This is a genomic window from Spirulina sp. 06S082, assembly GCF_034932145.1.
GTDB lineage: Bacteria > Cyanobacteriota > Cyanobacteriia > Cyanobacteriales > Spirulinaceae > CCY15215.
Genome location: NZ_JAYGHV010000385.1, coordinates 1 through 52,961, shown reverse-complemented (window position 1 = coordinate 52,961; position 52,961 = coordinate 1). Strand labels below are relative to the sequence as shown.

The window sequence follows — 52,961 nt, the reverse complement described above, 5'->3', positions numbered from 1 at the left end:
GATCGGCTAAGGCCCTTAAACGCCGAGTACGGAAAAGTTGCTCCCGGTTGGGGAACAACTTCCCTTATGGCAGTTTTCATGCTGTTATTTTTCGTGTTCTTGTTAATTATTTTGCAGATTTACAACTCCGATCTCGTTCTTAATGGCGTGAATGTTGATTGGAGAAGTTTAGGTAGCTAGAACGGGACGCGAGAAGTAAGCACCGGCTTCTCTTCTCGTGATTTTTCCAATTAGAGCGATCGCACCCGGTTCGCCGGGTTTTTTATTGTGTAAAAATAAAGACGCAAACTTGAGGAACGGGAGTCTCATCATGAATGTTTTTGGCATTGGTTTACCGGAAATGGTGCTAATTTTGGTTGTTGCCCTACTCATTTTTGGGCCTAAAAAACTACCAGAAATCGGACGCAGTCTTGGGAAAGCGATTCGCGGATTCCAAGACGCATCCAATGAATTTCAAAATGAATTCAAGCGAGAAGCACAACAAATTGAAGATGCCGTGAAAATGAATGCCCAGTTAGAACCCCAAGAATCAACCGAGATGAATTCCCAGGTAGAAGCGACTACCCAGCATCCAGAATCCGAATCTCCTCGAGTTTAGGTGAGATTTACGGGCTATCGCCCAGAAATGCGATCGGTAAACAAATTACGATTCTGGCAGTTCAAAGCGATAGCCATAACCGCGAATCGTCTTAATCAGAGACGGTTGGGCAGAATCATTTTCGATTTTTTTGCGAATTTGCCCGATATGTACGTCCACTACCCTTTGATCTCCCACCATATCGTCATAATCCCAAACATCTTTAATTAAAGTTGGGCGACTTAAGGCTTCATTGGGATGAGACGCAAGGTAATAGAGCAGATCGAACTCTAGTGAAGTAAATGAAACGAGTTGTCCGCTCACTTTAACTTCTCTTCGCTGAGGATCGATCGCTAAATAACCAAACTCAATAATTTCTTTTTCTGGAGGGGTTGTCACCACTCGCTTGCGCTTGAGGATCGCCCCAACCCGAAATTCGAGTTCTTGCAAATCAAACGGTTTTGTTAAATAGTCATCGGCTCCTTTTCTAAAGCCGATCGCCTTATCTTCCGTATCATTACGACTGGTAAGCATTAAAACAAAGACATCCGTTCGGCTTTGCATTTGCTCGCAGAGATTATAGCCGAGAGCATCGGGCAAATTCACATCGAGAATCACCAGATCGGGGTTAAAGCTGTCAAACGCGACCAAGGCAGACTTGCCATCAGCCGCCGATTCCACTTGATACTTTTTTTGAGAGAGAAATCGCTCAACGAGGTTTCGGATAGCTGGGTCATCATCCACAACAAGAATTTTGGCAGAGTCCGTAGCCATAGTTTTTCTTTGAAAAAATTAAAAAACTAGATATTATGACTTAATGTAAGGTCGATTAACCTAAGATGGTCCTTGGTATTCTAGACAACAGCATTCTAGACAACAATAGAGACACTGTTAGGTTACTCTAAATAGATTAGGTCATGCTCGATATATTGACATCCAATCGGCAATTGACTGGCCCGAACTGGCGAGCCAGTTTACCACCCTCTCGATGTCAAGCTACACTAGCTTTATGAGGGAGTGCAGCAAAGGGTTAACTCTGAAACACTTATTAAACCAGTGTAGAATTTGCAGCAACCAAAGGCAAAGATGGGACTATTGTGGAGGTTGTTTGATGAGCGAACAAAATGCCTATGAAACTCTAGGGTTAACGCGAGACGCGTCTTTTGAAGAAATTCAAGAGGCTAGAAGTCGTTTGGGTCAGCAATACGAAAATGACAGCAAACAAGTGCAAACCATTGAGGCTGCTTATGATGCGATTATCATGGATCGCTTGAAAATGCGTCAAGAGGGCAAAATTAAGGTGCCCGAACGCATTCGCTTTCCGGAGCGAACGGCAGAAGTGCCAACCCCTGTTGCCTTAAATACTCCAATGGTTTCAACGGGTTGGATGCAGAAATTTATCGATACGCCATCGCGATCGGATATTCTTTGGCCGGCTCTCATCTTTTTGAGCTTGGCTATTTTGACCTTGTTAACTCCAAATGAGAATTCAACTTTGAGACCCCTAGCCCTTGGATTAGGGTTTTGTGTCAATCTTTATTTTCTCAATCGCAAGGAAAATCGCTTTGGTCGGGCTTTCTTGATGACTTTTGTGGGATTCCTCATGGGCTTGGTTATTGGGGGTCTCCTTTCGGGTTTGGTGAGTTCTCCCGTTGGCAATGGGGGGAGTTCTCCGGTGGAGTTTGCCCAATTACTAACTTTCCTGATTTTCTGGCTAATGAGTAGTTTTCTGCGCTAATTGCGTTCTCTAGGGACTCAAACCCAATTAATCCTCAATGAGTTCTCTCTATTTGGGGGATTCATTGGGGGAGGGAGTAAATTTTTATTAATTTTTATGAACAATAGTAAAAAATAAACCAAGGGAAAATTTTTGACGATTCAACGATCTGAGGATTCTAACTGTGTTTGCACCGAACCATCCGTTCCTAAAATCAAACGCATTTGTAGGGTTTGAGAATTTGAGGAGGGAGAAACAAAGGGTTTGCCCAGTTGAGGCATGGGGGTGCGATCGAGATAGCTTAGTGCGGCTTCTCCTAGGGGGATAAAGCTCTTGAGAGAACCATCATTGGCTAAGTACAGGCGATATTCTAAGGTTTCTTTTAGGTTTTCTGGGGGTTGCCACCGTTGTTGGAAGTAGCCTTGGACTTGAGAGACTTGGGGGGACGCAATTTGCCCTGGATTAGGGGTTCCGCCTTCTAAGGATTCAAAGGGAGAGGGGGCGCGATCGCGGCTGTTTGAACTAGGGGCAGAACCGGGGGAGCGTGGGGGAACAGGACGAGCAACAACAGGAGGGATAGGGGCTGCTGCTGTTGTTTCTGGTCGGTTTGGCGATCGCGGCGGTTCCACGGGAGCAGTGGGTAAATTGTCCAATGCCTCTGCTTCTGCCGAATCTTCCAAGGGAGATGCAGGGAAATTATCGGGAAATGGGGTGCTTTCTAAAGGGGCATTATTCTGGGATCGCTCTGAGGTGACGGCGGGTAGATCCGGCAGGGTTGGCGTAGCTTTGGGCAAGACTAAAGGGAAATCATTGTTTTCCTCTTCTGGTGGGGGAGGAGGTGAGGAGGAACTCGAGGAGGAACTTGAGGAATTGCTTCTATTGAGAGGGCGAGGGGGTCTGGGGGTAACAAAGGGTGCTTCTGGGGCGATAGGCGCAGTGACAGACGGGGGAGGAGCGACGGAACCGCGTTGGGAGAGATCGTCGGGAAAGGCAGGATTGGGAGGGAGTAAAGGTTCCGGGAGGGGGGGTAAAGGTTCGACGGGAGAAGTGGCGATCGCATCTTTTGGAGATGAAGTCGAAGCAATTTGACTTTGCGGTTGTTGGCTCAGTTGCACGATCGCCGTTGCCAGTCCTACGGTAAACAACAGTCCGGCGGCAACTTTGACCCAAACTGGAACGATGGGGGTTGAAGACTGACGAGCCAATTGAGGGAGGCGATCGATCTCGGCACTGTACTCGTCAAGGGCTGTGGCCAGATCGAAAAGTTGGGTGGCGCTCAACGGTACGATCGCCTCGGAATTTGACCCCGCCAGTTTTCCGAGGGTGAGTTCGTGGAGAAGTAGTCCTTTGGGTTGAAGATAAGGCAAGGAAGACGCAAGAGAGGCGTTATCCTCTGGGGCAAGAGGGGGATTTTCTGGTGTCGGAGTGCCAACGGTGAGAAGAGGCAATTTGCGAGTCGAAGAGAGGAGTAAAAAATCTTGAACGTAGGTGGTGACTAAATCGCATAAAAGGTCTAATTGTTCGCGATCGCCGCAAGCGATGGGAGAGTCTTGCTGAATATTTCTGGGATCGTCGAAGCGCAATTCAAAACGCAACTCATTCACGAGGGCATTCCCCCAAAAACGAGCCAGAGGCGATCGCTTGGCCACAATCTCTAAAGTACAAGTTGGGGGAGTATAACGGCGAGTAATCATGGTAGTAATAAATGATGAGGGATAAATAAGGAGCGATCGCGGATAAATAATAATTGATTGATAACTGTTAACCGATCAGAGCTAACCATAAGCGGCGATGACCGTTTGCTGCACTATAGAAGAGTAAATCGATTAAAAATTTGCAAGCAAGACTTTCGAGTTCTGCGCTGGAAATTGCTGCATTTTCTCCCATGCGTTCTTGATAAATATTAGAAAAATTGTCTAAATAATCTCCTAAAAGTGCAACTTGATAGAGAGGGCGATCGTCCTGTACCATTTGCTCCAGAAGGGTTACGGCACGACGAATCAACTCTTGATGCTGCTGTGCCAAACAACAGATAATCAGAACCAACGATCGCGCTTCTTCGACATCTAATTTTTTTCGTCCCCCCGAACTTTTCCGCAAAGGATTAGATTGGCGCAAGCGCCATAAACCGACGCGATCGCTGATTTCAGACTCCAAGCCTAAATCTTTAGCGGTTTTGAGAATAGCATCAGAACCAATTCCCACCAAGGCTTCTAGCGCCAGTAAAACCAGATCGAGGTGGGTTTTAATATTGTCGAGTTGATCGACCTTGGGGGATGCCGCAAGGGTCAAATCTTGCCACAAAGTTTGTTGGTGTCGGTGGAGTTGGGGACTGCGGGAGTGCATAAATTTAGCTTACAGAAGCGATCGGGGTTGAGGGCGTGCCGTTACCATTCTGGCAACATCGGCGCAAAAGCATTCTGGAATTTTAGGATATATACGATAAAATTGTGGGAATTGATAGCTTCATCTCTTGAGAGTAGGGAGTGTCAAAAGATTGGCAGGGAAAAATAAGCATCTGAATTACAGATATGAATCACATTCGAGTTGTCTTGATTGAAGACCACGATCTTACCCGCATGGCGTTAAAAACAGCACTACGAGAACGCAGTGAAGTCGATTGTATCGGGGAAGCCGCTAAGGGAAAAGATGGCTTGCAGTTGGTGCAGAATCTTGTCCCCGATGTGGCGATCGTTGATATTGGTCTACCGGACCTCGATGGTATTGAACTAACCCGTCAGTTAAAAACTACGCCGATCGCGACCAAAATCCTGATTTTGACCCTACAAGATAACGAAGAAACCGTTATGGCCGCTTTTGCCGCAGGAGCCGATTCCTATTGTATGAAAGATACAAAACTAGAATGGCTTCTCGATGCGATTAAAGCAACTCATCAAGGTAATGCTTGGATCGACCCGGCGATCGCGAAAATTGTTCTTTCCTGCGCCCGCAATTCTAATTCTGTGAGGTCTCGTTCTGCCTCAAACTCCCCTCTGACCGAGAATTATTATCTCACCGAACGCGAACTTGAAGTCCTGCAACTAATCGTGGAGGGCTACAGCAATGCCGAAATTGCAAAAGAACTTTACATTACCGTTGGAACCGTTAAAACTCACGTTCGCAACATCCTGAATAAACTTTGTGCCAACGATCGCACCCAAGCAGCCGTACAAGCCTTGCGTTCTGGCATCGTTAAATTATAAACTAAATTATGAACAATTATTAATGAGGGATGAAAAATTATCAATTGTTCATTGCCCATTTTCGAGAGGGGTACGAAAGATGGTATAGTTTGAAAGTTATGGGGTGTTCATCAATTGTCTTCCCAGTATCTAGGAGAGAGTTAAATCGCGATAGGAATTGAAAAAAAATTAATCTCTATTAATCTCTATCGTCAAAATATAACGAACAGTAACTCGTTTCGTCACTCCCCAAAATCTCTGATTTTCTTTGTCTTTTCCTTCCCCCTTTCCTTTTATAATCCAACCGGAGAAAGTTAATGAGTCAGGTAAGTTCCCAGAAACTGAAACTGATGGTGGTGGACGATGAACCCGACAATCTAGACTTACTATATCGCACGTTCCGGCGGGACTTTAAAGTTTTCAAGGCAGATGGTGCTTTAAGTGCTCTAGAAACCTTGGAAAAAGAAGGGGAAATGGCCATCATTATTTCCGACCAGCGAATGCCAATTATGAATGGGACGGAATTTTTAAGTAAAACCGTCGATCGCTTTCCCGAAACCATTCGCATTCTCCTGACGGGTTATACCGATGTAGAAGATTTAGTCGATGCCATTAACTCTGGCAAGGTATTTAAGTACATTACCAAACCTTGGAATCCAGAAAATCTCAAAACCGTCGTCCAACAAGCCTCTGAGACCTATAAAGTTCTCAAGAAAAGAACAAACGAATTGCGTCGCGCCCTGAGACGAGAAGAAATTCTCAACGTCGTCACGCGGACTATTCGCGAGTCTTTGGATTATCAAGATATGCTCCAGGCGATCGTGAAGACGATCGCGGAGAATTTTGAGGCCGCAGCCGGGGTTCTCAGACCCGTCGAAGGCGATCGCCTCAGTGTCGATTCCTTCCCCTATCAAATTACTGTAGAATCAAAAGAGGAATTCAGTTTTCCCCCCGAGATGCCATCCTTACTCGATCGCGTCCTCGAAACTCGCAATACTCAAGTACGAGCTTCTTCTGGGGAAGATGCCGCCCTGCAATTGGCAGTTCCTTTAACCGTTCAACAAGACCTCCTCGCCATCCTTTATCTCACTCAAGATGAAGAGGCAACACCTTGGATTGAAGATGATATTAATCTCTTGAAATCCGTCGTCGAACAGGCCGCTTTAGCGGTTTCCCAAGCCAGACTTTATCAACGCACTCAACAACAAGCCGAGAAAATGCGGGCTGAGTTAGAAGTCGCCAGACAAATTCAGCACAATTTACTGCGTCAAAGTTGGGGCGATACGGGAAACGTAAAAGTGCAGGCCAGTTGCTATCCTGCTCGAGAGGTGGGAGGAGATTTCTTTGAGGTTTACGTTCATCCTCAAGGAGATATTTGGTTAGCGGTGGGAGATGTTTCCGGAAAAGGAGTTCCGGCAGCATTGTTTATGACCAGCGCTATTTCAATTTTGCGTCGCGAACTCTCCCAAGAAGCCTCTCCCGATCCTCATGTAGTGCTAGGAAATCTCAACCAAACCATGAATGACGATTTATTTAGCACAAATTGTTTTATTACGATGGTGATCGCCCGCTATACTCCAGAAACACGGTGCTTGCACTATGCCAATTCTGGTCATATCTACCCGATGGTTTGGAATCATCAAACCAGCATTCAACAAGCAGAAGCCGGACAGGCCAATAGTCTCGAACCCAATTATTTAAAAGCAAGAGGGGTACCCGTCGGCATTTTGCCCGTTTGGAAAGGACAAGCCGGTGAGATAACCTTAAGCTCGGGGGATATTTTTTTGTTAACCAGTGATGGAATTACAGAAGCAACCGTGACGCGAGAGGATTCTCCCAGCGCGTCAGAAACGAATACAATGCTCAATCAAGACGGTCTTTGGCAATTGATTCTGGAAGAATCGTCAGCCTTCGATCTCACCAGCTTGTTAGAGCGCTTTCGCCAATGTACCACTCAAGTTCAGGAAGACGATCAAACAATGCTATCTTTGGAGGTTTTGTAGTTAATGAAGACGGAACTACAAATTCCGAGCGATCTTAAGTTTTTAACAGTAGTCGAGCGCTGGTTGCTTGACTGTTTGGAACTGGAACTCGGTGACTCAGTGGATTGGCCGCGCCAGTCCAGCCGCCTGCGCCTGGCGTTGGTGGAGGCCTATTCTAATGTCGTGCGCCACGCTCATAAGGAGCAATCGCAAATTCCTATTTTGCTGCGCCTCGAACTGAAAAATCGAGATTTGGCTTTGGAAATTTGGGATGTTGGTAATGGCTACGATCTTGATACCTATTCGGCTCCAGTTCCCGAACGAAAGCAGGAGGGTGGTTATGGTTGGTTAATTATGAAACGGCTCATGGATAAGGTTGAATACCAATTGCAGGTCAATGGCGAACGAAATTGCCTAAAACTACAAACCAATTTGCCAGAGACTGTATCTTGAGCGGTTTCTGAATCGCTATGAACTACCCCACCGTGTAGACGGATAGGATTTCAGTTACTTGAAATCCTTAACGGTGCTCGAGTATTCCATTCGCTTGCTCTTGCATTACTTGAAATTCAACACGGTGCCAGTTCCTCTTTAAACATTAGGTATTCTCCAACGCCAAAAAATAATAGAGCGTGTCAATTATGAATACTTCAGAGATTATTCAGCGACTCCAACAAGAACAAAAGATATTACAAAATATGGGGGCGCGATCGCTTTCTTTGTTTGGTTCGGTTGCTCGGAATGAGGCTCATGCGGATAGCGATCTAGATTTGTTAGTAGACTTATCTGAAAATTGCGGTTTATTTGAATTGTTTCGCCTCCGTCGCTATCTCGAAGAACAACTGAATTGTTCAATCGATCTCGGAACAGTAGAAGCACTCCGCGAACATCTTCGCCAACCGATTCTTGAGGAAGCAATTCATGTCTTCTAGAGATTGGAAATTACGGGTTTGGGATATTCTCAATGCGATCGCAGAAATCCAAGAGCAGACAGAAGCCTGTAGCTATGAAGAATTTCGCCAGAACTCATTACTGCAAAAAGCAGTGCTGTACAACTTCATTATTATAGGTGAAGCTGCTAACAGTATTCCAAACTCAATTCAAGCTCTTGCCCCCGATCTACCTTGGCGAGATATGTCTGATATGCGTAATGTAATCGCTCATGAGTATTTCCAAATTAATCTCCGTCTGGTTTGGAAAACTATTCAGCTTAACCTTCCTCCTCTCGTTGAATTTCTTCAGAGATTACTTGATGAATCCTAAAAAGTTGTTCCTTTCCAGCCCCACAGATGGCGTTCTGCATCGGCAAATTCAATGTAAATACGATCGCCTGGAACACCTAATTCTTGACTAATAGTATGACAAAAATCTAGGCTCATGGCTTTGGTTTGTTCCGGATTCATAGTGCCAATACTTTTGATTTCTAAAAAACAGACGCGATCGGGACTTCCGGCAAAAGTCATAGGAACATTTCCTTCAAAAGCCGTCATGACATAACTTTCTGGTTTGCCCAAATGTTGTGCTAATTTCTCCGACAAACTTTTGAGCAAAATTTTAACTTTTTTAGCATCGGGAGATTCAGTAGATTGAACTTTTATTAAAGGCATGATTTTAAAAATGATTGAATGATGAATTGACTCACGAACTGATAGCTGATAACTGTAGATCAACCGCCATATTGCCAGCCTGTATTTTCAAGCAATAAAGGTTTACCGTCCCGATAAATTCCCGCACCGATCGCCTCTCCGACAAAAACAGTATGATCGCCTTCATCAACGCTACCGATGACGCGGCATTCTAGATATCCTAATGAATCAGTGATAATGGGACATCCAGTTTTCTCACCTAGTGTAAAATCAATATCTGCTAATTTATTGCCAACACGACTTTGGGGTTTAAAAAATTTCGCGGCTAAATCTTTTTGTCCTTCGTCAAGAAAGCTCAAAGTAAATACACCACTCTTTTTTAGCATGGCATGAGAACCCGAATCTTGCCGCACGCAATTAATCACTAAAGGCGGTTTGAAAGAGCCTTGCATTACCCAACTGGCGGTAAATCCGTTGAGTTCTTCTCCATCTTTAACCCCACAGATATATAGCGCGTGGGGAATTTTCAATAACATGGTTTTCTTGGCGTTTTCGTCTAACATTGTTTTTCTTTCCGCGAACAAAATTTTTCTTTTGTTTTAGTTTATCAAATAAACCAAAATAAATTCCCTGTCAGAATTTTTGATTTTGACAGGGGATTTTTAACGTATCGAAGAATTAACCTTTCATCAGAAAAAATGGGTAGAAACCCCGTCCTTATAGGACGGCTTTATATTAGTTTCGCTACCGCCTTGGAGTTGTTTAATTAGGGTGCCTTTGTATTGCACTTTTAACAGGACAATTACTGTATCTAACTAAACAACCCTGTACGCATAGCGTTTTTGCTCTTTCGAGCCTCCTATTTCTAGGGTAATGTTAGCTTCGACAATGTTAAAAGGGCTTGTTAGGTTAGCAGCACTATTTCAGTGACCTTAAAATTGTTTAACTGCTAACGACAGAGCGAGGAACTAGCTTCGCATTCCAGGGTGTCGTGACCCAAATAACGTAGTACGCTGGGTACTTAGTCTGGTCAGAATGGCTTGTCAGATTTCTCTTTCAAGCCTCACGCCTAAGGGCTGAGGTTCCTGACCCATTCTGTATGGAAAGATTCTCCGCGAGGCTTATCAACCCGTTCGTAGGTATGCGCCCCAAAATAATCTCGTTGCGCTTGAGTGAGATTTTGCGGGAGACGATCGCGGCGATAGCTGTCAAAATAATCCAAAGAAGCGCTAAATGCGGGTACGGCGATCCCGGTACTATTGGCGACAACTAACACATCTCGCCATGCTTGCTGGCGATCGAGAATACTTTGTTTGAATTCTGGTGCCAAGAGTAAATTGGGTAAGTTGGGATTTTCAGTGAAAGCATTCTTGATCTTATCAAGAAAACCCGCTTGAATGATACAGCCACCTTTCCAAATTCGCGCATCTTCAGCCAAATTGAGATTATAGCCTTTCTCCTCAGAAGCCTTCCTTAATAAAGCCATTCCTTGAGCATAGGAACACATTTTGGAACAATACAAAGCATCTTTTACTTTGTTGATAAACTCTTTCTTATCGCCAGTAAAAGGGGTTGTCGTGGCGGTAATTTCCTTTGCTGCTGCAACTCGTTCCTCCTTATAAGAAGACATGATACGGGCATTGACTGCGGCAAAAATTGTGGGAATAGCTACCCCTAATTCTAACGCACTAACCACCGTCCAGCGTCCCGTCCCTTTTTGTCCTGCCGCATCAAGAATAAAGTCGAGTAAATGAGTATTAGACTCTTTATCGACATATTTGAAAATATCTGCTGTAATTTCAATCAAGAAGGAGTTTAACTCATCCGTCGTATTCCATTCAGCAAAGATTTCATGGAGTTCTTGATTGCTCAATCCCAAACAGGATTTGAGGAGATCGTAGGCTTCGGCAATTAACTGCATATCGCCGTATTCAATGCCGTTGTGAACCATTTTAACATAGTGACCTGCGCCTCCGGGTCCGATGAAAGTAACGCAAGGACCATCATCAACTTGGGCAGCAATTTTAGTTAGAATGGGTTCAAGTTCTTTATAAGCTGCTTCTGTTCCTCCTGGCATCAAACTAGGACCTTTTAAGGCACCTTCTTCACCTCCACTAACACCCATCCCCACAAATCCAAGTCCAGTGGCTTCTAATTCTTGGGTGCGTCGTTCGGTATCATCATAAAGGGAATTTCCGCCGTCAATAATCATGTCCCCTTTTTCAAGGAGAGGTTTTAATTGTTGGATAACAGCATCAACAGGTTTACCTGCTTTTACCATGACTAAAACTTTGCGGGGAGGTTCAAGTAACTTCACGAATTCTTCAAGGGAATAAGCCGCTTTTACGTCTTTTCCTTGGGCCCGCGTTTCCATAAATGCTTTTGTTTTGCTTTCGGTTCGGTTATAAACTGCAATGGGAAAACCTCGACTTTCTACATTCAGGGCCAGGTTTTCTCCCATTACTGCCAAACCGATAACACCAAAGGTTCGTTTCGTCATAAGTCCTCTATAAGTCCTCTATGTAAGAATTCTGAATTGTTAACAATTGGAAGTTTTACTTCTAAAATTTGTCAATCTTGTCTATCTTAGCTCGATCTTTGAAATTATCATATAAAGAAGAAATTAAATATTAATTGTCGTGCTGATATTTGCCAGAAAAAACGTAATTTAAGGCACAATAAATATTAAAAATTGTTTAAGATTGAAAGAAAAAAGACAACTAAAGCAAGATTTCTCAATGACCAAATTATGAGCGAAACAATTGAAAAGACTCAGAGGGCGATCGCCGCCCCCTCTCGCCTTCATTATTGGCTGGGGGCGATCGCCTTGGTTTATTTACTTCTCGTGGCGGTAGGGGCGATCGGGGCGGGGTTTCAGGCAGTGGCAGGAGAGAGGGCAATAGATTTGTTTGCTTTTGCGACTAATCCTTTTGCGGGATTAATTGTGGGGATGTTGGCGACGGCTTTAATTCAATCTTCTAGTACAGTTACATCAATTATCGTGGGGTTGGTGGCGGGGGGTTTGCCGGTTTCTCTGGCGGTGCCGATGATTATGGGGTCTAATATTGGCACGACAATTACCAATACTCTTGTTAGTTTGGGTCACATTCGCGAGAAAGAGGAGTTTCAAAGGGCATTTGCGGCGGCGACGATTCACGATTTCTTTAATTTTATTGCGGTGGTTATCTTTCTACCGTTGGAGATTTTTACTCACTTTTTTGAGAAAATGGCACGAATCTTGGCGGGTTTCTTTGTTGGGGAAATCGCTGTGGATGCGGAAAAATTTAATTTAATTGCTGCTGTCACGTCTCCTGTTGAAAGGGTTTTAGCGGCGATCGCCAATTCATTTCCCGATCCTTTTAATGGGATAATTTTAATTGTTCTCGGTATTGTGGCGATTTTTCTCTCCATTTTCTATTTAGGCAAACTCTTAAAAGAGTTGTTGGTGGGTAAAGCTAAGGAAATGTTAGAAGGGGCGATCGGATCGGGAGCATTAAAAGGAATTTTTTCTGGTACGCTAGTGACAATTTTTGTGCAATCTTCTTCTACAACGACGAGTTTAATCGTACCTTTAGCAGGGACGGGATTTTTGACTTTAGAACAAGTTTATCCTTTTACTTTAGGGGCAAATATTGGCACTTGTATTACAGCGACAATTGCAGCAATGGCGGTGACAGTGAATCGATTACCGGCTTTAGAAATTGCGTTAGTGCATTTACTTTACAATGCTATTGGGGTTATTGTGATTTATGGTCTTCCATTTTTAAAAGATATCCCACTCTTTGGGGCAAGAAGGTTAGCAAAGATAGCTTGTGAGCAAAAAATTTGGGCTTTTATTTATATTTTCTCTGCTTTTTTTCTCCTTCCCAGTTTTTGTTTAGGTGTCACATGGTGGCTGGGATATTAAATAGGCATAGTTAACAGAGAAAGATTTCTTGATGATAAAATATGAGGGAAACAATTGAAAAGACTCAGAAGGCGATCGCCGCCCGATCTCGCTTTCATTATTGGCTGGGTTGGGTCTCGGTTTCTGGAGAATCTTGGTTATGTAGATTTTCCTCTACTGGAGAAGGTATCGCGTCTTCTTCCTCTTTTTCCAATAAAGATTCCACGTCAGAAGTAATAGGTAGCTTTTTGAGGGGAGGTGGTGTCGTCGTTAGGGGCAGTGAAGGACCGAGGGGTAGGGTAATCTTATCATCTAGCTTTTGATTTATGCCTTCAGAGGTAACGGTTTTGGCTTGACTGACAAAGAAAATGAACTTAAATTCTTGCTTAACTTGCCGACTGATGAACCTTTCTATTTCCTGCACCTGTTTGGGGGTAATTTCAACATTCGCTTGGACTGTTAAATAAACAATTGGTTTTTTTTGCGTCCAGTCTACTTGTGTATTGATTAAGGTGACATCTTCTTGTCCGATTGTCACCGTACTTCTTTGCAAAAGTTGAGTAATCGAATATTGTAGGCGAGAAGTTTTCACTAAATTGAAAAAATTAATGCCGAGGGGAAGCAATAGAACGACGATCGAGAGAAGGGCGATCGCCACATGACGGCTGACTTGCGTATAGCCAGCAATGATAAACACCAACATACAGGCGAAAATAATGCCGAGTAAGTTGGTTAAATATAATAAAAATGCTTGTTGGCCAAATGTCCAAAATCTCGGATCGTTAAAGGCTTTGGAAATGGAAAGTCCGACTACACATAAAGGAGGCATTAGGGCGACAGAAATGGCAGTTCCGGCTAAAGCATCGCTGACTCCTTTACGCACTTTAGCAAAGCCGCTAATTGCCCCCGCAGCTAGAGCAATGCCGAGATCGACGAGGTTGGGTTGGACGCGAGACTGAAATTCTGACCCAAAGGAGGGGATCGGGGTTAAGAGTCCCAGGAAACACGCTAGGGCGATCGCGATCGCGGTACCCCCAAGAATGGAAAAGAGGGACTTACGCAATAGGTCGATATCCCCTTCTAATGCAGCGAAGGCAAACCCGCGCAAAGGCAGCATCAGAGGGGCAATTAACATCGCGCCGATAATGACTGCGGTACTATTGGCGATCAGCCCAAATGTGGCGATCGCGCAAGAACTAATAATGAAAACGACATAGTTAGTATTCCATGCTGCATCAAGGAATAATTCCCGATGCAGTCTTTCTTCGAGCTTTCCCTCAACAGGTTGGGGTAAAAATTTTTGCAGGATTTGCGGGAGTTTCATAAGGAAAACAAAATAAAGTTATGCGATCGCATTGACTTTTGTTCTTTTCTCAGTTTCCCCTATCTTGTCGATATTATTTGCATATTATTGCCCAACGGTTGGAGGCTGTGTAATATAAACCCTACGCCCCAAGCGATCTCAAAGAATGGTTTCTGGTATATATTTAGTTTTATAACAATTTTGTGTAAAAAAATGAATAAAATTCGTGTGGTTTTAGTAGAATCTCGCGATCTGAGCCGAGTAGGTTTAAGTGCGCTACTGGGAAAGACTCAGGATATTGAAGTCGTGGGAGAGGCGGCCAATGGTCGTCAGGCTCTTGAGGTTTTGGCCTTCACTCAACCGGATATTGTTTTAATGGCCATTAATTTGCCCGATATTAACGGCATTGAGGTCATACAGAAACTGAAACGGTTGCGATCGCCAGAACCGGAAAACACAACCAAAGCGATCGTTTTAACGGCACGCGGGAGTGAAGATTCCGTTTTGGCTGCATTTGCTGCTGGTGCTGATTCTTATTGCCTCAATGATACCAGCTTAGAGACCCTCATACAGGCGATTAAATTGACCCATGAGGGGGACTCTTGGATCGACCCTTCCATTGCTCAGATTGTCCTCAAACACGTCAAACAAGAGCGGGAAGAACCCCATAAAACAGTCGAAATCACGGCTTTAGACCCCAAATCTCCTCTGATTATCGATGCTGATGCCATTACCGATCGCGAACTGGATGTATTGGAATTAATTGTTGCAGGACACTCTAATGCGGCGATCGCCGATCGCCTATATATTACTGTCGGTACGGTGAAAACCCACGTCCGCAGCATCCTAGGCAAACTTGGCGCGGAGGATCGCACTCAAGCTGCCGTTCGTGCTTTACGGTTGGGTTTAGTTAGTTAACCGGCACTATTCAGCCTTTTCTTGCAGATCGCCTGGTTCATTGATATACATTTCGGGTTCAACCGCGTAGTTATTCAACAGTCCTTCGCGATCGACGGTAAACCCTTCTACGGTATTAATTGAACCTTCTTGTAAGGGTTTATCTTTAAATCCATCTCCTTCTCGTTCCATACGTGCGGCAGTCTCAGCCGAAACAATTTTGCGATCGTAGTTAGCACCGGATTGATTTTGGTTGTCCATATTATTCTCCTTGAAAATGAGTAAATCTTGCGCGTTCATTAAAATTGAGATATCTTCGCTCTGTCTTATGAGTTAACCTTGTATGAGTTAACTTTGGGAATAACATCAGGACGTTCTTCTGTTTTCCAACCGATGGGACGCTTCGAGTTGTACCAAGCGATCGAACCGATAAAAGCTGCGGCAATAAATCCTAATCCTAGGACGAAGATCGCATTAAATGGTAAGTTGCTTGTGGCGGTTGTTTCTAGTAAAAGTTGCATAAGTTTTTTGTTTTGCTCCTTTCTTCATGTCTTCGCTTTCTAGCATAACAAGAACAAAAAGGCGATCGCATCTCTCAATTTAAAGGTTTGCTTCTATTCCTTGAGAGAGAGAAGGAGATTGGACTGCATACTCTACAATCGACCTCGTGAGGGAAGTAAAACTCTGCAATTTTTGCTATAATTGCGATACAGTTTCTCTCAAAATATATGAGCTTGGCCAAATTAAAGAAGGCGATCGCGATATTTTCCAGTTCTCTCGATCTGGAACTTGCTCTGAAGAAACTGAAAAGCGAAACAACGTCTCTGCAATATAATACCGAGATTGTCGATGATAATTATCTTCTTACAATTACAGGAACAGATGCAGAAATATTCTATATTAAAATGATGCTGACGAATAAAGGAATCGAAGAGCAGAATGATTACAGAGTTTCTAAATCTCCAGTCGATCTCTTTCCCGCGATCGGTGCAACCTTTCCCGCGAGTAATACCCCAAACCTCGAACCCGATACTGAGGTTCTCGATCTTCGTTAGCAGTACATCTCAGTCGGGTAGGAAGCGATACTAATCGAACTTGAACAAAAACATTGAGAAAGAATTTCCCCCACCCTCTCTCATTTGGTAGGGCGATCGCATCTTTAATTTCTTCCCTAAGATGGAGATTACCATTTTTAAATCTCTGCAATCTACCACTCAAGGGAGATGATAGGGCAACAAAATTTTTCTAAGATGGTGGAAGAGTGAAAATTGCTATGTGCTGTAAATCAAACTAACTGAAAAAAGAGCAGTATATCAGAATATCAGAAGTCAAAAGAAAAAGGAGAAAACATTGTGGTTGCCAGTAATGCTTTGTTGCAACAAAGAACACAGAACAATATCTGGGGAAAAGTCGAAAATTACTTGCTGAATACCCCTTTTTGGAAAAAAAGACAAGAAATTGTCGAAAAGGAATTTCGAGCGTTATTTTACCATCGCAATAATAATCCAGATGCGATCGCCGAAGAACTTGAAAATGTCAATCGCTTAGATTTCATTCGTTTATTACGACAACGCGGTATCTTAGGCCAAGCCAGAATTTTACGTTTTTCTCAGTGGTTTCAAGAAATTTGCCAAGAAGTTGTCAATGCAGCAAATGCTGCCCGAGAACGAAGAAAGGCAATGAACTTAATCGCCAAAGTGCAACTTTATCTTGTTACAACTCCCAAACAGGAACTCTCTCCCGAGGGGATCGATCGCGACTTTAAAAAGCTACTTTGGGATCCAAAGGCCAATTTTTCGCAATTGAAAAATCGTTTGTTTCAATTGAATAGTTTCTTTTTCAGACGCATCTTTGCAGTTCGAGAAGATATATCCGATCTCGAAATCTCTGCCATCATTACAGAGTTAGAAATGGCACGCGATCGGGTACTAGAAGAAGCACAGTTGACATCACAGTTAACATCGTAAAACAAAAACAAGCACGGAATTACTAAATCACGAACAAAGGTGGAACCATTCCACCTTTTTTATTAAGTAAGCTCTGCATTTATTATAGATTTATAATATATTCATCCTTTTGATATAACCATAGAGTTATAAATTTATTTCTCTCGATAGATGAAGAAAACATAAAGACCGAGTTATTATGATAATAGTTAAGTCAAGCAAAGGAGTTCATATTTATGGCAACTCAAATGAAAATCAAAGAGAAAGAAGCATACCAAGAAAAGGTCAAAGCAGAAGTTAATAAAATCAATGCTCAAATTGATGAATTAAAAGCGAAAGCAAACCAAGCCAAAGCCGATGCAGCTTTAGAATATAACAGCCAAATTGAAGAACTCGAAGCAAAACAAGATGCTGTAAACGCCAAACTACAAGAAGTCCAGCAAGCCAGTGAAGACGCATGGCAAGACCTGCAAAAAGGTTTTGATAGTGCATGGACTGAGTTAACCACCGCTTTTGAACGCGCGTCTAATAAATTCCAATAATCACGAAAGGTGGAAAAATTCTACTCATTTTTCCACCTTACCCGTTTACTCAAAGTAGGTCAATAGGATTTAGAGTTATGGCAATTCAAATTAGAGACAAAGAGGCATACAAAGCAAAGGTCAAAGCTGAAGTTGATAAAATTAACGCTCAAATTGATGAGTTAAACGCAAAAGCAAATCAAGCCAAAGCCGATGCAGTTTTAGAGTATCATAGTCAAATGGAAGAACTCGAAGCTAAAAAAAATGCCGTAAATACTAAATTACAAGAAATGCAGCAGTCAAGCGAAGACGCATGGCAAGAATTACAAATTGGCTTTGAGAGGGCATGGAATGAGTTAACCACCGCTTTTGAACGTGCATCCTCTAGATTCTAATATTATAATTTTAATAGTATAATTGCATTGCTCATCGTCTTGACCTTATCATTTTGATTTCAGTATTTCTAGAAAAGCACTTTTTCTGTAATAGCTCTTTCTCAAACATTTTTTAACTCAAAAGGAGACTTTCATGGATATTATTCGCATTATTGTTGCCATTTTACTTCCCCCATTAGGCGTTTTTCTGCAAGTTGGTATCGGTACGCAATTTTGGATCAATGTTCTTTTGACCTTCTGCGGCTATATTCCTGGAATCATTCATGCTATTTGGGTTATTCTTAAGGTGAAGTAAATTTCGGTTGTAAATTTATTTTTCCACAGCTTTGTTATTTCCTTGTTTGGGTGCATCTCAATTTTAAAAAAACTTGCAGAAACATGGAAATCAAAAGCAAGCAGGAATCTTGATTCCGTAGTATAGATTTACATTTTGAGATGCACCCAATTGTTTTGTTGTTATTTCAAGAAAAAATGGATTTAAAAGTCATCATCCCCTCCATTTTATTAGCTTTATTAACTTTAGCATCTGCCCCTTCTCAAGCCGGTAATCCCAAACAACAATTACTCAGAACGAATGCTTGTCCGGGATGCGATCTATCTAATGTAGACTTATCTCAAGCACATTTGATCGGTGCAGATCTGCGAAATGCTTCCTTAGAAGGAGCAAATTTATCAGAAGCCAATTTAGAAGGTGCAGATCTCACCGGTGCTAATCTTGAAAATGCCGATTTAAGCAGTGCTTTCTTAACCAATGCTGTTTTGAATCAAGCCGATCTCGATCGCGTCGATCTCAGCCATGCTATAATCTATGACGCTCATGTTGTGGATGCGTCAATGGAAGACATCGATTTAACTAATGCCGTCGTCTTTAACACGGCGATCGGTGTCGGTGGAAATGCCCCTTAATTCTGCAATGCAATCTCTTAACTTTAGCAATTTTTTGTATTTATCTCGCACTTCATTTACCTCGCACTTTAAGATAGAAACATGACTGAGTTATTGAGTACAATTTTTGAAAGTCTTAGAGAACTTGTTGCCAGTGGTGTTAAAAGTATCCCAGCAATTTTAGCGGCAATTATCATTCTTTTTCTCACTCGTTACCTGTCTCAGTTCGTGCGAGGACTGGCAACTAGAATTTCTGAAAAATCCGTTCGCAGTAAGTCTTTACAACTCCTGATTGCGAAAATCGCCGACATCGCAACTTGGATTTTTGGGGTTCTTTTTGCGGCAGTTATTGCCTTCCCTGGATTGCGTTTGGGTGATATTGTAGCAACATTAGGATTGAGTTCCGTTGCCATTGGTTTTGCCTTCCAAGATATTTTCAAAAATTTCCTTGCTGGGACTTTGATTCTCTTACAAGAACCTTTTCGTATTGGGGATCAAATTATTGTTGGAGATTTTGAAGGAACTGTGGAACGAATTGACGTGCGAACCACTAAAATTCGTACCTATCAAGGAGAACGAGTTCTTCTTCCCAATTCGGAGGTTTTTACGAGTGCAGTGCAAGTACAAACGGCTTTTGATTCTCGTCGAACCGATTTAGCTGTAGGAGTAGACTATAATACCTCTTTGCCCGAAGCAACTGATATTTTAGAACGCATTATTAAAGGTGTTGAAGGTGTCTTGCAAGACCCCGAACCCGAAATTGATTTGGTCAGTTTTGGGGATAGTTCTATTGATTTTCTCGTGCGCTATTGGACGCGATCGCAACAAAAAGAGGTTCGCGTTACTAAAACTCGTGCCATTCTTGCCATTAAACAGGCATTAGATGATGCTAATATTAGCATTCCTTATCCAATTCGCACCCTCTATTTTTACAATCAAGATAGGTACAGTGATTATTTGCCGAAGTCCCGCGATCGCGAACAGAATTCTATCTAAATTCTGCCCATTCCCCTGTAAGATAGATGGTAGAATTTCAGTAGAGATGAAGGATTAACGTGCAGTTTTTTGTTTACCATACGCCAGAATTGACCCCCACGGATTCGCAACCCGACTGCGCGATCGCCATCGACGTACTACGGGCTACGACAACTATTGCCACTGCTTTAAATGCTGGTGCTGAAGCCGTCCAAGTTTTTAGCGATATTGATAAGTTATTAGAAGTGAGTGCTGAGTGGCCGGTAGAGAAGCGCTTGCGGGCAGGAGAACGAGGAGGCAAACAAGTTGAAACTTGTGATATGGGAAATTCCCCTCTTTTTTGTACCAGAGAAAGAGTTAAAGATAAACGTTTATTTCTCACTACCACCAATGGAACGCGGGCATTACAACGGGTTGAAGATGCCCCCATCGTCCTTACTGCGGCACAGGTGAACCGTCACGCTGTGGTAGAATATTTGCGCCAACAGCAACCAGAAACCGTTTGGTTGGTAGGATCGGGTTGGCAAGGAGACTATTCCCTCGAAGATACGGTTTGTGCGGGGGCGATCGCCATGCCTTTCTATGAAGGGAATGCAGACATGATTGGTAATGACGAAGTTTTGGGGGCGATCGCCCTTTACGATCGCTGGCAAGATAAGTTAGTAGATTTGTTCCACCAAGCGAGCCACGGAAAGCGATTATCCGGTTTGAATTTACTTGAAGACCTCGAATATTGCGCTAAAACAGATATTCTTGATATTCTCCCCATGCAAACTGAAAAGGGTGTTATTAAAGCTGTTTAATCCACGATGGGCATTACCCACTTAATCGATATTCTCAATTTCTTTGATTGTAATATTTCTTAATAATTTAGCGCTTTTGCTCTGAAACTTTCTGAACATTAAGCAGGATGAGATGATTTTGTAGACCATTCGAGCCTCTATCTGAATTCTGCCACTCTCATCCTCATGCCACAAGGAATTCAGGATTTGTGGGTAAAGCATAGGCGATCGCAGGGAGAGGTCAAAATTGTTAAACTCTGAGAGCAAGTATTTTTAATTAGGGACTGATGAAACGTCGAAAATCTCCTTACGACCGTTACGACGACCGTTATGACGATCGCAGAAATGGCAGAGGATATGACAATCGCTCCTCAACTGTGCCAGAAGACCGCGATCGCGGCAACCAGAAGCGATCGCCTTTAGCTGGGTTTAATTTGCCCTTTAATGTTAATTATCCCATTTTGGCTGTCATGGGGGCGGTATTTATTGGCGGAATTGCCTTGGGTATGGGCTTGAGTCTCAGTCCTAGCGATAATATTGTCAATGTAGCCTCGCGAGACGTAATCGATCGCCGCTCTCCCAGTCCAGAAATTTGCCTCAAATATGGAGCAAGTGCAATGGTGACAGACCTGCGGGTATTTATGACGCTCAATCCTTTTAATGTTTATGTCACCCAACCCGTCATGCAGCCTGGATGCGTTTTGCGAACCAATAATTGGGCAATTCTCGAGCAAGCACGATTGATTAATAGCGACCAAGTTAATGATTGCAAACGACGCATGAATACATTTGGCTATACGGGAAGTTTAGAGGGATCGCCAAAAATCAATTGCGTTTATCAAAATGATGCCGCAGGAAACCTTTTTCTCAATCCTGAAGGTAGAACTAATGTTAACGCTCCTAATGAGTCCGAAAACTTTTAAAACTGTCAAATCAATTCAAAAAATGGTCATCGGTTAGGGTTTGGAGGGTTTGGAGGGTTTGGAGGGTTTGGAGACCAAACCCCTACATATCAACTATCAACTATCAACTGCCAATGTACAGTTTATTTGGCTATGGTAATATGATCGCCGATCGCCACCGCATGAATGCTTATGTTAAAGCGCTTGAAGGGTGTATTAAACCTGGTTCTATTGTGTTGGATATTGGCACGGGGACGGGGATTTGTGCTATTTTAGCGTGCAAATTAGGAGCGAAACGAGTTTACGCGATCGAATCTAATGCCGCGATCGCCGTGGCGAAATTAGCTGCCCAAGATAATGACTGTGGGGACAGAATTGAATTTATTCAGGGAATGTCCGTGGATGTCAATTTACCGGAAAAAGTTGATGTTATTGTTTCTGATCTACGGGGAATCTTGCCGTTTTTTCAACAGCATATTCCTTCAATTATCGATGCGCGATCGCGTTTTTTGAAGACGGGAGGTATAATGATTCCTTTGCGCGATCGCTTATGGGGAACTCCCGTCCAGACTCCAGAATTATATCGTTCTTATTCTTCTCTCTGGCAGAAGGATATCCCCTACAATATCAATTTAGAAAGCGCTCGTAGTTTCCTCTTTCATGCTTGGAAGAAATGCACAATTTCACTAGATCAATGTTTAACCAAACCCACATTATGTGCTGTTTTAGATTATCCTCAAATCTCTACGCCAAACTTACAAGCAAAATTAGAATGGAGCGCAGAAAAAGCAGGATTAGTACATGGAATTTGTTTGTGGTTTGACTCAGTATTAATGACAGGAGTAGAATTTTCTAATGCTCCTGGACAGCCCGACTTAATTTATGGAAAAGCCTTTTTACCTTGGCTCAAACCCACTAAAATTGCTTCTGGCGATCGGATAACCTGCGATCTCAAAGCAAATTTAGTGGGAGGACAATATATCTGGCAATGGAACTCTAAAGTTATCACTGGAGGGAAAACTAGGACAGATTTTAAACAGTCTACATTTAACGCAAAACTGATTAATCGAGAAGCATTAGAGCGGCGATCGCTAGATTATATTCCCCAAATTAATGAAAATGGGAGAATTACCTCTTTTATTCTCAGTTTGATGGACAAAAACAACAACTTGGAAGCCATTGCCCGCGAATGTGCAGCGCTATTTCCTCAGCGTTTCCCAACTTGGAAAAATGCTGTAAATCAAGTCAGAGAAGTTATTGATAATTATGGCCAATAAGAACAGACAAAAAAATATTGATTATTATTGATTATTCATTGACAATTAATAAATATTCATTGATAATTTGTAATTGGCAATTGTTCATTGATTTATGAGTTATTTTACCGATCTTTCTTCATTAGTTTCTCGTCGAACTGCTCTAAAAATAATGGGTGTAACGGCTGTGGGTGCAGGGTTAGGGTATTCCCGCTTTAGCAAACCACAACCAACTATTTACCAACCCGATCGCCTCGATCTCCCTCTTCATCTCGATAGACAAAAAACCGTTTGTGTTGTAGGGGCAGGATTAGCGGGTTTGGCTTGCGCTTACGAACTCACCAAACGCGGATTTGCTGTAACATTGCTAGAAAAATCTCCTAATTTGGGGGGGAAAATTGCCAGTTGGAAGATTCAGGTGGGAGAAGATGAATTTATGATGGAACACGGTTTTCACGGCTTTTTTCCTCAATATTATAATCTCAAAAGTATGGTCGCAGAATTGGCAATTGAAGAGAATTTTAAATCTTTAGAATTTTATTCTGTCCTCTTTCGCAAAGGAGAATATCAACCGGAAGTTTTTCGTCCCAGTCATTCGGCTTTTCCTTGGAATATTGTCGATCTGGCGATCGCTTCTCCCAATCGCTTTCAATGGGGAATTAATCTGATTAATATTAAACATTTACAAGTCTTTCAGGCAATTACTGGTTTTCGCATTCCCCAAACCTTTAAAAAATATGATGCCTTAAGTGTTGCAGATTGGGTTGCAGAAGATTTTCCCCAAGGACTATACGATCTCTATTTTCTGCCTTTTGCTAAGTCCAGTTTAAATTCACCCGATCGCCTCAGTGTCGGAGAATTATTACAGTTTTTTCACTTTTATTTCTTTGGCAACCCCGAAGGTTTAGCCTTTAATGGTACTCGGGATGACATGGGGACAAGTCTAGTCAAGCCGATCGCCAATTTTATTCGCAATCATGGTGGTAAAATCATCCCAGAAGCAACTGTAAGCAAGATTCAATCTCAAGAGGGAAAAATTAATTCCCTGACTTATCAACAGGGAAATTTGCAAACCGATGTTCCTTTTTGGGTCGAAGGTAACGAGTTATTAGAAGATGGAAAATATTACGGTGCTGGCGATCGCCTTTATTTGGCCACAAATGAAACGGAAGTTCTTTCTCTAACCTGCACCCATCAAGGCTGTAGCGTCCGCAAACAAGCCGATGGAGGCTTTCTTTGCCCTTGTCACGGTGCTAAATACGATGCAGCCGGAAAAGTCCTCCAAGGACCTGCAAAGCGCGATTTAGCCGCATTTAAAATTGTCGAACAAGAAGAGAATAAAGTGAAATTAGTGGCTGCAAATGCGATCGCCGATGGGGAAGAAATTGCGATCGCGACAGACTATTATGTTATTGCGGCAGATGTTCCTGGAACAAAACATCTTTTCGATCTGATGCAAGGAGATGTTAATGCAGATATTAACAACAAGGTACAACAATTGGCTGTTTCCGATCCCTTTGCCGTAGGACGGTTTTGGCTAGATCGGGATTTTCCTTGGGAACAAAGCAATTTTGCCTCTCTATCCGGTTACGATTTAACAGATAGTATTACTCTCTATCACCGTATTCAAAACCAGTTTATTGAGTGGTCGAAGCGGACGGGATATAGCGTCGTTGAGCTACACGCTTACTGTTATAAAGAGAAAGAGTTTCCGACTCAAGAAGAACTATTAGCAACCTTTGAAAGAGAACTTTTTGAAATTGTCCCCGAGTTGCAAGGGGCAACCATTTTACATAAAGAGTTAGTCAATCAGAAAAACTTCTCCGGTTATCCTCCCAATAGCTATCGCGATCGCCCAGAAACAAGAACAGAAATTAACAATTTGATGTTGGCAGGAGATTGGGTAAAAATGCCTTTTCCCTGCGGTTTAATGGAGAGGGCAGTTAGTAGCGGTCTCTTGGCAGCCAACGCCATTTTACAAGAGGAAGGGTTGCAAAGGCGATCGCTTTTCTCAGTCAATCCCGAGGGTTTATTAAAAATATAAACAAAAAAACGTAGGGGTTTGGTCTCCAAACCCTCTCATGTCCTCCAAACCCTCTCATGTCCCTCTCCAAACCCTCTCATGTCCCTCTCCAAACCCCTCATTAAAGTCTTCGCAAAGCTACAATTGGATCGAGTTTTGCCGCACGTCTAGCGGGAAAAACACCAAATATTAAACCAATTCCCCCCGACATTCCTACAGCTAGAATTACAGCCAATGGAGAAATAACTGCTGAAAGGGGAGAAATGAGACTGACGAAGATGATGCCACTAATGCCCACAATTGTGCCGATTATACCTCCAGCAGCAGAAACAATAGTTGCTTCCACTAAAAACTGTGACAAAATATCATTTTCCCTGGCACCCATTGCCTTTCGCAGTCCAATTTCTTGCGTTCGTTCTGTCACAGAAACTAACATAATATTCATCACGCCAATACCTCCGACAAGTAAAGAAATTCCGGCAATTCCTGCTAGTAAAGTGGTTAGCCCTCCGGTTACAGTTCCCACAATATTCAAGATATCCTTTTGGGTTCGTACCGTAAAATCATCCTCTCCGACAATTTTATGGCGCAAGCGTAATAAATTTTCGAGTTGAAATTTAGCAGCATTAATACTTTTTTTGTCTTTTGCTGAGACAGAAATAAAGCTAATCTCAGTTCCATAAATCGATGTTTTTCCGACTAATTGATTTGCCATTGTTGTGAGAGGAAGGAACATGATATCGTCTTGATTTGTTCCCAAAAATGCACCCTTGGACTTCATAACTCCCACAACTTCAAAACCAATATTCTTAATGCGAACTTGCTCCCCAATGGGATCGCGAGCATCAAAATATCTTTCAGCACGTTCCGATCCTAAGACAACAACTCTAGTATTACGTTGAAGATCGCGTTCAGTAATAAAACGCCCTCGATCAATTTCATAATCTCGCACGGGCATAAATTCTGGTGTTACGCCAGTTATTAAATGTCTGGCATTACGATCCTTATAAGCGGTAATCATTTGTGCATTGATTTGTGGCGCAACTAAATCCACAGAAGGAACTTGAGAGGCGATCGCCTTAGCATCTTCTAAAACTAACGTTTTGGGCAAATCAAAAGTCGTCTCTCGATCTTGTTGCGATCCAGGTACGATAAAAATTACATTCGGTCCTAGGGATTCAAATTCATCATTAGCGAGTTTTTGCGCCCCTTGTCCAAAACCAATCATAGCAATTACAGAAGCATTCCCAATCACGATGCCCAACATCGTCAAAGCACTTCTTAGTTTATTACTCAGCAGTGTATCGACTGCCATTCTCATACTTTCTGCGGTTTCCATTTTTCCAGTTCCCTCCTATCAACTATTAACTATCAACTATTAACTGCATATTACTCTTCTTTCGGTTGATATTTCTCTGGCAATTCAATGAAAACTCGCTCCCCTGGTTGTAAGCCACTAATAACTTGAGTTTTATCTTCAAGAGTTGCCCCTAAAATAACTTTTCTAAACTCAGGTTTACCATTGTCGTCAGTGACCATCACACCTTTTTCACCCTCTTCAGTAACGATCGCCACAGTGGGAATCACCAAAGTTCTCGCGAGTTGCTCCCCCAAAAATGTAACATCGACATTCATCCCCGACAGTAACTCTTTTTGGTTTGGATCCACAGCAATGCGAACTTCAAAAGAAGTTACATTATCTTCTACCACCGCTTCGGGAGCCACCAAGCGCACGACACCGCGAAAAACTTTATTGGGAAAGGCATCTGCAACAATTTCCACGGGTTGTCTCGGTTGTAATTGGCTGACATCGATTTCGGGAATTTTTGCCAACACTTCTAAACCTCGGGCGATCGCTAAAATTGAAGTCGAAGTCGCTGAAGCTGTCGCCGAAGCTGAAGTGGTGGGGGCAATAAAAGCTCCACGTGTCGCATATCTTTGCGTGATAATGCCTTTAAAAGGGGCTTGTACGATCGTATCCCGAGCGATGACCTCCAATTCTTCCACTTGCGCTTGTGCCGCTAAAATGCCAGCCTGCAATTGAGCGAGTTCAGCTTGAGAAGTGGCTTCTCGTTCGGCGCGTACTGCCTGCGCTTCTTGTAGATTAGCCTGCAATTGAGCGATTTCCGGTAGCTCCGTTCTCTGTTCTCGCCGGAAGGCTTGCTGCGCGTCCTGTAGTTCTGCCTCCGCCGCCCGAACTTCCACAGATACATCGTCAAAGGCATTTGTTGAAACGGCTCCCGCTTCTGTAGGAATTTGATAGCGCTCAAAACGACTTTTTGCCCGTTTGTAGCGTTCTTCGGCAGCAATAACGCGCACTCGGGCTTGTTCGATTTCTGTGGGAATTCTCTCCTGTGCTTCAATTCCTCCCGCAATAGCCCCGTTAATGCGAGCATTCGCCTGCTCGATTTCGAGGGGAATTCTCCTTTGGGCAATTTGAAAATTCGCGGCGGCTTGTTGGAGGTTGGCAACGGCTTGCTTGCCTTGAGCGCGAATTTCCTCGTTATCCATGACCGCCAAGGGCTGCCCTTGTTCGACTTCCATGCCTTGTTCGACAAGAATTTGCCGGAGAATTCCCGCTCGTTTGGGACTGATATTAACACTTTGGAACGGTTTAACTGTACCGCTTGCGTTGACACGGACTTGTAGGGATTCTTCTTCGACCAGAACAGTATATTGTTCGAGTTGCGACCCCTCGCCGAAAACTGCGTTATAGGTAACAACACCCACGCCGACAATACTGCTACCAGCAATGCCAAAAATGAGCCAAGGGATAAGATTTCGCGATCGCACAGAAAATATCATAGAGGTGAATAAAACAATACGCCGAGCTTTTGAACCATCATTACAGAAAAAAAGCGAGAAAGCCTGCAACCTTATCTGAAATTTTTACAGATTTGCAAAAAGACGAGTTCGCATTGCTATACTAACAAAATGCCGCAGGTGCAAGCCCCCTAGGATGCGTCGGATCGATGTCAGAATCGATATAGTCGCTAAATATAGCTAAAATATCGCAGAACATTGCCCCGCGATCGCCTAGAAACTCTAATGCTGGCAACTGGGTAGCGATAACCAGAATAAACACGATTAATATTAAAGGTTTGAAACGATATTGTGCTTAAGAGGAACTGGTTACTTTCAGCTTTAGCAATAGCAGGGTCTTGGCAGTTGGCGGCCCCCGTCTTCGCACAAGCCTTGTTGCCCTATACGTTTAACGTAGATGCCAAGGATTTCGAGCAAAATGGTGCTATTCTCGTCCAAGATGTCGTCCAACTCGTGCGTTTCGAGCAATACGGTTTAGCACTTCCCCGAGCCAAATTAGCCACTCAGTTGGCTCCCAATCTTTTTGAATCTTGGTTTATTTTGGGTAGCCTCTACATTCAGCAGCAAGAACTCGATCGCGGTATTGAGGTGCTGTTAAAGGCGCAAGAATTGGCTCCAGAAGAGGCAGGGATTTTATTCACTTTGGGGTCTGCCTATTTCCAAAAAGGTCGTTATGAGGAAGCCTTGGCAGTCTTGGAAAAAGGACTCAGCATTGATTCTGAGTCTATTGAAGCACTATTTGACTTGGGCAATACTTATTTGATGTTGCAGCGCTATCCCAAGGCGATCGCCTCTTATGAAATTGCCTTTGCTCAAGAAAAAGAATTCTGGCCGGCAGTTAACAATATTGGTTTGGTTAAATACGAACAAGGAGACATCGAGGAGGCGATCGCCAAATGGCGCAGCGCCCTTGCAGTGGAACCCGAAGCGGTGGAACCCAAACTGGCGATCGCTGTTGCCCTCTACACTAGAGGAGAACAGGAACGCGCTTGGCAACTGGGAGAAGAGGCACTATCCCTCGATCGCAAATATGCAGAGTTAGACTTTCTCAAGGAAAACCTTTGGGGAGAAAGACTTTTAGCTGATGCTGCGGGTTTTTTGGCGACTCCCCGCATTCAGGCACTGGTTAGTCGATAAACCGGCGATCGACCTGTGCTAAACCAGACGATAAAAAAGAGGGGCTTGTCAAGTCCCTCTTTTTCTAGTACAAGAATATGTATAGAGAAGAAAACCTAAGTTTGCTTGATGTACCGGAGAATACCGCCCATCGTCTATTTTTCATCTCACGAATTTATTCCTCAACATCGGGTAATAATCGTTTAATCTCAGCCACAAATTCTTTGTGATCCACCACGGGTTTAGAGATATAACCATCAGCCCCGCTTTGTTTGAGGAAGTTTTCGCGATCGCCTTCCATGGCGTGAGCCGTGACTAAAATAATCGGTAGATCGGCAGTTTGGGGATCGGCTTTGAGCATTTGTGTAATTTTAATACCATCAACGGCCTGCCCTTGATAGACGCTATGAGCCAGGGAAACATCCATCAAAATAATATCAACCTCCCGAGATTGGGCGAATTGCATCACTTCTTCAACATTTTCCGTCCCTTTAACCTCCAAACCGCCCCGTTTGTTGAGAATCTTGCTAAAAACGCGGAGATTAATGGGATCGTCTTCTACAATCAGAACGGTTTTCATAAATATCAATCGCTAACAATGCGGATAAGAATGGGCAACAGGGAGTAAAGAGGGAGGCTTCATCTTTTGTAAGACTCCCATAACCTAGGATAATCCACTATCCCCTCTAAGCTGTAAGAAAAATCATTAAGAAGGACACAGACACTCATGGCCAAGCAATTAAATCTACTAGAGACCGGACAAATTATTCCCACAGCACTCCATACAGAAATGGAACGGTCTTATCTAGAATATGCCATGAGTGTCATCGTCGGTCGAGCGCTACCGGATGTGCGGGATGGCTTGAAACCAGTTCATCGCCGGATTTTATATGCCATGCACGAGTTGGGTTTAACCCCCGATCGCCCCTATCGCAAATGCGCTCGGGTGGTGGGAGATGTTTTGGGCAAATATCACCCCCACGGGGATCAGTCGGTCTACGATGCTTTGGTACGGATGGTACAGGAATTTTCTTCTCGTTACCCCCTTTTGGCGGGTCACGGTAATTTTGGCTCCGTGGATAACGATCCCCCGGCTGCAATGCGCTACACGGAAACAAGGTTAGCGGCGATCGCCCATGAAGCCATGTTAGGAAATATTGGCGAAGCGACGGTAGATTATGGCAATAATTTTGACAATTCTCAACAGGAACCGGTGGTTTTACCGGCTCAGTTGCCTTTGTTGCTCCTCAATGGCTGTACGGGGATCGCCGTGGGGATGGCCACTAATGTACCTCCCCACAATCTCAGAGAATTGGTGGATGGTTTAATCGCTTTGATCGATAAGCCAGATTTGCCCGATGAAAAACTCTGGAAGTTAATCCCCGGTCCTGATTTTCCCACGGGAGGGGAAATTGTCGGGACAAAAGGGGTGCGGGAGGCTTATCAAACGGGACGAGGCATTATGACCATGCGGGGAGTCGCCCGCATTGAGAAGGTGCAGGGAGGGAGCAAGAGACGCAGGGAAAAAGCGGCGATCGTGGTGACGGAATTACCCTATCAGGTGAATAAGGCGGGGTGGATCGAAAAAGTTGCTGATTTGGTCAATCAAGGGCGCATGGAGGGCATTTCTGATATTCGCGATGAAAGCGATCGCGATGGAATGCGGGTGGTGATTGAAACCAAGCGGGATGCTAACCCGAGGGAGGTTTTGCGCCAACTCTACAAACAAAGCGCCCTCCAAAGCAATTTTGGGGCGATTTTATTGACCTTGGTGGATAATAAGCCCTGTCAGTTGAGTTTGCGGGCAGTTTTAGAGGAGTTTTTGAAGTTCCGCGAGGAAACCCTAACTCGTCTCTATACCTACGATCTTGAGGAATCCCAACGACGACAGCATTTGATTGAAGGGTTATTAGCAGCGTTAAATAATCTCGATCTGACTATTGATATTCTCCGTCATGCCCCAGATGGAACAACTGCCAAAGTTAGTTTACAAGAGCGTTTGGACATTAGCGCATCTCAGGCTGATTCTATTTTAGCCATGCCCATGCGTCGTTTAACGGGGTTGGAGAGGCAGAAATTGGAGACGGAGGCTCAAGAGTTACAAGAGAAGATTGCGGGGTTAGAGTTATTGTTACGCGATCGCGCGGAATTTCTCAAATCTCTCAAGAAGGACCTTCGCACTCTCAAACGCAAGTTTGGGGACGATCGCCGCACTCGCATCGTCACGGAAGAAGCCGTTAAAGGAGGAGAAAAGAAGAAGGAAAAAGGGAAAAAGAAGGAGGAGAAAACCCCAACCCTCAGCACTGAAAATTTATTCACCATTCCCGATGATGCCGTGTTGGAGGTGACGCGCAAAGGGGGAATTTGTTGGCAGTCCCCCCCTTCCAAGCCCAAAGCGGCGAAGAAGCCGGAAGATTTGCTGCTTTGTCGGGAGGCGATCGCCGGGCGAAAGGAATTGGTGGTGGTGACGGATAGCGGCAAGGCTTATCCTTTGCTCCTAGGGGACATTCCCGCATCGGGAGGCAAGGCTGTACCCTTGCTTAAATTCCTACCCAGTAGCGTCAAAAATAAGCGAGAAGCTATCTTTTCTTGTTTTTTTGTTCCCCAAGACCTCAAGCAAAACTTTCTCGTTCTGATGACCCAAAACGGACGGATTAAGCGTTTGGCGGGGGCTGAGGTGGCAGAATTGACCAATCGCGGCTCCTTGCTGATTAAATTTAAAGAGGACGATTGTTTAAATTATTTGGGTTGGGCGCAAGAAGGGGATGAAATGGCGATCGCAACTTCTGCGGGACGAGTTTTACGATTGAATGTCGATGATGAACAACTGCCGGTGATGGGACGCAATACCCTCGGAAATCAAGCGACGCGGGTACGGGTTAAGGAAGAAATTATCGGGGGGATAACGCTTCCACCGGAGCAAGATTTGTTGATTGTCACCCAACAAGGTTACGCCAAACGCATTCCTTTAAATCTCATTCGTAAGGTGAATCGCGGCGATATTGGTACGCAAGTGATGCAGTTTGTCGATAAAGGCGATCGCCTAGTGGGAATTATGGTAGCACCCCCGGAAAATCAACGCTTTGTGGCAATTTCTCAGACTCAGCGCTTGCTTTACGTCCCAGTAAAATCAGTGAAAGTATGGGGAAAAGATGGGGTTGGCGATCGTATTTTTCAATTGAAAGATAATGAAACAATTGTGGAAATTGCTCGCAGGTAATTATTTCCTTGAAAATTGCAGGGACATTTTCACAAAATTGCCCCCGATAAGCGTTATATACTGGAGGGGGTGCTGCTGATCGAACCAGCAATGCTTCACCCGATAAGCCGGGAAATCGCGAAACCTAGGAGATTCCAATTAGTCTATGATCTGGCCGTTTAAACCCAACAAGCGCAAACAAATTGCCCGCATTGAAATTACTGGCGCGATCGCCACGGAAACGCGCAAACGAGTCCTCAAAGCGTTAAAAACCATTGAAGAGGAAAAATATCCCGCAATCTTATTACGCATCGATTCTCCAGGGGGAACTGTTGGAGACTCCCAAGAAATTTATGATGGTTTAAAGCGAATCCGCGAAAAAGGGGTTAAAGTCGTCGCCAGTTATGGCAATATTTCTGCATCGGGAGGCGTTTATGTGGGAGTCGGTGCCGATAGTATTGTCGCAAATCCAGGCACAATTACGGGGAGTATTGGGGTAATTCTACGGGGGAATAATCTCGAACGTTTATTAGATAAAATTGGCGTTTCCTTTAAAACGTTTAAATCGGGACCCTACAAAGATATTTTGGCTTTCGATCGCGAATCAACCCCAGAAGAGAAGGCAATTCTACAGGATTTGATCGATAACAGCTACGGACAATTTGTTGAAACAGTAGCAGAAGGACGCAATTTAGAGGTTGAAACGGTGAAAAGTTTTGCCGATGGGCGTATTTTTACGGGACAGCAAGCTCTAGAATTAGGGATGGTGGATCGCCTGGGAACAGAAGAAGATGCCCGTCGCTGGCTTTGCGAATTAGTTAAGCTAGACCCCGAAAAAGCTCAATGTAATACTATCGAGGAAAAGAAACCTTTATTAATGCGAGTTTTATCGGGACGCGCAATATCGAAGCGATCGCGGTTGTCAATGACCTTGAATTGGTTAGAATTTGAAATGGTAACAGAAGGGCAACCTTTATGGTTATACCGACCCTAACAGCGATCGGCGATCGATTATCCGTTAAATTAAATCAAGGAGGATATGCTAGTGGAGTGGAAAGTGCGGGCTATTCGCGGCGCAACGACGGTGACAGAAAATAGTGTGAAAGCGATTCGCATTGCAGTTACCGAGTTAATTGAGGAGATCGAAAGGCAAAATCAATTAGATCCCGAAGAGATTGTGAGTGCTACATTTACTGCAACCCGCGATCTCGATGCAATTTTTCCTGCCGCGATCGCCCGCGATCGCCCCAAATGGGATAATGTCCCCCTTCTTGATGTTCAGCAAATGTACGTGAAAGGCAGTTTAGAATGTTGTATTCGGGTTCTTATTCATGTCAATACTCCCCAACCCCAAAACAAGATAATTCACGTTTATTTAAGGAAGGCTAAAAATCTCCGTCCCGATTGGAGTTTAGCAGAATTGGTCTAGGAAAGTCAGTGGAGTATTACGCCGAGAAAACGGTAACGCGAGAAAACAAGCAAAATAAGCAGAAAAGAGCTTTCAAAAAAGCAGATTTAGAGATGCTGGAATGGTCGGCATCTGTGGGAGAAATTCATTTAAAATATTCGGTTTAGTTCTAATATTCTGGAGACATAAACTATGCAACTAGAAGATTATTTTATCTTTCTCGCTACCAATGACATTCGCCTAAAAGGTACGCGAATTGGCATTGAAACAGTTTTGTATGACTACATTTATCGCAGTCGAACACCTGAAGAAATTGCTAAAACCTATCTATCATTAAGCCTAGAACAGGTTTATGCCACAGTTCTCTACTATCTTCATAACAAACAACAGATCAGTGAGTACCTCGCTAATTGGCTAGAGTGGGGAAACAAAATGAGAGAAGAGCAAAAACTTAATCCGCCGCCAATCTCCGAAAAATTACGTCAACTTCGAGCCGAACGACTAACACTAGGAAAATCCTATGCAAATCAAGTATTTGATGGATGAAAATCTCAACCCAATTTATCAAATACAGTTACGTCGCAAAGAACCTGATTTAGTAGTTTGGTCAATTGGCGATCCCAACACACCACCAAAAGGTACTTTAGATCCTGATATCCTGCTTTGGTGTGAAAGATATGATTTTATTCTTGTAACGAATAATCGGAGTTCTATGCCTGTCCATCTAATCGATCATCTTGCTCAGGGGCATCACATTCTTGGAATCTTCCAAATCAATCCAAGCATGAGTTTGGGTGAGACAATTGAGGAATTAGTATTGGCTGCTCTTGCTTCTCTGGATGACGAGTACAGTGATCGAATTTCATATCTGCCATTGCCATAGCATTTAATAATCACGACTCACAGGAATTGCGATCGCCTTTAGAAGATAGATTGTTAATGCGATCGCCTAAAAATCACGGCTCACAGTAATAGCGATCGCGCTTCATCAGAAAAAGCGATCGCATTTAGAAAAAGGACTTTAATATAATCTGAAATATTGGACTTCATAACATCCTTAAAAAAAGTGAAGGACTCAGAATTTGGGTACCGTGAAAATATTTTAGAGGGAGTAAATGCCGCCGATCCAAGCTGACTAAATAATCTGCTTTTGCTTCGTAAGCAGCCGCTAAAAAAATATTGTCGTTAGGGTCTATATTGTCCAAAATTGTTGTTTCATAAGCTCCAGGAATAAACAAGCTAGTTTTTGCAATTACTGTAATTAACAATTGAATATCAAGTAAAGAAACGGTTTGCCGATTTAAGATAACAATTAATTCTTGTAATAGTTGAGGAGACATGATAAGGGTAAATTTGCTGTTGCGCCAAGCATCTAATACTTGAGGTGGAGAACTCTGAGAATTCTTACTGAGTAGTGCGGCAACAAATACGGAAGTATCGAGAATAACTTTAGGGAGTAATTGCGTCACGGTTAGCTATTTTAGTACGAATACTATCAAGTTCTGACCAGATTTTTTCAGGGGACTGATGGCCAGATTCTTCGGCAAGTTTCCAGGCTTCAGCAATAATAGCATCCGCGATCGCCAATTCTGTTGAGGTAGGTCGCGGTATATTTTGAGTACCAAAATTTTGAAAGTCTTCTAATTCGGCGGGGGTTAGGATGAGTTTTTGAGTCTGCATGGCAATTTTTTACTTTTGACTCTATGATAACTTTTACCGAGGGTAATCGTCATCTCATTCCCACAACACGCGATCGCCATCTTATCAAATTTTAAAAAAGCGATCGCCTAAAAATTTAAGACTCACAGGAAGTGCGATCGGCTTTAGGAGATGGATTATTGAGGCGATCGCCTCGGAAACTCTCATCTGTCAGAATATCTCCGCTTTATTGGATACCGTAAGAATTCTTTCCCACTTCAACGTATGCTATAATTGGAAAATTATTTCACCTTAAATTCACCTAACAATGCTTGAGCTGAAAAATCTTATAGAACGGGGCTATTTTCCTAAAGAACTACCACCTCCATTTAATACTTCTCAATTATCACAAAACATTGATTCCATAATTCAAACTTGGACAACAACCTTGGAGCAACACGGGAATAATAAAAATAAATATGGATCGTCTAAAGCTGTAGACTTTTCTATTTCTAAAGGAAAACTATCGAGACGTTTTTTATATATTCCTAATCCAAAGCACTTTATAGATCTATCTGAGAAAATTGTAGCCCACTGGCAAAAATTTAAGACCGTATTTGATTTGTCAGAATATTCTCGAAGTTTGCCGGAACCAGAGATAAATCCTATTAAACGTTCTGTATCTACACTTAGTAAAAGTGTTTCCGATTTTAAAGATCACAAAATTAGTGCTTCACTAAGTAAGCTAATCGAGATTCGTGTAGATATTTCTAAATTTTATCCTACAATCTACACACATTCAATAGCATGGGCTTTTCTAGGGAAAGAAGAAGCAAAGTCTTATTATAATAAAAAGAATAAAGATTTGAAGGCTCTCATAAAGGCTAAAGATAAAAACGCAGAACTGTATAAGTTCGCGGACGATATTGATATTTCTGTTAGAAGTTGCCAAGATCGCCAGTCAATTGGGATACCCATAGGACCAGATACTTCACACATTATTTCAGAGCTTATTGCTTGCAGAATTGACAGTATTTTACAAGATGAGTTTAGTAACATTAAACTTAAAGGCTGTCGTTACTATGATGATTATTATTTATATGTCTCAACCAGAGATGAAGCAGATAGAGTTTTAAAAGGATTACAAAGGATTTTAAACGATTTTCAGCTAGAGATAAATGAAAGCAAGCTTAGAATCAAAGAGTTTCCATTTGCATTTGAGGACAAATTTACTCTGATTTTTAATCAATTCCATTTCAAGGAAACAAGCTTGAGTAACAGTATTAAGCACTACTTTAGTTTGGTATGGGGACTCATTGATGAAAACAGTCAACGCTCAGATTGGATTTTTAAATATGCACTAAAAATATTTGAATTTAGAACTGTAACAATCACGAAGAAAAGCTGGAAAATTTTTGAAGATTTGTTATTAAAGTCAGCATTAATTGAACCTGCAATTTTGGACATAGTAACTAGAATCTTATTGACATATAAAAGCTATCTTGATAATGATTCCAAAACGAAATTATATGAGTTGATTGAACTCATTATAGAAAATCATAGTCCAGTAAGACACAATTTTGAAGTAGCTTGGGCACTTTGGCTAGCCAAAACATTTGAAATTAAAATTAAAAAATCTTTAGTAGACAGTGTTATTCAGATGAAAGATTCCATTTCTTTGCTGATACTGCTTGATATACTTAAGAATACAGCTTTGATTGACGACTATCCTGACTATCCTACTGCTTTTTCTGATATAGAAAAAGATATAACAGAAGATTCTTTCTTTTCTCAACGTTGGTTGTTAGCATACGAAGGACTTAAAAAGGGATGGATTTCGTCGAGTACTCCAGATTTAATTGATAATAATCACTTCTTTAAAATACTTAAAGATTTAGATATAGAGTTTTATGATTCAACAAAACAATTGGAAATATACCTTTCTAAAGATAAAAATGAATTAGAATTAGATGTGAGTCCAGACTACACAGCATCTTCTAATTCCGTTGAAAATACTGATTTAAGTACTTCGGATGTAGGTTCTCTAATTCCATCAAACTTATAAATATGAGAAGTTGTAAAGGAAGATACTGTTGCAATCTGAATTTGGAACTTCCGAATATCATGAGTTGTTAATGCCATGTTTCTAGTACTGCTAGTGCGATCGCCGATCTGTAGGTTGGGTTGATGAAGGGAAACCCAACATTTCTGTACAAACAATATCTCCTCTCCAAAACGAATTAATTAATACCATTTTCATTTAATTTGTTGGGTTGCTTTCCTTAACCCAACCTACTGAATTTTTGGGAAGTTTGAGTGCGATCGCGGTTTTGTAAATGATAAAGAGCGATCGCCTAAAAATCACGACTCACAGGAATAGTGATCGCCTTTAGAAGATAGATTGTTAATGCGATCTCACTTCATCGGAGAAAGTGATCGCAGTAACTTGACAGTTAGCCAAAAACACAGTTATAATGCCCCTAAAAGATCGGCGATCGCACTTGAGTCGGCACGCAGTAACCTAAAATGAGTTTATCATTTCCCATAGTTGGGTTAAGGAACGCAACCCAACCTACAAGATCGGCGATCGCACTAATTTCAACACCAGATTTCTGACGCTGACTAGAGTTTTATTCTAATCATTTTCGTCAATTTCTGTTGTCTCTAGTAGTTTAGTTTTTTTTCTTCCATGAGTTCTAGATTATCAGATTTAGACCCTCTGAACGATTACTTCATTTTTAACTTGAAAAAATGCTTCCAAGATTCTCGTCATACAAGATAAATCCTAAACACAGAGCATCTAGGCCTTCACAAACTGCTAGTGTTTGGAAAGTTCCGGAATGGAATGAGGTTCAGTTATTCGGTATAGCCAGTACTAAAGATTGGTATAAGGATGGAATATTATGGGCTGTAATGAAAAAAGACTCAAAAATATCAAAGATTGGGGAAGATTTAGAAAATGATCTTTGTATAGCTAAGTATCGGTGTGATTCTAATTCAGATTGGCATGGATATCCTGTACATCCTAAAGATGATGATATTCCCCCTGATTTAGTCCTTGAATTGTGGCGTAAAGAGAATTTAATTGATAAAAGAGATAAGCGTAGAATTCAACAAGGAAAGTTTTCTATATGAACCATAAATATATTTCTATCAAAATTGAAGGCGACTTTATTGATTCATTTATCTACTCTGGAATACTGTTTTTAGTTAGTGCAAATTCACAAATATCAATCTATAACTGGGAGGGTCTGCTGTCTAATATTTCAGACAGGCGGCCTTTATATAATTTCTTGAAAGATTGCCGCAAAGGTTTAAATTTAGTCGAGGGTGAGTATCAGGAAATATACATTGAAGAAGAACAGCTTAAAGAACATAAATTGGGAGAAACGCTACGACTGAAGGTTTGGTCAACTGACATTAATGTATACAGTAACCGTCTTTACATTGCTGATGAGAATGGTGTTGATAGAGTGAATCTTGATTTTGGTTCTAAGAGACTTGCTCAGGATACACGACTTCAACTGTGGGATAAATATGCTTATAAAATATCTCCAAATGATAATTCTAGGATTGCTATTGCCGCAGGTTCCAACGGTATAATTACTGCCTTTCCACGCAATACAAAAATTATAGGAGGCGAAGACATTAAGACTATTGAGATTAATTCATATGACTGTGAATGGATTGGGAAAAATCTGATTACTAACTCTAAAGATGGAGCTTACATATCAGTTTTTGCCGAACTCCCAAAAAAACCTCGAGAAGGTAAGATACCTGATAGCTTCTATCCCAATCTAAATAGACTAAAAAGACAAACTCCTGAAACTATAAAAATTGATAATGACAGCCAAGCCTCTATTATTTATTCTTGGATGGCAGGGAGAAAACTATTCTCACTTTTAAACAATGGTGAAGTAATAAGAAGTGAAGTAATAGGAAAATATATTAATGTATTACAAGATATAAAAACTAATAATACTATGCCTCTCAAGTTGCCAATTTCCTCTCGTGTTTTAGTTAGATCTGGTTTGTTTGGTGCAGTAATCGAAATTGGAGATAATTTATTCTCTTTGACAGAAAGTGGATTTGATCCGATATCACATCGACCAGTGAGTTGGCGTGTGTTTCCCAGAGCAAAAAACTATCTAAATCATTTACATATTGTCGAAAATGATCATCTTGCAATCTGTGCATATTTTGTAAGTAGTGAAGATGATTCAGATAATTATGGTATTAGTTTTAATGAGGTTTCACAGGAATAGCGATCGCCTTTATGAAGATAGATTGTTGATACGATCGCCTAAAAATCACGACTCACATTAATAGCGATCGCAAAGACAAATGATTGTTAAGCGATCGCCTTAGTAATTATTAGCCTTTGCTCTCTTTCTGTGGATATTTCTTGTTTTACATCCTGAATAAGTTCCATAATTTTGTCGGTCGAGTCATAGCCAGATTTGGTAAAAAGTTGATGCGACATCGTTGCAAATCCTTCGTTTGATAGCTGTTCTCGGCGATCGCTAATCCCTATCAAATATTGAAACATTGCTAAACTTAACAGCACTGCTTTTGGTTGCCCTTCTTGGATTAAGGCGATCGCTTCTCGCTTAGAGTTGGCTTGTTGGATTAGCTGGGAAAGCTCTTTGTTGTCGCGTACATTTGCTTCTAGCATAGAGTTTGCTGTTTTGAAGTCAGTTATAATTTTATTCTATAGTTACGCGATCGCCTAAAAATCACGACTCGCAGGAAGTGCGATCGCAATACATTACTCTCCTACGATCGCCGATCTTGTAGAGTGCGTTAACGAAGTGTAACGCACCTTATTTTTATTTTAACGAAAGCAATCTATTTGGAGCAGATTCTGGTTAGTTATAATGAGAAATAAGGCAACGATAGAGGAAAATCCAAATTATGGTAGTCCGTCAACCCCGCTATAGCAAAGAAGAATTCGCCCAACGTGGCGATCTAATTTACCAAACGCAAATACGCTCACAAGTCGAAGCAGGTAATCACGGGAAGATTGTGGCGATCGACCTCGAAACTGGAGACTTTGAAATTGATGCGCGTGAAATAGCTGCTTGCACTAAGCTCGAAGCCCGTCATCCAAATGCTCAAATCTGGATTGTGCGAGTTGGTTCTCGCCACGTTCGACGATTTGGTGGACGAATAAAGAGAACTGTATGATATCAGGAATTGTTAACGCAGATTTTGAAAAGCAGTCTAATTTCGCAATACTAAAAAGCGATCGCCTAAAAATCACGACTCGCAGGAAGTGCGATCGCATGATGATTCACGTTTATTTGGAAAAAGCTAAAAATCTCCGTCCCAATTGAAATTTAGCGCAATTAGTTTAAGGCACAAACCTACCTTTTGCCTTCATTCACAATTCTTCTTGTAAGCCAAAAAAAGATTTAATTGCCGCGATCGCCTTTTTAATATCCGCGATCGATATTTTTAATAGGGCGAACATTCCCAATCCAATAAATAAAAACCCAATCCAAAAATTACTTTCGTATAAATATAGCCCGACAAGAACGGTAAAATAAGGAGAGATAATACGACTGATCTTTTCAAAGTCAGCAACGCGATCGGACTTTACAGATTCAGATTTTACAAGTTCAGAGGCTTGACTGGGAACAATTGTAGTCTCCAGTGTTGGTGTTTGGGATGGCGTAAATTCTTCTGGCATTGTTATTTCCCTGAGAATCGGATATTTTTATTCTTAAGAATACATTGTCAATGGGACTTTGGACAGGAAGGAAATAACTGCGTTGACGGTCTGGAAAAGGAGCGACAATAAGTTTAACGCGAGGCTTGCGAAGAGTTTTGACAAGGGCTAAATCCTGCCGCAAAATAAAGAACAGGGGTGTTACCGACCTGCTCTCAATACTTGTTCAGCCGTCACGTTCAGATTGGGAAAAGTAATAGAAGCGATCGCGCGATCGCCTCGGAGTAATTGAATGTCATACTCTCCATCCACCAGAGTACAGATAGAAAGGGTGGGCTGCTTTGGCTTCCCAATGTGCCGGATTCCCCCTAACCCCGCATAGTCTACAATCCAATATTCGGGAATGCCTACCGTTGCATAGTCTTCAACCTTACGGGCATAATCATTTTGCCAATTACCGCTAACGACTTCTGCAACAAATTTAATCGAATCACCCCGCGTCAGAATCGATCGCTCTGGCCAAAGTGGCTCTCCGATAAGTTCCGCGCGATCGACGACTGCGACATCAGGCCGAAATGCCGTTATCCCAGCATCAGAAGGGCGAAATAGTCCTCGTTGAAGAACGAACCAAGGTAAACCTGCTCTGTCAATCTGAACGCAGGCTTTTGTCGTAATAAAAGCAGCAACTTCCTCATGTCGGCCGGTTGGTTCCAAGTCAAAAACCTCTCCATCAATCAGTTCATAGCGGTTATCGCCACCGTGACGAGCAAGGAACTCACTAAAGTTCAGCAGCCTCTGTTGTATGGGTTGGTCAATTGCAAGGGTCATAGGCTTCGGGCGAGATCGATGCTTTTAGTTTACCAAATGCGATCGCGATATTTATCTTAAAAACAGCGATCGCGTCCCCAATTTTGATGTCCTCTCCCTTCCCGGCATTGAACCTGAGAACCTACCCAATCTAATTGCCAATGACTCTCATTATATTGAAACTCTAAACGGTAGCGACGACCCCGCAGAGAATCATCAGCTAAACCCACGATGGCGATCGTAACAATAGCAAGTTCCCAAGTTGGGTATTCAATAGAAATAGCTTCAGATTTTCTCCCTTCTGATTCTCTCGTATTTTCCTCAAATAAGGCAAGGGCAACCTGGCGAGGATGAGGACTATCGAATAGCTGTCGGGAAGAGAGAAACTCCTGGGGATCGAGAGAATTGTATTGACCGCGATCGCTTTCCTGCGCCAACAGACTACAGCCAAGAGAAGTCAACAGAAAACCCGCAATAATGAATCGTTTGAACATAATCATAAAACAAGAAACTAGCCAAATTTTAACGCTTTTCCTCGCACTTCTGTATTGATGGTTCCTCGATCGAAAGCGACTTGTCCGCCCACAATGGTATATCGCGCCCACCCGGTTAAATTCCAGCCTTCAAAGGGATTCCAGCCACATTTAGAAACAACTTCCTCCCGCAATACGGGATGATAATTTTCTAAATCTACTAAAACTAAATCCGCATCATAGCCTTCTTTGATTTTGCCCTTATTGGGGATTTGATAAGCCTCTGCTGGCTTTGCAGACATCCAATTCGCGATTTGTGCATAACTGCATTTACCTTCCTTCGCTTGCGTCAACATTACAGCTAAAGATGTTTCTACCCCTGGCATTCCTGAAGGAGAATTGGGATAGCCTTTCGCTTTTTCTTCTAAAGTATGAGGGGCGTGATCCGTAGCGATAAAATCAATAACGCCATCCTTTAATGCTTGCCATAAAATCTTATTATCTTTAGCAGTTCGTAAAGGAGGATTCATCTGTGCTAAGGTACCGATCTTTTCGTAAGCAGTTTCATTTAAAAGCAAATGTTGGGGGGTGACTTCTGTTGTTACCCAAGCGGGTTTATCTTGGCGCAATAATTCCGCTTCATCTCCTGTTGAAAGGTGAAGGATATGGAGACGACGTTGATATTTTTTGGACAGTTTGAGGGCGAGTTGGGTGGCATTGAGGGCAGCTTTTCGATCCTGTATGGTGGAGTGAATGACCGGATCGGTAATGCCTTGAAATTGTTGGCGGCGATCGCGAATTCTCTGCTGATCTTCTGCATGAACGGCAATTAAGCGCGTTCCTTCTGCAAAAATGGGTTCAATCTCTGCTTCTGTGCTGACCAATAAAGCCCCATGTGCCGATCCCATAAAGATTTTAATCCCGCAAGATGGGTTTGCTTCTCGCAGATCCGGTAAATTTTCCGCCGTCGCCCCCATAAAAAAGCCATAATTGACCAAACACTTCTGAGATGCCAGCTTTAACTTATCGTCGAGTATTGCCTGAGTGGTGGTTAAAGGGCGCGTATTGGGCATTTCTAGGAAGGAAGTCACCCCACCCCGAGCACACGCACAAGTCGCCGTAAATAAGTCTTCCTTGTACTCCAAACCCGGTTCGCGAAAATGGACTTGCGGATCGACGACTCCTGGAAACATTGTCAACCCTTGCGCGTCAAGGACATCATCTCCAGCTTCCGGCGCGATCGCCTCAGCAATACGAGCAATTTTACCTTGGCGTATTTGTACGTCCCCAAGCAAAGAATCGCCGTCTGGGAGGATAATCTGGGCATGGCGAATGAGGCGATCGGTGTCGGAAAACATGGCAAAGTTAAAATTAAACAATGTACAGGCTATGATAGGTAAATTAGCCTCTAAAAATTTTTCTGATCCCGAAACTCGTAATTTTTTGTTGTAATTCTGTGATTATTGATTAGCTTATGTCCAGCTTACGAAGTACTTCCGTCGAAGCACTTAAAACTATCGCCCTGAGTGCAGTGCTGGCGATCGGCATTCGTCAATTTGTTGCTGAAGCGCGTTACATTCCTTCAGAGTCGATGTTACCTACCCTCGAAATCAACGATCGCCTGATGATCGAAAAAATGAGCTATCGGTTTCGCAAGCCCATGCGTGGCGATATTATTGTCTTTAATCCCACAGATGCCCTCGAACGTCAAAACTTTCACGATGCTTTTATTAAGCGGGTAGTGGGTTTGCCGGGGGAAACTGTTGAGTTAAAAGATAAAAAAGTTTACATTAATGGCAAATCTTTAGATGAAGATTATATTGCTCGCAAGGACTCGACTGAGGTTAATATCTGTCGTTTCCAACCGGATAAACCTTATTTATCAGAACCCGTTACTGTTCCGGAAGGGTCTTATTTAGTCTTGGGAGATAATCGCAGTAATAGTTATGATAGCCGTTGTTGGGGTATCGTTCCTTACGAAAAGATTATCGGTCGTGCTGCGGTACGTTTTTGGCCGATCGCCCGTATGGGAGGGGTTGAAAAAGACGAATAATTGTTTTTAGTGAGGGATAAATTAAGTGTTAAATTGCTTTGATATTGCCAATTATTTTATCTGGCTGGCCAATGAAACAGGCTCTTTTCTCAGTAATTTGAAGCTCCAGAAGTTAGTGTATTATGCTCAAGCATGGCATTTAGCTTTATTTGAAAAGCCTTTATTTGAGGACGATTTTGAAGCATGGATTCACGGTCCAGCTATTCCCAAACTATATCAAAAATATAAAAAGTTTGGCTGGCACCCTATTGATGAAGAAGTGAAACCAGAATTATCTCCAGATATTGTAAGTTTTCTGGAGGAGGTAGCAAACGAATATTTTGCTTGTGATACTTATGAGTTGGAAAAAATGACTCATATTGAAGCACCTTGGCAACAAGCAAGAGGAAATTTGCTGGCAGACGAACCTTCTCATGCTATTATTGAAAAAGCATGGATCGAGGAGTATTACGCTGCGCGTGTCCAAACCCAAGAAAAAGAAAAGAATTCAGAAGTCGCAGCCGTTTGACAAGACATTTAGAACCGAAATAGAGCCGCCACGAGGTCTCAGTTTCTCTTTTAAATATTGGCAGGTAGATAACTCGAAGTTTGCTGTACAAAATCAAGACTCTACCTACTTTGTGACTCTTTTAGAAAGATTGAAAGATTTTTCAAGTTGGACTGTACAAGAATTATTGCGCGATCGCAGTCCATCAATTCGCTGTCATCCCATAGAATGGAGTGAAACTAGCGAGAATTGTTTTAATATTCCTAATGAAGAACAATTGGTAGATACTCCCTATCAACTGTCGCTTTCTGCAAATGAATATGGTAGGATGCACGGTTTTTTCCTAGGAGATATTTTTTATATTGTCTGGCTCGATCCAGAACATTTATTGTACAGTTAAAGTACATCGATATTTACCATTAGCTGCGATCGCATCAATCAATTCTACTCTGCCAATTTTACACCCCCCAAGCGATTGACCTTAAGAATCTGAGACTCTCCAGGATCGAAGGTACTCCAAAAATCGGGATCGAGTTCGAGAGTATAACTTTCTCCCTTTTCTCCTGTAAAATACACTTTATAATCCTGCGATCGCCCTCCTTCCCGTTCCTTCGCGTTTAAAACAAAATCCGGCCAATAAGTTTGTTTTGTTACCCCTGAAGCAACCTCGACGCGATCGCGCAACCAGCGATCGATTTCGTAAGTATATTTCGTTTCATAAATCGGTTCATCTCGATAAATAGGATCGTCATAAGTTTCCGTTTTTGTCCTTGTTTCATAAACATCTCGCGTACAAGTTTTAGTCTCAAAATAACCATTTCCCAAATCTCGCGTTCCGCAATTATAACTCTCCGTTCCCGTCTTAACTTGCTCGGAAACTTGACGGGTTTTTGTTTCATAATGGTCGAGAACTTGTTTATAGCGGCGAATCTCTTCTCGCTGACTTAAAAGGCGACCACCAGCAGGAATAGACCAGTCTGATTCTGTCACCGTTGTTAGTTTTTCAATCGTTACTTTTCGTTCCCAACTTAATCCCGAAACTGTTGCTTCAACTGTAATGGGTCGAAAGAGAAAGATAGCCAAACCCACAACCACCGAAGCAGCGATCGCAATGATTCCCAGCCACCATTTATAACCTCTTCCTTTGCCTTTTTTCGTACTCATGCTGGAACGAACTACAGCAGTAGGAATTGAAGAAGAAGGCATTCTCTTTTGGCGAGGAAGAGTTTGCGCTTTAGGACTGCGAGGAATATTTGCTGTACTGTATTCCTTGACCGCTTGTGTTATCTCACTTTTTGGCGCACTGCACTCTACGCAATTCTCCTCCTTCACCCGGTTACTCGCACCGCAGTACTCGCAGATCCAATCTGCACCCGCTTTGGCGATCGCCAATTGTTCTGTATTGGTGACATTGGGCGCATTTTGGGGAAGGTAAAAGCGAACCCCTTCGGGACGAGGTGCGCCGCAATTGTCGCACTCTCGATAGCGTCCTAAAATCCCTTTCGTTTGACAAGTCGGACAGTCCCAAAGCCCTTCTTTAATCGCCATAATCAATCATTGATTGTAATGGCGATCGCGCCGCCATAATCCCATCCTAATCGATCCCGCGCATTGCCTCCATTGACAGCAATTTCTACCCAGCCATGACTGCCAATGAGGGCAACTAATTCACCTACAGGGCGATCGCTATACGCGCGACCCGAGGGAATTTTTTCCCCCTGCCATTTTACCCCCCAAGATTTTCCTGCAACCGATGCGGCGGGAATATTGCTGACTAAATTACCAAAGCGATCGATATATTGGACGCAACCGCAAATCTCTGTAGGGGTAGTTTTTAGGGGAGGAAATTGCCAACGAATTAAACTGCGGGGATCGATCGCCGTACCCACCTTGGCTAAGGGTACGCCATTGGCCAAATGCGCCCCCACTGGGGCAAAAATATCCCGTCCGTGAAACGTCGCACTTGGGGATCCGGTGCGCCAATAATCGGGGCGATCGAGGTGAACGGCGGCGATCGCCTCGGGATGCTGTAGAATGCCGCTCAATAGCCCATTATCCGGGGCAACAAAGCATCGATCTTCAATTTCTATTGCTATCCCTCGGCGATCGCTACCCACCCCTGGATCGACCACTGCAACGCAAACGGTTTTTGGCGGCAGATAAGCATAAGCATTCAACAAGCAAAAGCGCCCTGCCGCAATGTTTTGAGGGGGAATTTGGTGGGTGAGATCGATAACCGTTAATTGGGGATTAATTTGCGCGATCGCGGCTTTCATCACCCCAACATAAACATCCTGTAAACCAAAGTCACTGAGTAGCGCAATGATTCCCCCCGTTTTTGCTTGCCTATCCTCCATAAACCGAAATAGCAAATCGTAAATTTTTTGTAACAATCGATACTTTTTTCCGAGAAGTTACGATACCATAACAATATAGGTAATCAAGCAATCGGAGCAGACCCATGATGAACAATAATCGTAAAGAAATCTTAAAAAACGCCGCCGCTAACCATCGCGATAACTTACGGAAGAGTTTGCAACACCGCATGGAAGCAGCTCGGGCTACAGGAGATGACCAATTATTAAAGAATTTGGAAGCCGAAGCCGCTTATTTAAAAATGAATTAACATTTCCTCAATTCATTTTGTACTCCCAGAGGTTTTTTCCAGCAAGAGAAGCAAAAAAGAAGCAAGATCGATGGTCGATCTTGCTTCTTTTGCCATTCGTTGATTCTACCCCACAGAATTGAGCCGAATTTGCCTGGCGCGATCGCCAGAGAATTCGAGATAAATTTCTAAATAGGTGGGGGGTTTATAGGGTAAGCGTTGCGGCCATTCAATGGCGGTAATCCCTGGAGTGACTTCGATTCCTTCCCAATAAATTTCTGGGGTAATGCCCAGCACATCTTCTGGTTCTAAACGATACAAATCTAAATGATAAAGGGGTAAACGTCCCTCTAAATATTCATTAATTAACGTAAAAGTCGGGCTGACAATGGGATCGCGAATTCCTAACCCTTCTCCTAATCCTTGCACCAGGGTTGTTTTACCTGCTCCCAAATCCCCAAACAGAAGAATTGTCGTATTGACGGGTAGCGATCGCCCCAATTCTCGCCCTAATTCTAAAGTTTCCTCTGCATTCTCTAATTGTGCCTTCTCAATCATGATTATTGAAACTTAAACCCATGAGTCTTTTCGTACCAGCGCAATAAAACTTTAGCAAGACGTTGATGATTGTGACGCACATATCCCGTCTCGCGATCTTCGTCCATAATATTAGCAGGAACAATCCGTCGTCCTAATTGAGTCACCGCTTCGCGATCGAGGAAAACCGGATGGGAATTATCTTGAGCATAACGGATCAGAGATTGGGCTGAAGGAGAACTCCCTTGGACGATAACAGCATCAAATAAACGGCGATCGCAAACACGGTCGATCGCCCGAATGTGATCCGACACGGTATAGCCGTCGGTTTCCCCAGGTTGAGTCATAATATTGCAAACATAAATGCGAGGGACCTTCTTTTTGGCGATCGCGTCGCGGATGTCAGGAACAAGCAAATTAGGGATAACACTGGTGTAAAGACTCCCCGGCCCCATAATAATAAAATCCGCCTCTTTAATGGCTTTAATAACCGCAGGGAGGGCGGGAGGGTTAGCCGGGAGACAACCCAACCTCACGATTTTTCCTTCAGCTTTGGGAATATTGGATTCCCCTTCAATGCGCCGTCCATCCTCCAATTCTGCCCATAGGCGCACATCGGCGAGGGTCGCGGGCAGTACACTCCCCTTAACGGCTAAAACCTTGGAACTAGCGGCGATCGCCGTCTCCAAGTCCCCGGTGATTTCACTCATAGCCGTCAGGAAGAGATTGCCAAAACTATGCCCAGATAAGCCATCCCCCGCATTAAAACGATATTGAAACAACTCCGTCAGCAATTTTTCTTCGGCTGCGAGGGCTGCGACACAGTTGCGAATATCCCCAGGAGGAAGCACGCCAATTTCTCGGCGCAATCGTCCCGAGGAGCCGCCATCGTCCGCAACGGTGACAATAGCGGTAATATTAGCACTATACTCCTTTAATCCCCTCAACAGGGTAGAAAGCCCCGTTCCACCGCCAATGGCAACGATTTTCGGTCCCCGGTTCAAGCGGCGATGGGCGGTGAGGACATCGATCAACTCTTCATCACTTTCCGGTTTGAGGACTCCGGCGATGGACCCAAAACTGCGGCTTTGTCCCCAAAAAACAAGGAAAAGCCCCAAGGCGATCGCCAGGGGTCCAGAAATATAACTGGGAAGAATGCGGGCGATCGTCTCTAAAATATCCGAAGCAAATCCCATTAAACGGTAAATGGGGGTCAGTCCCACCCAAATGGCCAGCCCCAAAACAGCACAGAGAATTCCTGTTGTACTGATCAACAACCAACGTTTGATCAGCAAACCGGGAGCCAGCCATTTAAACCAGTGATTCATGCGCTTGGGAGTCCTTCGACCGACCGTCGCAAAACTCGATTTTTCCATTTTTAGGGAGCGTAGGGCTTGTTCTATTAGACCAACCATAACGATAATTTTGTTATTGGTTATTTTAAGGGGTGATTTATTGAGTCGCGTCGATCGCGGCTATTTTACCAACTCCGACCCGCGATCGCAGGGAATTCAAGAATCAAAGATAATGGTAGGAGAAAAAGAAAAAAAGGGGCAAACTTTGGACGCAAAACCAATACGAATTTTAGGGATCGATCCCGGTTTGGCGAGGTTAGGATTTGGGGCGATCGCTTGTCCTGCGGGGATAAAGGAGGCCACCGTAGAGTTACTGGATTTTGGCATTATCGAAACCCAAGCAAAAACACCCTTTGGAGAACGACTCTGTACGATCTACGATGACTTACAGGAGTTGATCCGGGAAGTTCAACCGGATTTGGTGTCTATTGAAAAATTATTCTTTTATCGCATGGGCAATACCATTGCGGTAGCGCAAGCGAGGGGAGTGGTAATGTTAGTATTGGCTCAAGCTGAGTTACCTTATGTGGAATTTACGCCAGGTCAGGTGAAACAGTCTTTAACTGGATATGGCAATGCCGACAAACAGGAAATCAAGGAAGCCGTAGCGCGGGAGTTGAACTTGGAGTCTTTACCCCAACCCGACGATGCAGCAGATGCGATCGCCGTAGCGCTGACCGCTTGGTTTCATGGCGATTGATGTATTGAAAACCCATTCCTGCTATCATTTTGGTTGACTTGCACCCCCACCCATTCAACAAAGAAATATGGCTGACAATACTGGAGATATCGAAAGATTACTCGAAACGAAGAAATGCCAAGGCGGAGACTTGAGTCACGCCAATTTGAGCAATTTTGACCTCAGTGGCGCTGACCTCAGTGGTGCTAATTTGTACTGTGCGAATCTTAGCGGTGCTAACCTCAGTGGCGCTAACCTCAGTGGTGCCGATCTGAGTTATGCCAATTTTGTTAATGCCGACCTGACCCGAGCCAATATTAGGGGCGCGGATGCCAAAGGCATTAACTTATTTGATGCTAATCTCAACGGGACGATTTTAAGTGCTTCTGATTTGACTTTTGCTACTTTAGTTAATGCTACTTTGAGCGAGGCAAATCTAAGCGCAGCCAAACTGGTTGGCGCAAATCTGATTGGAGCAAAATTTAATAGTGCTAATTTGAGCAGTGCCGATCTGGGCGGAGCGAACTTAAGTACGGCGAATCTGATCTCGGCTAAACTCTTGAGTGCCGATCTTAGTGAAGCCAAGTTGGTGCGTGCGGATCTCAGCGATGCCAATTTAATCGGAGCGAATCTAACGGATGCTAATCTTTCTAATGCTAATTTGCTCAATACCAATTTGACCAGCGCGTTGTTAGTGGGGGCTTATTTAATTGGTGCGAATTTAATTGGTACGCAATTAGATAATGCTAAATTAGATGGCGTTATTGGTTTAACGACTGAAGGTCAATTGGTTGTTAGTTAATTTTTCAGGTGGCATTGCGATCGAGAGAGGTACGATCCTTAAATTAAGGGAACGAGTGAATTCTTTCCTCTCTATATTCGTCAGGATTATTTTGGCGAATTCAAAGCTCTTCCCCTTTTCCTCTTTTTTTCTCCTAAATGTCCGATTTAAGTCTAACTCAAAAAGTTTCTCTCTCTGAAGATGTTCTTCTCCAAGATTTGGCGGGAGAATCTGTTTTGCTCAATCTTGATAGTGAAGAGTATTTTGGCTTGGATGAAGTTGGGACGCGCATGATCTCTATCTTAAATGATGCTCCATCGATTCAAGCCGCTTATCAACTTTTATTAGCAGAATATGAAGTAGATGGGATAGAGTTAGAACAAGATTTATTAGAGTTAATCGAGCAATTAGCCGAACATGGTCTGGTTAAAGTTACTGGGTCGTAAATTGACGACATTAAAACAATTATCTTTCCAGGATCGCTGGCTTTTAATGGGGGCGTTTGTCGGGTTAATTTTCGTGGCGATCGCCTTACCTCGACTGGGATTAAAAATGACCCAAAATATTTTAATTAAATTACCTCAAATCCGTTGCAAGGTTTCTGACTCAGAACGAGAAAAACGGGTTTCTCAAACCGCCGCAATGGTAAAAATTGCGACTCGTTATTGCCAATCTTTTAGTAATTGTTTGAAGCAATCTTTAGTTTTATGGGAATTGCTTTATTTACAAAGAATTGAGAGTGAATTAAGAATTGGGGTAAGACGCGATCGCGGTGAATTTGAGGCTCATGCTTGGGTAGAATATCAAGGAATCGCCTTAAATGAAATTCGGGATGTACGCGAAGATTTTGCTACTTTCGATCGCATAATTTGCTAAGATTGCAAAATACTGCCCGCGATCGCCTTTCCGTTTCTTAACTTAATCATCACCGCCTAATCGAGCAATCTGATTTTGCAGAGGAGAGGTAATTCGTGCCATTAAACGAGAAAAAGGTAGACTTTGAATATAAACTTTACCCGGTCCCGTCATCTTGGCTAAAAATAAGCCTTCTCCCCCAAATAAAAGATTTTTAATTCCCTTCATAAACTGGATATCGTAATCTACCGAAGACGAAAAAGCGACTAAACAACCTGTATCGACTTTTAATACTTCTCCTCGTGCTAAATTTTTCTCAACAATTGCCCCTCCTGCTTGCACAAATGCAAAACCATCGCCTTGTAATCGCTGTAAAATGAATCCTTCCCCGCCAAAAAATCCTGCACCCAAGCGCTTAGTAAAAGCAACCTTAATTTCTGTCCCACTCGCCGCACACAAAAACGCATCTTTTTGGCAGAGAAATTCCCCCCCTAAAGCAGCGAGATTGAGAGGGATAATTTGACCTGGAGAAGTTGCTGCAAAACCAACTTTTGCTCGTTTTTTACCTCCATTTGCAAAGGTTGTAATGAAAAAACTCTCCCCAGTTACCATGCGTTTAAAACCTGAAAATAAACCCCCTCCCATTCCCGTTTGCATCTCAATGTCTTCTTCCATATAAGTCATAGTTCCGACTTCTGCTTGTACGCCTTCACCAGGATCGAGTTCGATTTCAACTAATTGTAAATCTGCACCGTAAATTTTGTAATCGATCGCGTCTGCCATTTTGACCTCCAATAAATAATTTATGAATCGAGAATAAAAATGAATCTTCAAGGGTTTATTAAGACTGTAATTCGTCCAATCTTGCCAAAACCTCTGTACTGTGAATGACGGGTTGTACGCCGAGATAAATTTCTCTGAGAATCCCCTCGGGATCGATAAGATAAGTATGACGTAAAGCCATAATTCCTAACCACGAACCGTAAAGTTTACTCACGCTTCCATCGGTATCTGCAAGTAGCGGAAATTTTAATCCTTCTGCATCGCAAAATTCCGCATGAGAATCCACATCATTAACACTAACTCCAATAATTTGCGTATTTCTGGCTCTATATTTGGGCAAATCTTTTTGAAATCTTTGTGCTTCGAGGGTACAACCTGAAGTAAAATCTTGAGGATAGAAATACAGAACAACCCACTGGCCTCGGTAATCTGAGAGAGAAATTTTCCTCGAAATTTCTCCATCTCCTGTATTGGTGGGTAGGGTGAATTCTGGGGCTGGACTATTCAGATCGGGTTGTTTCCCTCCCAAGGCGATCGCATGAGGCAGAAAATTTAACCAAACTAAACTAGCACAAATTCCGGCACAGAAAAGGCGCATTAGCCCTCGACGAGACATAAATTTAACCCCAACACATTTATAAAGTTGTATCTTTTTTAATCATAGTTCATCATAAGATAGACCTCAAAGAACTGCACGTGATTGCAGCTAGGGGGAATTCGCTTGACATACTCTCACCGCTAAACGCTTGAGCGTTCTAGCGGGAGATTCTTGAACTCGCATTCAAGATTTCCTGCTTCACAGATTTTTGACTAGGCAAAGCCCCCGTCAGATCATCTCCACAAGCATTTTCCGATACGCTATGCCCTAGCGCATTT

General features: G+C 42.8%; 68 protein-coding genes. 41 read left to right on the top strand and 27 right to left on the bottom strand.

The annotated features are described in order from the left end of the window. Positions 1-180 (top strand): photosystem II reaction center phosphoprotein PsbH (gene psbH, locus VB714_RS22085; RefSeq protein ID WP_323226844.1); only part of this gene is annotated, 180 nt, incomplete at its 5' end. Here the strand turns inward: psbH and VB714_RS22080 are convergent. Continuing rightward, the gene (locus VB714_RS22080; RefSeq protein ID WP_323226843.1) at positions 169-312 is read right to left on the bottom strand and encodes a hypothetical protein; all 144 of its coding nucleotides are present in this window, start codon (positions 310-312) and stop codon (positions 169-171) included. The genes psbH and VB714_RS22080 overlap by 12 nt on opposite strands. Here VB714_RS22080 and VB714_RS22075 point away from each other — a divergent pair. Beyond that, positions 311-598: a TatA/E family twin arginine-targeting protein translocase gene (locus tag VB714_RS22075; RefSeq protein WP_323226842.1), complete on the top strand. Its 288-nt coding sequence runs from the start codon at positions 311-313 to the stop codon at positions 596-598. The genes VB714_RS22080 and VB714_RS22075 overlap by 2 nt on opposite strands. Positions 599-643: 45 nt before the next feature. Here the strand turns inward: VB714_RS22075 and VB714_RS22070 are convergent, their stop codons facing one another. Continuing rightward, positions 644-1,351: a response regulator transcription factor gene (locus tag VB714_RS22070; protein WP_323226841.1), complete on the bottom strand. Its 708-nt coding sequence runs from the start codon at positions 1,349-1,351 to the stop codon at positions 644-646. A 337-nt stretch (positions 1,352-1,688) separates the two neighbouring features. Here VB714_RS22070 and VB714_RS22065 point away from each other — a divergent pair, with 337 nt between their 5' ends. After that, positions 1,689-2,315 (top strand): CPP1-like family protein, encoded by a 627-nt coding sequence (locus VB714_RS22065; RefSeq protein WP_323226840.1) that lies wholly within the window; start codon positions 1,689-1,691, stop codon positions 2,313-2,315. A 140-nt stretch (positions 2,316-2,455) separates the two neighbouring features. Here VB714_RS22065 and VB714_RS22060 read toward each other — a convergent pair whose 3' ends face one another. Both VB714_RS22060 and VB714_RS22055 read right to left on the bottom strand, forming a co-directional pair. Next, on the bottom strand, positions 2,456-3,988 hold the full coding sequence (locus tag VB714_RS22060; protein ID WP_323226839.1) for a DUF4335 domain-containing protein: 1,533 nt from the start codon (positions 3,986-3,988) through the stop codon (positions 2,456-2,458). Between the two features lie 67 nt (positions 3,989-4,055). Beyond that, positions 4,056-4,640, bottom strand: a complete 585-nt coding sequence (locus tag VB714_RS22055; RefSeq protein ID WP_323226838.1) for a DUF3038 domain-containing protein — start codon at positions 4,638-4,640, stop codon at positions 4,056-4,058. A 185-nt stretch (positions 4,641-4,825) separates the two neighbouring features. On the opposite strand from VB714_RS22055, the gene VB714_RS22050 reads away from it, so the two are divergent. The 5 genes from VB714_RS22050 (at position 4,826) to VB714_RS22030 (ending at position 8,721) form a co-directional block, all read left to right on the top strand. Continuing rightward, on the top strand, positions 4,826-5,497 hold the full coding sequence (locus VB714_RS22050) for a response regulator transcription factor (protein ID WP_323226837.1): 672 nt from the start codon (positions 4,826-4,828) through the stop codon (positions 5,495-5,497). A 296-nt stretch (positions 5,498-5,793) separates the two neighbouring features. After that, positions 5,794-7,479 carry a SpoIIE family protein phosphatase gene (locus tag VB714_RS22045; RefSeq protein ID WP_323226836.1) on the top strand — a complete coding sequence of 562 codons (1,686 nt, stop codon included), beginning with the start codon at positions 5,794-5,796 and terminating at the stop codon, positions 7,477-7,479. 3 nt (positions 7,480-7,482) lie between these two features. Continuing rightward, on the top strand, positions 7,483-7,911 hold the full coding sequence (locus VB714_RS22040; RefSeq protein WP_323226835.1) for an anti-sigma regulatory factor: 429 nt from the start codon (positions 7,483-7,485) through the stop codon (positions 7,909-7,911). Between the two features lie 188 nt (positions 7,912-8,099). Further along, the gene (locus VB714_RS22035; protein ID WP_323226834.1) at positions 8,100-8,390 is read left to right on the top strand and encodes a nucleotidyltransferase family protein; all 291 of its coding nucleotides are present in this window, start codon (positions 8,100-8,102) and stop codon (positions 8,388-8,390) included. Next, positions 8,380-8,721 carry a DUF86 domain-containing protein gene (locus VB714_RS22030; RefSeq protein WP_204102332.1) on the top strand — a complete coding sequence of 114 codons (342 nt, stop codon included), beginning with the start codon at positions 8,380-8,382 and terminating at the stop codon, positions 8,719-8,721. The genes VB714_RS22035 and VB714_RS22030 overlap by 11 nt, the downstream gene beginning before the upstream one ends. On the opposite strand, the gene VB714_RS22025 is transcribed toward VB714_RS22030, so the two are convergent. The 3 genes from VB714_RS22025 to gnd form a co-directional block, all read right to left on the bottom strand. After that, complete coding sequence (locus tag VB714_RS22025; RefSeq protein ID WP_323226833.1) at positions 8,718-9,065, bottom strand: phenylpyruvate tautomerase MIF-related protein; 348 nt, start codon at positions 9,063-9,065, stop codon at positions 8,718-8,720. The two genes, VB714_RS22030 and VB714_RS22025, sit on opposite strands and share 4 nt — an antisense overlap. A gap of 59 nt (positions 9,066-9,124) precedes the next feature. Beyond that, complete coding sequence (locus VB714_RS22020) at positions 9,125-9,607, bottom strand: flavin reductase family protein (protein WP_204102334.1); 483 nt, start codon at positions 9,605-9,607, stop codon at positions 9,125-9,127. 506 nt (positions 9,608-10,113) lie between these two features. Then, positions 10,114-11,544, bottom strand: coding sequence for a decarboxylating NADP(+)-dependent phosphogluconate dehydrogenase (gene gnd, locus VB714_RS22015; RefSeq protein WP_323226832.1), 1,431 nt, complete (start codon positions 11,542-11,544; stop codon positions 10,114-10,116). 249 nt (positions 11,545-11,793) lie between these two features. Here gnd and VB714_RS22010 point away from each other — a divergent pair, with 249 nt between their 5' ends. After that, the gene (locus tag VB714_RS22010) at positions 11,794-12,951 is read left to right on the top strand and encodes a Na/Pi symporter (RefSeq protein ID WP_323226830.1); all 1,158 of its coding nucleotides are present in this window, start codon (positions 11,794-11,796) and stop codon (positions 12,949-12,951) included. A 97-nt stretch (positions 12,952-13,048) separates the two neighbouring features. On the opposite strand, the gene VB714_RS22005 is transcribed toward VB714_RS22010, so the two are convergent. Further along, positions 13,049-14,254, bottom strand: a complete 1,206-nt coding sequence (locus VB714_RS22005; RefSeq protein ID WP_323226829.1) for a DUF389 domain-containing protein — start codon at positions 14,252-14,254, stop codon at positions 13,049-13,051. 192 nt (positions 14,255-14,446) lie between these two features. On the opposite strand from VB714_RS22005, the gene VB714_RS22000 reads away from it, so the two are divergent. Next, on the top strand, positions 14,447-15,151 hold the full coding sequence (locus tag VB714_RS22000; protein ID WP_323226828.1) for a response regulator transcription factor: 705 nt from the start codon (positions 14,447-14,449) through the stop codon (positions 15,149-15,151). Positions 15,152-15,157: 6 nt separating this feature from the next. Here VB714_RS22000 and VB714_RS21995 read toward each other — a convergent pair whose 3' ends face one another. Together VB714_RS21995 and psb35 are read right to left on the bottom strand one after the other, a co-directional pair. Next, positions 15,158-15,430, bottom strand: coding sequence for a hypothetical protein (locus VB714_RS21995; protein WP_323226827.1), 273 nt, complete (start codon positions 15,428-15,430; stop codon positions 15,158-15,160). A 26-nt stretch (positions 15,431-15,456) separates the two neighbouring features. Then, the gene (psb35, locus tag VB714_RS21990; RefSeq protein WP_323226826.1) at positions 15,457-15,651 is read right to left on the bottom strand and encodes a photosystem II assembly protein Psb35; all 195 of its coding nucleotides are present in this window, start codon (positions 15,649-15,651) and stop codon (positions 15,457-15,459) included. Positions 15,652-15,858: 207 nt separating this feature from the next. Between psb35 and VB714_RS21985 the strand changes: the two genes are divergently transcribed. The 11 genes from VB714_RS21985 (at position 15,859) to VB714_RS21935 (ending at position 24,836) form a co-directional block, all read left to right on the top strand. Further along, positions 15,859-16,185, top strand: a complete 327-nt coding sequence (locus tag VB714_RS21985) for a hypothetical protein (protein WP_204103316.1) — start codon at positions 15,859-15,861, stop codon at positions 16,183-16,185. A gap of 297 nt (positions 16,186-16,482) precedes the next feature. Further along, a complete protein-coding gene (locus VB714_RS21980; protein ID WP_323226825.1) occupies positions 16,483-17,097 on the top strand; it encodes a hypothetical protein in 615 nt (204 codons plus the stop codon). Between the two features lie 215 nt (positions 17,098-17,312). Beyond that, entirely contained in the window at positions 17,313-17,618 is a 306-nt protein-coding gene (locus VB714_RS21975; protein WP_323226823.1) for a hypothetical protein, read from the top strand. Positions 17,619-17,695: 77 nt separating this feature from the next. Further along, positions 17,696-17,992: a hypothetical protein gene (locus VB714_RS21970; RefSeq protein WP_323226822.1), complete on the top strand. Its 297-nt coding sequence runs from the start codon at positions 17,696-17,698 to the stop codon at positions 17,990-17,992. Between the two features lie 133 nt (positions 17,993-18,125). Then, on the top strand, positions 18,126-18,287 hold the full coding sequence (locus VB714_RS21965; RefSeq protein WP_204103463.1) for a YqaE/Pmp3 family membrane protein: 162 nt from the start codon (positions 18,126-18,128) through the stop codon (positions 18,285-18,287). 176 nt (positions 18,288-18,463) lie between these two features. Continuing rightward, the gene (locus VB714_RS21960) at positions 18,464-18,898 is read left to right on the top strand and encodes a pentapeptide repeat-containing protein (RefSeq protein ID WP_416309764.1); all 435 of its coding nucleotides are present in this window, start codon (positions 18,464-18,466) and stop codon (positions 18,896-18,898) included. A gap of 81 nt (positions 18,899-18,979) precedes the next feature. Next, a complete protein-coding gene (locus tag VB714_RS21955; protein ID WP_323226820.1) occupies positions 18,980-19,873 on the top strand; it encodes a mechanosensitive ion channel family protein in 894 nt (297 codons plus the stop codon). 59 nt (positions 19,874-19,932) lie between these two features. Beyond that, positions 19,933-20,655: a 2-phosphosulfolactate phosphatase family protein gene (locus VB714_RS21950; protein ID WP_323226819.1), complete on the top strand. Its 723-nt coding sequence runs from the start codon at positions 19,933-19,935 to the stop codon at positions 20,653-20,655. 266 nt (positions 20,656-20,921) lie between these two features. Then, a complete protein-coding gene (locus VB714_RS21945) occupies positions 20,922-21,557 on the top strand; it encodes a DUF3172 domain-containing protein (RefSeq protein WP_323226818.1) in 636 nt (211 codons plus the stop codon). A 113-nt stretch (positions 21,558-21,670) separates the two neighbouring features. Beyond that, positions 21,671-22,813 carry a 50S ribosomal protein L11 methyltransferase gene (locus tag VB714_RS21940; RefSeq protein WP_323226817.1) on the top strand — a complete coding sequence of 381 codons (1,143 nt, stop codon included), beginning with the start codon at positions 21,671-21,673 and terminating at the stop codon, positions 22,811-22,813. Positions 22,814-22,907: 94 nt separating this feature from the next. Next, the gene (locus tag VB714_RS21935) at positions 22,908-24,836 is read left to right on the top strand and encodes an FAD-dependent oxidoreductase (protein WP_323226816.1); all 1,929 of its coding nucleotides are present in this window, start codon (positions 22,908-22,910) and stop codon (positions 24,834-24,836) included. Between the two features lie 100 nt (positions 24,837-24,936). Here VB714_RS21935 and VB714_RS21930 read toward each other — a convergent pair whose 3' ends face one another. From VB714_RS21930 to VB714_RS21920, 3 genes are all read right to left on the bottom strand, one after another. Beyond that, positions 24,937-26,154: an ABC transporter permease gene (locus tag VB714_RS21930; RefSeq protein WP_323226814.1), complete on the bottom strand. Its 1,218-nt coding sequence runs from the start codon at positions 26,152-26,154 to the stop codon at positions 24,937-24,939. A gap of 50 nt (positions 26,155-26,204) precedes the next feature. Then, a complete protein-coding gene (locus tag VB714_RS21925; RefSeq protein ID WP_323226813.1) occupies positions 26,205-27,620 on the bottom strand; it encodes an efflux RND transporter periplasmic adaptor subunit in 1,416 nt (471 codons plus the stop codon). A gap of 121 nt (positions 27,621-27,741) precedes the next feature. Continuing rightward, complete coding sequence (locus VB714_RS21920; RefSeq protein ID WP_323226812.1) at positions 27,742-27,900, bottom strand: hypothetical protein; 159 nt, start codon at positions 27,898-27,900, stop codon at positions 27,742-27,744. A gap of 29 nt (positions 27,901-27,929) precedes the next feature. Here VB714_RS21920 and VB714_RS21915 point away from each other — a divergent pair, with 29 nt between their 5' ends. Beyond that, positions 27,930-28,775, top strand: coding sequence for a tetratricopeptide repeat protein (locus VB714_RS21915; protein ID WP_323226811.1), 846 nt, complete (start codon positions 27,930-27,932; stop codon positions 28,773-28,775). A gap of 154 nt (positions 28,776-28,929) precedes the next feature. Here VB714_RS21915 and VB714_RS21910 read toward each other — a convergent pair whose 3' ends face one another. Beyond that, positions 28,930-29,334 (bottom strand): response regulator, encoded by a 405-nt coding sequence (locus tag VB714_RS21910; protein WP_323226810.1) that lies wholly within the window; start codon positions 29,332-29,334, stop codon positions 28,930-28,932. Between the two features lie 147 nt (positions 29,335-29,481). On the opposite strand from VB714_RS21910, the gene VB714_RS21905 reads away from it, so the two are divergent. From VB714_RS21905 to VB714_RS21880, 6 genes are all read left to right on the top strand, one after another. Then, positions 29,482-31,974 (top strand): DNA topoisomerase (ATP-hydrolyzing), encoded by a 2,493-nt coding sequence (locus VB714_RS21905; RefSeq protein ID WP_323226809.1) that lies wholly within the window; start codon positions 29,482-29,484, stop codon positions 31,972-31,974. A 145-nt stretch (positions 31,975-32,119) separates the two neighbouring features. Further along, the gene (sppA, locus tag VB714_RS21900; protein ID WP_323226808.1) at positions 32,120-32,947 is read left to right on the top strand and encodes a signal peptide peptidase SppA; all 828 of its coding nucleotides are present in this window, start codon (positions 32,120-32,122) and stop codon (positions 32,945-32,947) included. Positions 32,948-32,998: 51 nt separating this feature from the next. Further along, positions 32,999-33,382, top strand: coding sequence for a chorismate mutase (gene aroH / locus VB714_RS21895; protein ID WP_416309762.1), 384 nt, complete (start codon positions 32,999-33,001; stop codon positions 33,380-33,382). An 8-nt stretch (positions 33,383-33,390) separates the two neighbouring features. Further along, positions 33,391-33,528, top strand: coding sequence for a hypothetical protein (locus tag VB714_RS21890; protein ID WP_323226845.1), 138 nt, complete (start codon positions 33,391-33,393; stop codon positions 33,526-33,528). Positions 33,529-33,553: 25 nt separating this feature from the next. Further along, the gene (locus VB714_RS21885) at positions 33,554-33,907 is read left to right on the top strand and encodes a DUF433 domain-containing protein (protein WP_204103570.1); all 354 of its coding nucleotides are present in this window, start codon (positions 33,554-33,556) and stop codon (positions 33,905-33,907) included. Beyond that, positions 33,882-34,244 carry a DUF5615 family PIN-like protein gene (locus VB714_RS21880; RefSeq protein WP_323226806.1) on the top strand — a complete coding sequence of 121 codons (363 nt, stop codon included), beginning with the start codon at positions 33,882-33,884 and terminating at the stop codon, positions 34,242-34,244. Before VB714_RS21885 ends, VB714_RS21880 begins: the two co-directional genes overlap by 26 nt. A 163-nt stretch (positions 34,245-34,407) precedes the next feature. On the opposite strand, the gene VB714_RS21875 is transcribed toward VB714_RS21880, so the two are convergent. Further along, positions 34,408-34,830, bottom strand: coding sequence for a putative toxin-antitoxin system toxin component, PIN family (locus VB714_RS21875; RefSeq protein ID WP_204103569.1), 423 nt, complete (start codon positions 34,828-34,830; stop codon positions 34,408-34,410). Beyond that, entirely contained in the window at positions 34,811-35,041 is a 231-nt protein-coding gene (locus VB714_RS21870) for a hypothetical protein (protein ID WP_204103568.1), read from the bottom strand. The genes VB714_RS21875 and VB714_RS21870 overlap by 20 nt, the downstream gene beginning before the upstream one ends. Before the next feature lie 286 nt (positions 35,042-35,327). On the opposite strand from VB714_RS21870, the gene VB714_RS21865 reads away from it, so the two are divergent. The 3 genes from VB714_RS21865 to VB714_RS21855 all read left to right on the top strand — a co-directional run bounded on the left by VB714_RS21865 (position 35,328) and on the right by VB714_RS21855 (position 39,264). Beyond that, the gene (locus VB714_RS21865) at positions 35,328-37,064 is read left to right on the top strand and encodes an RNA-directed DNA polymerase (protein ID WP_323226805.1); all 1,737 of its coding nucleotides are present in this window, start codon (positions 35,328-35,330) and stop codon (positions 37,062-37,064) included. A 686-nt stretch (positions 37,065-37,750) separates the two neighbouring features. After that, positions 37,751-38,134, top strand: a complete 384-nt coding sequence (locus tag VB714_RS21860; RefSeq protein WP_323226804.1) for a hypothetical protein — start codon at positions 37,751-37,753, stop codon at positions 38,132-38,134. After that, on the top strand, positions 38,131-39,264 hold the full coding sequence (locus VB714_RS21855) for a hypothetical protein (protein WP_323226803.1): 1,134 nt from the start codon (positions 38,131-38,133) through the stop codon (positions 39,262-39,264). Before VB714_RS21860 ends, VB714_RS21855 begins: the two co-directional genes overlap by 4 nt. A gap of 86 nt (positions 39,265-39,350) precedes the next feature. On the opposite strand, the gene VB714_RS21850 is transcribed toward VB714_RS21855, so the two are convergent. Beyond that, positions 39,351-39,674 (bottom strand): hypothetical protein, encoded by a 324-nt coding sequence (locus tag VB714_RS21850; protein WP_204103565.1) that lies wholly within the window; start codon positions 39,672-39,674, stop codon positions 39,351-39,353. Between the two features lie 239 nt (positions 39,675-39,913). On the opposite strand from VB714_RS21850, the gene VB714_RS21845 reads away from it, so the two are divergent. Next, positions 39,914-40,186 (top strand): hypothetical protein, encoded by a 273-nt coding sequence (locus tag VB714_RS21845; RefSeq protein ID WP_323226802.1) that lies wholly within the window; start codon positions 39,914-39,916, stop codon positions 40,184-40,186. After that, a complete protein-coding gene (locus VB714_RS21840; protein WP_323226801.1) occupies positions 40,183-40,335 on the top strand; it encodes a hypothetical protein in 153 nt (50 codons plus the stop codon). Before VB714_RS21845 ends, VB714_RS21840 begins: the two co-directional genes overlap by 4 nt. A 47-nt stretch (positions 40,336-40,382) precedes the next feature. Here VB714_RS21840 and VB714_RS21835 read toward each other — a convergent pair whose 3' ends face one another. From VB714_RS21835 to VB714_RS21820, 4 genes are all read right to left on the bottom strand, one after another. Then, positions 40,383-40,691: a hypothetical protein gene (locus tag VB714_RS21835; protein ID WP_323226800.1), complete on the bottom strand. Its 309-nt coding sequence runs from the start codon at positions 40,689-40,691 to the stop codon at positions 40,383-40,385. A gap of 180 nt (positions 40,692-40,871) precedes the next feature. Then, positions 40,872-41,498, bottom strand: coding sequence for a Uma2 family endonuclease (locus VB714_RS21830; RefSeq protein ID WP_323226799.1), 627 nt, complete (start codon positions 41,496-41,498; stop codon positions 40,872-40,874). A gap of 56 nt (positions 41,499-41,554) precedes the next feature. Beyond that, positions 41,555-41,971 (bottom strand): hypothetical protein, encoded by a 417-nt coding sequence (locus VB714_RS21825; protein WP_323226798.1) that lies wholly within the window; start codon positions 41,969-41,971, stop codon positions 41,555-41,557. Between the two features lie 17 nt (positions 41,972-41,988). Then, positions 41,989-43,308 (bottom strand): dihydroorotase, encoded by a 1,320-nt coding sequence (locus VB714_RS21820; RefSeq protein ID WP_323226797.1) that lies wholly within the window; start codon positions 43,306-43,308, stop codon positions 41,989-41,991. A 116-nt stretch (positions 43,309-43,424) separates the two neighbouring features. On the opposite strand from VB714_RS21820, the gene lepB reads away from it, so the two are divergent. The 3 genes from lepB to VB714_RS21805 all read left to right on the top strand — a co-directional run bounded on the left by lepB (position 43,425) and on the right by VB714_RS21805 (position 44,890). Further along, a complete protein-coding gene (lepB, locus tag VB714_RS21815; protein WP_323226796.1) occupies positions 43,425-44,003 on the top strand; it encodes a signal peptidase I in 579 nt (192 codons plus the stop codon). 25 nt (positions 44,004-44,028) lie between these two features. Continuing rightward, entirely contained in the window at positions 44,029-44,511 is a 483-nt protein-coding gene (locus VB714_RS21810; protein ID WP_323226795.1) for a Panacea domain-containing protein, read from the top strand. A gap of 130 nt (positions 44,512-44,641) precedes the next feature. Next, positions 44,642-44,890 carry a hypothetical protein gene (locus tag VB714_RS21805; protein ID WP_323226794.1) on the top strand — a complete coding sequence of 83 codons (249 nt, stop codon included), beginning with the start codon at positions 44,642-44,644 and terminating at the stop codon, positions 44,888-44,890. A 44-nt stretch (positions 44,891-44,934) separates the two neighbouring features. Here the strand turns inward: VB714_RS21805 and VB714_RS21800 are convergent, their stop codons facing one another. Both VB714_RS21800 and VB714_RS21795 read right to left on the bottom strand, forming a co-directional pair. Beyond that, on the bottom strand, positions 44,935-46,038 hold the full coding sequence (locus tag VB714_RS21800) for a zinc finger protein (RefSeq protein WP_323226793.1): 1,104 nt from the start codon (positions 46,036-46,038) through the stop codon (positions 44,935-44,937). 2 nt (positions 46,039-46,040) lie between these two features. Then, positions 46,041-46,847, bottom strand: coding sequence for an SAM-dependent chlorinase/fluorinase (locus tag VB714_RS21795; protein ID WP_323226792.1), 807 nt, complete (start codon positions 46,845-46,847; stop codon positions 46,041-46,043). Positions 46,848-46,951: 104 nt separating this feature from the next. Between VB714_RS21795 and VB714_RS21790 the strand changes: the two genes are divergently transcribed. Next, positions 46,952-47,116, top strand: a complete 165-nt coding sequence (locus VB714_RS21790; RefSeq protein ID WP_204105510.1) for a hypothetical protein — start codon at positions 46,952-46,954, stop codon at positions 47,114-47,116. Between the two features lie 105 nt (positions 47,117-47,221). Here VB714_RS21790 and tsaE read toward each other — a convergent pair whose 3' ends face one another. Continuing rightward, complete coding sequence (gene tsaE, locus VB714_RS21785) at positions 47,222-47,653, bottom strand: tRNA (adenosine(37)-N6)-threonylcarbamoyltransferase complex ATPase subunit type 1 TsaE (protein ID WP_323226790.1); 432 nt, start codon at positions 47,651-47,653, stop codon at positions 47,222-47,224. A 2-nt stretch (positions 47,654-47,655) separates the two neighbouring features. Beyond that, a complete protein-coding gene (locus VB714_RS21780; protein WP_323226789.1) occupies positions 47,656-49,047 on the bottom strand; it encodes a gluconeogenesis factor YvcK family protein in 1,392 nt (463 codons plus the stop codon). Positions 49,048-49,159: 112 nt separating this feature from the next. On the opposite strand from VB714_RS21780, the gene ruvC reads away from it, so the two are divergent. From ruvC to VB714_RS21760, 4 genes are all read left to right on the top strand, one after another. Beyond that, on the top strand, positions 49,160-49,687 hold the full coding sequence (ruvC, locus tag VB714_RS21775) for a crossover junction endodeoxyribonuclease RuvC (RefSeq protein ID WP_416309763.1): 528 nt from the start codon (positions 49,160-49,162) through the stop codon (positions 49,685-49,687). Positions 49,688-49,754: 67 nt separating this feature from the next. Further along, positions 49,755-50,468, top strand: coding sequence for a pentapeptide repeat-containing protein (locus tag VB714_RS21770; protein WP_323226787.1), 714 nt, complete (start codon positions 49,755-49,757; stop codon positions 50,466-50,468). Positions 50,469-50,605: 137 nt separating this feature from the next. Beyond that, complete coding sequence (locus tag VB714_RS21765) at positions 50,606-50,893, top strand: PqqD family protein (RefSeq protein WP_323226786.1); 288 nt, start codon at positions 50,606-50,608, stop codon at positions 50,891-50,893. Continuing rightward, positions 50,865-51,323 (top strand): lasso peptide biosynthesis B2 protein, encoded by a 459-nt coding sequence (locus VB714_RS21760; RefSeq protein WP_323226785.1) that lies wholly within the window; start codon positions 50,865-50,867, stop codon positions 51,321-51,323. The genes VB714_RS21765 and VB714_RS21760 overlap by 29 nt, the downstream gene beginning before the upstream one ends. A 42-nt stretch (positions 51,324-51,365) precedes the next feature. Here VB714_RS21760 and VB714_RS21755 read toward each other — a convergent pair whose 3' ends face one another. Together VB714_RS21755 and VB714_RS21750 are read right to left on the bottom strand one after the other, a co-directional pair. Then, a complete protein-coding gene (locus VB714_RS21755; RefSeq protein WP_323226784.1) occupies positions 51,366-52,085 on the bottom strand; it encodes a TIGR00266 family protein in 720 nt (239 codons plus the stop codon). Positions 52,086-52,143: 58 nt separating this feature from the next. Beyond that, positions 52,144-52,701 (bottom strand): peroxiredoxin, encoded by a 558-nt coding sequence (locus VB714_RS21750; RefSeq protein ID WP_323226783.1) that lies wholly within the window; start codon positions 52,699-52,701, stop codon positions 52,144-52,146. Positions 52,702-52,961 lie beyond the last annotated feature (260 nt).

What these genes read in the sequence shown, in the direction of transcription:
- VB714_RS22075 (WP_323226842.1), top strand. Translation starts at nt 311, where the DNA reads ATGAATGTTTTTGGCATTGGTTTACCGGAAATGGTGCTAATTTTGGTT.
- VB714_RS22080 (WP_323226843.1), bottom strand. Translation starts at nt 312, where the DNA reads ATGATGAGACTCCCGTTCCTCAAGTTTGCGTCTTTATTTTTACACAAT.
- VB714_RS22070 (WP_323226841.1), bottom strand. Translation starts at nt 1,351, where the DNA reads ATGGCTACGGACTCTGCCAAAATTCTTGTTGTGGATGATGACCCAGCT.
- VB714_RS22065 (WP_323226840.1), top strand. Translation starts at nt 1,689, where the DNA reads ATGAGCGAACAAAATGCCTATGAAACTCTAGGGTTAACGCGAGACGCG.
- VB714_RS22060 (WP_323226839.1), bottom strand. Translation starts at nt 3,988, where the DNA reads ATGATTACTCGCCGTTATACTCCCCCAACTTGTACTTTAGAGATTGTG.
- VB714_RS22055 (WP_323226838.1), bottom strand. Translation starts at nt 4,640, where the DNA reads ATGCACTCCCGCAGTCCCCAACTCCACCGACACCAACAAACTTTGTGG.
- VB714_RS22050 (WP_323226837.1), top strand. Translation starts at nt 4,826, where the DNA reads ATGAATCACATTCGAGTTGTCTTGATTGAAGACCACGATCTTACCCGC.
- VB714_RS22045 (WP_323226836.1), top strand. Translation starts at nt 5,794, where the DNA reads ATGAGTCAGGTAAGTTCCCAGAAACTGAAACTGATGGTGGTGGACGAT.
- VB714_RS22040 (WP_323226835.1), top strand. Translation starts at nt 7,483, where the DNA reads ATGAAGACGGAACTACAAATTCCGAGCGATCTTAAGTTTTTAACAGTA.
- VB714_RS22035 (WP_323226834.1), top strand. Translation starts at nt 8,100, where the DNA reads ATGAATACTTCAGAGATTATTCAGCGACTCCAACAAGAACAAAAGATA.
- VB714_RS22030 (WP_204102332.1), top strand. Translation starts at nt 8,380, where the DNA reads ATGTCTTCTAGAGATTGGAAATTACGGGTTTGGGATATTCTCAATGCG.
- VB714_RS22025 (WP_323226833.1), bottom strand. Translation starts at nt 9,065, where the DNA reads ATGCCTTTAATAAAAGTTCAATCTACTGAATCTCCCGATGCTAAAAAA.
- VB714_RS22020 (WP_204102334.1), bottom strand. Translation starts at nt 9,607, where the DNA reads ATGTTAGACGAAAACGCCAAGAAAACCATGTTATTGAAAATTCCCCAC.
- gnd (WP_323226832.1), bottom strand. Translation starts at nt 11,544, where the DNA reads ATGACGAAACGAACCTTTGGTGTTATCGGTTTGGCAGTAATGGGAGAA.
- VB714_RS22010 (WP_323226830.1), top strand. Translation starts at nt 11,794, where the DNA reads ATGAGCGAAACAATTGAAAAGACTCAGAGGGCGATCGCCGCCCCCTCT.
- VB714_RS22005 (WP_323226829.1), bottom strand. Translation starts at nt 14,254, where the DNA reads ATGAAACTCCCGCAAATCCTGCAAAAATTTTTACCCCAACCTGTTGAG.
- VB714_RS22000 (WP_323226828.1), top strand. Translation starts at nt 14,447, where the DNA reads ATGAATAAAATTCGTGTGGTTTTAGTAGAATCTCGCGATCTGAGCCGA.
- VB714_RS21995 (WP_323226827.1), bottom strand. Translation starts at nt 15,430, where the DNA reads ATGAACGCGCAAGATTTACTCATTTTCAAGGAGAATAATATGGACAAC.
- psb35 (WP_323226826.1), bottom strand. Translation starts at nt 15,651, where the DNA reads ATGCAACTTTTACTAGAAACAACCGCCACAAGCAACTTACCATTTAAT.
- VB714_RS21985 (WP_204103316.1), top strand. Translation starts at nt 15,859, where the DNA reads ATGAGCTTGGCCAAATTAAAGAAGGCGATCGCGATATTTTCCAGTTCT.
- VB714_RS21975 (WP_323226823.1), top strand. Translation starts at nt 17,313, where the DNA reads ATGGCAACTCAAATGAAAATCAAAGAGAAAGAAGCATACCAAGAAAAG.
- VB714_RS21970 (WP_323226822.1), top strand. Translation starts at nt 17,696, where the DNA reads ATGGCAATTCAAATTAGAGACAAAGAGGCATACAAAGCAAAGGTCAAA.
- VB714_RS21965 (WP_204103463.1), top strand. Translation starts at nt 18,126, where the DNA reads ATGGATATTATTCGCATTATTGTTGCCATTTTACTTCCCCCATTAGGC.
- VB714_RS21960 (WP_416309764.1), top strand. Translation starts at nt 18,464, where the DNA reads ATGGATTTAAAAGTCATCATCCCCTCCATTTTATTAGCTTTATTAACT.
- VB714_RS21955 (WP_323226820.1), top strand. Translation starts at nt 18,980, where the DNA reads ATGACTGAGTTATTGAGTACAATTTTTGAAAGTCTTAGAGAACTTGTT.
- VB714_RS21945 (WP_323226818.1), top strand. Translation starts at nt 20,922, where the DNA reads ATGAAACGTCGAAAATCTCCTTACGACCGTTACGACGACCGTTATGAC.
- VB714_RS21940 (WP_323226817.1), top strand. Translation starts at nt 21,671, where the DNA reads ATGTACAGTTTATTTGGCTATGGTAATATGATCGCCGATCGCCACCGC.
- VB714_RS21935 (WP_323226816.1), top strand. Translation starts at nt 22,908, where the DNA reads ATGAGTTATTTTACCGATCTTTCTTCATTAGTTTCTCGTCGAACTGCT.
- VB714_RS21930 (WP_323226814.1), bottom strand. Translation starts at nt 26,154, where the DNA reads ATGGAAACCGCAGAAAGTATGAGAATGGCAGTCGATACACTGCTGAGT.
- VB714_RS21925 (WP_323226813.1), bottom strand. Translation starts at nt 27,620, where the DNA reads ATGATATTTTCTGTGCGATCGCGAAATCTTATCCCTTGGCTCATTTTT.
- VB714_RS21910 (WP_323226810.1), bottom strand. Translation starts at nt 29,334, where the DNA reads ATGAAAACCGTTCTGATTGTAGAAGACGATCCCATTAATCTCCGCGTT.
- VB714_RS21905 (WP_323226809.1), top strand. Translation starts at nt 29,482, where the DNA reads ATGGCCAAGCAATTAAATCTACTAGAGACCGGACAAATTATTCCCACA.
- sppA (WP_323226808.1), top strand. Translation starts at nt 32,120, where the DNA reads ATGATCTGGCCGTTTAAACCCAACAAGCGCAAACAAATTGCCCGCATT.
- VB714_RS21885 (WP_204103570.1), top strand. Translation starts at nt 33,554, where the DNA reads ATGCAACTAGAAGATTATTTTATCTTTCTCGCTACCAATGACATTCGC.
- VB714_RS21880 (WP_323226806.1), top strand. Translation starts at nt 33,882, where the DNA reads ATGCAAATCAAGTATTTGATGGATGAAAATCTCAACCCAATTTATCAA.
- VB714_RS21870 (WP_204103568.1), bottom strand. Translation starts at nt 35,041, where the DNA reads ATGCAGACTCAAAAACTCATCCTAACCCCCGCCGAATTAGAAGACTTT.
- VB714_RS21865 (WP_323226805.1), top strand. Translation starts at nt 35,328, where the DNA reads ATGCTTGAGCTGAAAAATCTTATAGAACGGGGCTATTTTCCTAAAGAA.
- VB714_RS21860 (WP_323226804.1), top strand. Translation starts at nt 37,751, where the DNA reads ATGCTTCCAAGATTCTCGTCATACAAGATAAATCCTAAACACAGAGCA.
- VB714_RS21855 (WP_323226803.1), top strand. Translation starts at nt 38,131, where the DNA reads ATGAACCATAAATATATTTCTATCAAAATTGAAGGCGACTTTATTGAT.
- VB714_RS21850 (WP_204103565.1), bottom strand. Translation starts at nt 39,674, where the DNA reads ATGCTAGAAGCAAATGTACGCGACAACAAAGAGCTTTCCCAGCTAATC.
- VB714_RS21845 (WP_323226802.1), top strand. Translation starts at nt 39,914, where the DNA reads ATGGTAGTCCGTCAACCCCGCTATAGCAAAGAAGAATTCGCCCAACGT.
- VB714_RS21840 (WP_323226801.1), top strand. Translation starts at nt 40,183, where the DNA reads ATGATATCAGGAATTGTTAACGCAGATTTTGAAAAGCAGTCTAATTTC.
- VB714_RS21835 (WP_323226800.1), bottom strand. Translation starts at nt 40,691, where the DNA reads ATGCCAGAAGAATTTACGCCATCCCAAACACCAACACTGGAGACTACA.
- VB714_RS21830 (WP_323226799.1), bottom strand. Translation starts at nt 41,498, where the DNA reads ATGACCCTTGCAATTGACCAACCCATACAACAGAGGCTGCTGAACTTT.
- VB714_RS21825 (WP_323226798.1), bottom strand. Translation starts at nt 41,971, where the DNA reads ATGTTCAAACGATTCATTATTGCGGGTTTTCTGTTGACTTCTCTTGGC.
- VB714_RS21820 (WP_323226797.1), bottom strand. Translation starts at nt 43,308, where the DNA reads ATGTTTTCCGACACCGATCGCCTCATTCGCCATGCCCAGATTATCCTC.
- lepB (WP_323226796.1), top strand. Translation starts at nt 43,425, where the DNA reads ATGTCCAGCTTACGAAGTACTTCCGTCGAAGCACTTAAAACTATCGCC.
- VB714_RS21800 (WP_323226793.1), bottom strand. Translation starts at nt 46,038, where the DNA reads ATGGCGATTAAAGAAGGGCTTTGGGACTGTCCGACTTGTCAAACGAAA.
- VB714_RS21795 (WP_323226792.1), bottom strand. Translation starts at nt 46,847, where the DNA reads ATGGAGGATAGGCAAGCAAAAACGGGGGGAATCATTGCGCTACTCAGT.
- VB714_RS21790 (WP_204105510.1), top strand. Translation starts at nt 46,952, where the DNA reads ATGATGAACAATAATCGTAAAGAAATCTTAAAAAACGCCGCCGCTAAC.
- tsaE (WP_323226790.1), bottom strand. Translation starts at nt 47,653, where the DNA reads ATGATTGAGAAGGCACAATTAGAGAATGCAGAGGAAACTTTAGAATTA.
- VB714_RS21780 (WP_323226789.1), bottom strand. Translation starts at nt 49,047, where the DNA reads ATGGTTGGTCTAATAGAACAAGCCCTACGCTCCCTAAAAATGGAAAAA.
- ruvC (WP_416309763.1), top strand. Translation starts at nt 49,160, where the DNA reads ATGGTAGGAGAAAAAGAAAAAAAGGGGCAAACTTTGGACGCAAAACCA.
- VB714_RS21770 (WP_323226787.1), top strand. Translation starts at nt 49,755, where the DNA reads ATGGCTGACAATACTGGAGATATCGAAAGATTACTCGAAACGAAGAAA.
- VB714_RS21765 (WP_323226786.1), top strand. Translation starts at nt 50,606, where the DNA reads ATGTCCGATTTAAGTCTAACTCAAAAAGTTTCTCTCTCTGAAGATGTT.
- VB714_RS21760 (WP_323226785.1), top strand. Translation starts at nt 50,865, where the DNA reads ATGGTCTGGTTAAAGTTACTGGGTCGTAAATTGACGACATTAAAACAA.
- VB714_RS21755 (WP_323226784.1), bottom strand. Translation starts at nt 52,085, where the DNA reads ATGGCAGACGCGATCGATTACAAAATTTACGGTGCAGATTTACAATTA.
- VB714_RS21750 (WP_323226783.1), bottom strand. Translation starts at nt 52,701, where the DNA reads ATGTCTCGTCGAGGGCTAATGCGCCTTTTCTGTGCCGGAATTTGTGCT.